The sequence below is a fragment of the Burkholderia thailandensis E264 genome (genome assembly GCF_000012365.1).
Taxonomy (GTDB): domain Bacteria; phylum Pseudomonadota; class Gammaproteobacteria; order Burkholderiales; family Burkholderiaceae; genus Burkholderia; species Burkholderia thailandensis.
Genome location: NC_007651.1, coordinates 3,765,936 through 3,809,201, shown reverse-complemented (window position 1 = coordinate 3,809,201; position 43,266 = coordinate 3,765,936). Strand labels below are relative to the sequence as shown.

General features: G+C 65.0%; 42 protein-coding genes and 1 pseudogene (1 of these 43 cut by a window edge). 35 read left to right on the top strand and 8 right to left on the bottom strand.

Annotation, left to right across the window (positions count from 1 at the left end):
• Positions 1–297 precede the first annotated feature (297 nt).
• Positions 298–561 carry a hypothetical protein gene (locus BTH_RS32740; RefSeq protein WP_009906738.1) on the bottom strand — a complete coding sequence of 88 codons (264 nt, stop codon included), beginning with the start codon at positions 559–561 and terminating at the stop codon, positions 298–300.
• Between BTH_RS32740 and BTH_RS29200 the strand changes: the two genes are divergently transcribed.
• The 4 genes from BTH_RS29200 (at position 514) to BTH_RS29185 (ending at position 4,038) form a co-directional block, all read left to right on the top strand.
• On the top strand, positions 514–1,155 hold the full coding sequence (locus BTH_RS29200) for a MarR family winged helix-turn-helix transcriptional regulator (RefSeq protein WP_009906737.1): 642 nt from the start codon (positions 514–516) through the stop codon (positions 1,153–1,155). The two genes, BTH_RS32740 and BTH_RS29200, sit on opposite strands and share 48 nt — an antisense overlap.
• A 39-nt stretch (positions 1,156–1,194) precedes the next feature.
• Positions 1,195–1,905 (top strand): glutamine amidotransferase, encoded by a 711-nt coding sequence (locus BTH_RS29195; protein ID WP_009910321.1) that lies wholly within the window; start codon positions 1,195–1,197, stop codon positions 1,903–1,905.
• 200 nt (positions 1,906–2,105) lie between these two features.
• Entirely contained in the window at positions 2,106–3,218 is a 1,113-nt protein-coding gene (locus tag BTH_RS29190) for an NADH:flavin oxidoreductase/NADH oxidase (protein WP_009906735.1), read from the top strand.
• 307 nt (positions 3,219–3,525) lie between these two features.
• Positions 3,526–4,038, top strand: coding sequence for an SET domain-containing protein (locus BTH_RS29185; RefSeq protein ID WP_019255084.1), 513 nt, complete (start codon positions 3,526–3,528; stop codon positions 4,036–4,038).
• Positions 4,039–4,433: 395 nt separating this feature from the next.
• On the opposite strand, the gene BTH_RS29175 is transcribed toward BTH_RS29185, so the two are convergent.
• Both BTH_RS29175 and BTH_RS29170 read right to left on the bottom strand, forming a co-directional pair.
• On the bottom strand, positions 4,434–5,903 hold the full coding sequence (locus BTH_RS29175; protein ID WP_025369685.1) for a sensor histidine kinase: 1,470 nt from the start codon (positions 5,901–5,903) through the stop codon (positions 4,434–4,436).
• A 124-nt stretch (positions 5,904–6,027) separates the two neighbouring features.
• Complete coding sequence (locus tag BTH_RS29170) at positions 6,028–6,720, bottom strand: response regulator transcription factor (protein ID WP_004195796.1); 693 nt, start codon at positions 6,718–6,720, stop codon at positions 6,028–6,030.
• A gap of 120 nt (positions 6,721–6,840) precedes the next feature.
• Here BTH_RS29170 and BTH_RS29165 point away from each other — a divergent pair, with 120 nt between their 5' ends.
• Entirely contained in the window at positions 6,841–7,071 is a 231-nt protein-coding gene (locus BTH_RS29165) for a DUF3717 domain-containing protein (RefSeq protein ID WP_009906731.1), read from the top strand.
• An 82-nt stretch (positions 7,072–7,153) separates the two neighbouring features.
• On the opposite strand, the gene BTH_RS29160 is transcribed toward BTH_RS29165, so the two are convergent.
• Complete coding sequence (locus BTH_RS29160) at positions 7,154–7,525, bottom strand: 4a-hydroxytetrahydrobiopterin dehydratase (protein WP_080511577.1); 372 nt, start codon at positions 7,523–7,525, stop codon at positions 7,154–7,156.
• A 17-nt stretch (positions 7,526–7,542) separates the two neighbouring features.
• Entirely contained in the window at positions 7,543–8,436 is an 894-nt protein-coding gene (phhA, locus tag BTH_RS29155) for a phenylalanine 4-monooxygenase (protein ID WP_011402675.1), read from the bottom strand.
• Between the two features lie 144 nt (positions 8,437–8,580).
• Here phhA and BTH_RS29150 point away from each other — a divergent pair, with 144 nt between their 5' ends.
• Positions 8,581–9,072 carry an Lrp/AsnC family transcriptional regulator gene (locus tag BTH_RS29150; RefSeq protein WP_009906728.1) on the top strand — a complete coding sequence of 164 codons (492 nt, stop codon included), beginning with the start codon at positions 8,581–8,583 and terminating at the stop codon, positions 9,070–9,072.
• Between the two features lie 129 nt (positions 9,073–9,201).
• On the opposite strand, the gene BTH_RS29145 is transcribed toward BTH_RS29150, so the two are convergent.
• Complete coding sequence (locus tag BTH_RS29145) at positions 9,202–9,732, bottom strand: class IV adenylate cyclase (RefSeq protein WP_009906727.1); 531 nt, start codon at positions 9,730–9,732, stop codon at positions 9,202–9,204.
• Between the two features lie 129 nt (positions 9,733–9,861).
• On the bottom strand, positions 9,862–10,761 hold the full coding sequence (locus tag BTH_RS29140; RefSeq protein ID WP_009906726.1) for a LysR family transcriptional regulator: 900 nt from the start codon (positions 10,759–10,761) through the stop codon (positions 9,862–9,864).
• Positions 10,762–10,901: 140 nt separating this feature from the next.
• On the opposite strand from BTH_RS29140, the gene BTH_RS29135 reads away from it, so the two are divergent.
• From BTH_RS29135 to BTH_RS33025, 29 genes and pseudogenes are all read left to right on the top strand, one after another.
• Positions 10,902–12,428: a CoA-acylating methylmalonate-semialdehyde dehydrogenase gene (locus BTH_RS29135; RefSeq protein WP_009910314.1), complete on the top strand. Its 1,527-nt coding sequence runs from the start codon at positions 10,902–10,904 to the stop codon at positions 12,426–12,428.
• Positions 12,429–12,597: 169 nt separating this feature from the next.
• The gene (locus BTH_RS29130) at positions 12,598–14,283 is read left to right on the top strand and encodes a GMC family oxidoreductase (protein ID WP_011402674.1); all 1,686 of its coding nucleotides are present in this window, start codon (positions 12,598–12,600) and stop codon (positions 14,281–14,283) included.
• Between the two features lie 515 nt (positions 14,284–14,798).
• Positions 14,799–15,578 carry an ABC transporter ATP-binding protein gene (locus BTH_RS29125; RefSeq protein WP_009906720.1) on the top strand — a complete coding sequence of 260 codons (780 nt, stop codon included), beginning with the start codon at positions 14,799–14,801 and terminating at the stop codon, positions 15,576–15,578.
• The gene (locus tag BTH_RS29120) at positions 15,575–16,330 is read left to right on the top strand and encodes an ABC transporter ATP-binding protein (RefSeq protein WP_009906719.1); all 756 of its coding nucleotides are present in this window, start codon (positions 15,575–15,577) and stop codon (positions 16,328–16,330) included. The genes BTH_RS29125 and BTH_RS29120 overlap by 4 nt, the downstream gene beginning before the upstream one ends.
• Before the next feature lie 67 nt (positions 16,331–16,397).
• Positions 16,398–17,594, top strand: coding sequence for an ABC transporter substrate-binding protein (locus tag BTH_RS29115; protein WP_009906718.1), 1,197 nt, complete (start codon positions 16,398–16,400; stop codon positions 17,592–17,594).
• A gap of 141 nt (positions 17,595–17,735) precedes the next feature.
• On the top strand, positions 17,736–18,620 hold the full coding sequence (locus tag BTH_RS29110; protein ID WP_009906717.1) for a branched-chain amino acid ABC transporter permease: 885 nt from the start codon (positions 17,736–17,738) through the stop codon (positions 18,618–18,620).
• Entirely contained in the window at positions 18,620–19,594 is a 975-nt protein-coding gene (locus BTH_RS29105; RefSeq protein ID WP_011402673.1) for a branched-chain amino acid ABC transporter permease, read from the top strand. The genes BTH_RS29110 and BTH_RS29105 overlap by 1 nt, the downstream gene beginning before the upstream one ends.
• Before the next feature lie 500 nt (positions 19,595–20,094).
• Positions 20,095–21,231 carry a hypothetical protein gene (locus BTH_RS34735; protein WP_011402672.1) on the top strand — a complete coding sequence of 379 codons (1,137 nt, stop codon included), beginning with the start codon at positions 20,095–20,097 and terminating at the stop codon, positions 21,229–21,231.
• 325 nt (positions 21,232–21,556) lie between these two features.
• Positions 21,557–22,714, top strand: coding sequence for an ABC transporter substrate-binding protein (locus tag BTH_RS29095; protein WP_009910307.1), 1,158 nt, complete (start codon positions 21,557–21,559; stop codon positions 22,712–22,714).
• Positions 22,715–23,008: 294 nt separating this feature from the next.
• Positions 23,009–24,064 (top strand): branched-chain amino acid ABC transporter permease, encoded by a 1,056-nt coding sequence (locus tag BTH_RS29090; RefSeq protein WP_009906713.1) that lies wholly within the window; start codon positions 23,009–23,011, stop codon positions 24,062–24,064.
• Between the two features lie 4 nt (positions 24,065–24,068).
• The gene (locus BTH_RS29085) at positions 24,069–25,853 is read left to right on the top strand and encodes a branched-chain amino acid ABC transporter ATP-binding protein/permease (RefSeq protein WP_009910304.1); all 1,785 of its coding nucleotides are present in this window, start codon (positions 24,069–24,071) and stop codon (positions 25,851–25,853) included.
• The gene (locus BTH_RS29080) at positions 25,853–26,611 is read left to right on the top strand and encodes an ABC transporter ATP-binding protein (RefSeq protein ID WP_009910303.1); all 759 of its coding nucleotides are present in this window, start codon (positions 25,853–25,855) and stop codon (positions 26,609–26,611) included. Before BTH_RS29085 ends, BTH_RS29080 begins: the two co-directional genes overlap by 1 nt.
• Before the next feature lie 162 nt (positions 26,612–26,773).
• Entirely contained in the window at positions 26,774–28,747 is a 1,974-nt protein-coding gene (gene mnmG / locus BTH_RS29075) for a tRNA uridine-5-carboxymethylaminomethyl(34) synthesis enzyme MnmG (protein WP_009910302.1), read from the top strand.
• Positions 28,744–29,439, top strand: coding sequence for a 16S rRNA (guanine(527)-N(7))-methyltransferase RsmG (gene rsmG / locus BTH_RS29070; RefSeq protein ID WP_011402670.1), 696 nt, complete (start codon positions 28,744–28,746; stop codon positions 29,437–29,439). Before mnmG ends, rsmG begins: the two co-directional genes overlap by 4 nt.
• Positions 29,440–29,491: 52 nt before the next feature.
• A complete protein-coding gene (locus BTH_RS29065; protein ID WP_009906708.1) occupies positions 29,492–30,262 on the top strand; it encodes a ParA family protein in 771 nt (256 codons plus the stop codon).
• Between the two features lie 35 nt (positions 30,263–30,297).
• A complete protein-coding gene (locus tag BTH_RS29060) occupies positions 30,298–31,185 on the top strand; it encodes a ParB/RepB/Spo0J family partition protein (RefSeq protein WP_009910299.1) in 888 nt (295 codons plus the stop codon).
• Positions 31,186–31,191: 6 nt separating this feature from the next.
• Complete coding sequence (locus BTH_RS29055) at positions 31,192–32,325, top strand: SLC13 family permease (RefSeq protein WP_011402669.1); 1,134 nt, start codon at positions 31,192–31,194, stop codon at positions 32,323–32,325.
• 270 nt (positions 32,326–32,595) lie between these two features.
• Positions 32,596–33,126, top strand: coding sequence for an ATP synthase subunit I (locus BTH_RS29050; protein WP_011402668.1), 531 nt, complete (start codon positions 32,596–32,598; stop codon positions 33,124–33,126).
• A 112-nt stretch (positions 33,127–33,238) separates the two neighbouring features.
• Complete coding sequence (gene atpB / locus BTH_RS29045; protein WP_009906704.1) at positions 33,239–34,090, top strand: F0F1 ATP synthase subunit A; 852 nt, start codon at positions 33,239–33,241, stop codon at positions 34,088–34,090.
• 76 nt (positions 34,091–34,166) lie between these two features.
• Positions 34,167–34,436: a F0F1 ATP synthase subunit C gene (gene atpE, locus BTH_RS29040; protein ID WP_004195828.1), complete on the top strand. Its 270-nt coding sequence runs from the start codon at positions 34,167–34,169 to the stop codon at positions 34,434–34,436.
• A 127-nt stretch (positions 34,437–34,563) separates the two neighbouring features.
• Positions 34,564–35,034, top strand: coding sequence for a F0F1 ATP synthase subunit B (locus tag BTH_RS29035; RefSeq protein ID WP_004185283.1), 471 nt, complete (start codon positions 34,564–34,566; stop codon positions 35,032–35,034).
• Positions 35,035–35,036: 2 nt separating this feature from the next.
• Positions 35,037–35,576, top strand: a complete 540-nt coding sequence (locus BTH_RS29030) for a F0F1 ATP synthase subunit delta (protein WP_009906703.1) — start codon at positions 35,037–35,039, stop codon at positions 35,574–35,576.
• Between the two features lie 46 nt (positions 35,577–35,622).
• Positions 35,623–37,164, top strand: a complete 1,542-nt coding sequence (gene atpA, locus BTH_RS29025; protein ID WP_009906702.1) for a F0F1 ATP synthase subunit alpha — start codon at positions 35,623–35,625, stop codon at positions 37,162–37,164.
• Positions 37,165–37,235: 71 nt separating this feature from the next.
• Entirely contained in the window at positions 37,236–38,111 is an 876-nt protein-coding gene (gene atpG, locus BTH_RS29020; protein ID WP_009906701.1) for a F0F1 ATP synthase subunit gamma, read from the top strand.
• Positions 38,112–38,190: 79 nt separating this feature from the next.
• Positions 38,191–39,585 carry a F0F1 ATP synthase subunit beta gene (atpD, locus tag BTH_RS29015; protein WP_004185243.1) on the top strand — a complete coding sequence of 465 codons (1,395 nt, stop codon included), beginning with the start codon at positions 38,191–38,193 and terminating at the stop codon, positions 39,583–39,585.
• 384 nt (positions 39,586–39,969) lie between these two features.
• Positions 39,970–40,395, top strand: coding sequence for a F0F1 ATP synthase subunit epsilon (locus BTH_RS29010; protein ID WP_009906700.1), 426 nt, complete (start codon positions 39,970–39,972; stop codon positions 40,393–40,395).
• Between the two features lie 219 nt (positions 40,396–40,614).
• Positions 40,615–42,345, top strand: a complete 1,731-nt coding sequence (locus tag BTH_RS29005; protein ID WP_009910293.1) for an AMP-binding protein — start codon at positions 40,615–40,617, stop codon at positions 42,343–42,345.
• Positions 42,346–42,386: 41 nt separating this feature from the next.
• Complete coding sequence (locus BTH_RS32710; RefSeq protein ID WP_009906697.1) at positions 42,387–42,581, top strand: hypothetical protein; 195 nt, start codon at positions 42,387–42,389, stop codon at positions 42,579–42,581.
• Positions 42,582–42,804: 223 nt separating this feature from the next.
• Positions 42,805–42,915, top strand: a pseudogene (locus tag BTH_RS33025) (CoA-binding protein); the annotation flags it as partial.
• Positions 42,916–43,035: 120 nt separating this feature from the next.
• Here the strand turns inward: BTH_RS33025 and BTH_RS29000 are convergent.
• On the bottom strand, positions 43,036–43,266 hold the 3' portion of the coding sequence (locus tag BTH_RS29000) for a transporter substrate-binding domain-containing protein (protein WP_011402667.1). 564 nt of this gene lie beyond the right edge of the window; 231 of the gene's 795 nt are visible here — the last part of the coding sequence; its start codon lies beyond the right edge, outside the window; its stop codon occupies positions 43,036–43,038.

Sequence of the window (43,266 nt, the reverse complement as noted above, 5' to 3'; positions counted from 1 at the left end):
AAAATAGTTTTGCAAATCCGCGCACCCGGCGAGCACGGGTTTAGGTTTACCTCGATGTATACGTATGTAAACGTAGTAGTAGTTAACAAGCTCACGCCGATTCTGTGGATAACTTGATATTTCGCCGTAAAGTCAAAGGGCTGTGCCATTGACAACGATGCGGATCGCGCCAGAATTCCGGAGGATGCGCGGGGACGGAAATTTTCTCGGCTCGCCTGTGCGGCCGGTTGTCAAGAAACGGCGCACAGTCCGTCCCTGTGGTTATTCAGTTGTTATCCACAGAATTGGTGGGATAACTTAGCTGTGCGATTTTCCGCTCTCGCTTAGAATGTCGGCTTCGCGGTGGTTGGCGCCGACGGGGGTGCTGAAACCGCGTGCAGGTTCGCGGCGTGTGCCTCGCGGCGAACATGTCGGACGCGCTCGTCCGGGTGCGCCCTTTTGAGACAGAGATCGAGACCTGATCTCCCCACAAACGGCCGCCTTCGAAAGACGGCCGGCAACAGCGAAAAGACTATGAGCGAAGGTGTTTACGGGAACCAGGCTGCGGGGCGAGTGACCCACAGCCTGTTGCGGTTGAGCACGGCTATGCGGAGCCAGGCATGGGATTGGGCGGAAGGCGCGGGGTTGACGCCGACGCAGGGTGAAATCCTCGTGCTGCTGCTCCAGCGCAAGGGGCCGATGCGTCTGGGCGAGATTGCGCGCGAAACGCAGTTGACCGCCGCGACGACGAGCGATGCGGTGAGCACGCTCGAGCACAAGGGGCTTGTCGAGAAGCGTCGGGCGCTCGACGACGGTCGCGCGCTCGCGGTTCGTTTGAGCGCGCGCGGCCGCACGGCGGCGAAGAAGGCGCTGCAGTGGCCGGATTTCCTGTCGAAGGCGGTCGGCACGCTTGGCGGCGACGAGCAGGGCGTGCTGTATCGCGCGCTGCTGAAGACGCTGCGCGAACTGCAGGTCAACGGCGACATTCCGCCGCACCGGATGTGCGTGACGTGCAAGCATTTCCAGCCGGGCAAGGCGGCTCGCAAGCCGACGTACCGCTGCTCGCTGCTCGATCTGTCGATGGCGGACAGCGATCTGCGTCTCGATTGCGCGGTGCACGAGGAAGCGGACGCCCTGACGCAGAAGAAGACCTGGAAGCTCTTCGCGCAGGCGTGATGCGTGCCGAGCGAACGCTCGTCCGTGCCGGAGGCGCTGATGAATGCTGAAGTCGTTGCGATTCGCCACGTGCATTTCGAGGACCTCGGGAGTTTCGAGCAGGTGCTCGGCGAGCGCGGCCGGCGCGTACGGTATGTCGATGTCGGCGGGGCGCGCGTCGAAGTGCTCGACGCGCTCGAACCGTCGCTGCTCGTCGTGCTCGGCGGGCCGATCAGCGCTTACGACGACGAGCTGTATCCGACGACGGCGTCGCTCGCGGCGCTCGTCGGCAAGCGGATCGAAGCCGGCTTGCCGACGCTCGGCGTCTGCCTGGGATCGCAGCTGGTCGCGCGTGCGCTCGGCGCGCGCGTATATCCGGCCGCGCAGAAGGAGCTCGGCTGGATTCCGCTCACGCTGACGGACGCCGGCCGTGCGTCGCCGCTGCGCCATGTCGACGGCGCAAGCACGTCGATGTTGCATTGGCACGGGGACACGTTCGATCTGCCGGCCGGCGCGATTCTTCTCGCGTCAACGCCGACGTGCCGCAATCAGGCTTTCTCGTGGGGCACGCATGTGCTCGCGCTTCAGTGCCATCCGGAGATCCGCGCGGACCGCTTCGAGCCTTGGCTCATCGGCCATGCGGGCGAGATCGCGGCGACGCCCGGCACGGACGCGAAACAACTGCGCGAACAAACCGCGCGACTCGGCCCGACGCTCGAATGCGCGGCGCGCAGCATGTTCGGCGAGTGGCTGGATTCCGTCGGGCTGTAGCGCGATGGCACAACCGGGCTGCGTAGATCGAGCGGCGTTTGCCGCGCTCGTCCGAAACGGCATCGGCTTCGCTGTCGATCGCCGCGTCTGGCCGTTTCCGCTGAAATCCACTTCCCCGCCTCGCGCCGTCGCGCCGGCGGCACGCTTTTGCGCTGCGTGCTAACCTCGGCCGCTCGACTTCCTTCGTGAGAGCGGCTGCCATGAGTGCGTTGTTTTCTCCGTTCACGCTGCGCGGCGTGACCCTTCCCAATCGCATCGTGATTTCGCCGATGTGCCAGTATTCGGCCGAAAACGGCGAGGCGCGCGCATGGCACATGATTCATCTAGGCCACCTCGCGTTGTCCGGGGCGGGGCTGCTTTGCATCGAAGCGACGGCTGTCGAGCCTGACGGCCGCATTTCACCCGCGGATCTCGGCTTGTGGAACGACGCGACCGAAGCCGCGCTCGAACCCGTGCTCGCGGCGATCCGCAAGCATTCGCCGATTCGCGTCGCGATGCAGCTGTCGCACGCGGGCCGCAAGGCGTCGAGCGACGTGCCATGGAACGGCGGGCAACTGATTCCCGCCGACCAGGGCGGCTGGCAGCCGCATGCGCCTTCCGCCGTCCCGCACCGGGAGCACGAGCCTTCACCGCTCGCGCTCGACTCAGCGGGGCTCGAGCGAGTTCGTTGCGCGTTCGTCGAATCCGCGAAGCGCGCGGCGCGTCTTGGCATCGACGCGATCGAAGTCCATGCGGCGCACGGTTATCTTCTGCATCAGTTCCTGTCGCCGCTCGCGAACCATCGCACCGATGCGTACGGCGGCTCGCTCGAAAACCGGATGCGCTTTCCGCTCGAGGTGTTCGACGCGGTGCGTGCGGCGTTTCCGGACGATCGTCCGGTCGGCGTGCGCGTGTCGGCGACCGACTGGGTGACGGGCGGCTGGGAGCTTGACGATACGATCGCGTTCGCGCGCGAATTGAAGCGGCGCGGCTGCGACTGGATCGACGTGTCGTCCGGCGGCGTGTCGCCGCTTCAGAAGATTCCGTTGTCGCCCGGCTATCAGGTGCCGTTCGCTCAGGCGATCAAGCGCGCGGTCGACCTGCCGACGATTGCCGTCGGCCTCATTTCTGATCCCGAGCACGCGAATCGCGTGATCGAAGCGGGCGACGCGGATTTCGTCGCGATGGCGCGCGCGATGCTCTACGATCCGCGCTGGCCGTGGCATGCGGCCGCGCAGCTCGGTGCGACGGTCAGCGCGCCGCCGCAGTACTGGCGTTCGCAGCCGCGCGAGTACAAGGCGTTGTTCGGCGACGTATCGTTCGGCCAGCGTTGAACGCCGCGCGCGCCGCATGGAGGCGGGCCGCCGGCGCGCTGCTCGCATGCCGATTTCGAGCGCGCCGATTCGATTGCCGATGCGGCCGATCTTTCGCCAGTTGCGCGGATTTCGCGCGACGTCGCGCATCGCGCGGCCATTCGATGTTGAACGAAGCAATCCCGAGCGTGTAGGATTCGGTGATTCGAACCCGTCGCGGCGCGCGGCGTGTCAGCCGTATACGGCGCGACGGGCGAAGCCGCGCGGCCGGCACGCAATGCGCGGCGCGATCGTTTCAGTTTCAAGTCGTCATCAAAGGATTCGTTCGATGAGTTCACGCAGGATCGTGGTACGCCGCTCGGGCGTTCACGGCAAGGGCGTATTCGCCGCGGTACCGATCAAGGCGGGAGAGCGCGTAGTCGAATACAAGGGCGAGCGGATCTCGTGGAAAGAGGCGCTGCGCCGCCATCCGCACGACCCGAACGATCCGAATCACACGTTCTACTTCGCGCTCGAAGAGGGGGGCGTGATCGACGGCAAGATCGACGGCAACAGCGCGCGCTGGATCAACCATTCATGCGCGCCGAACTGCGAAGCCGAGGAGGTGGACGGGCGCGTGTACATCCATGCGCTGCGCGACATCGGCGAGCAGGAAGAGCTGTTCTACGACTACGGTCTCGTGATCGACGCGCGCCTGACGAAGAAGCTCAAGCGCGAATACGCGTGCCATTGCGGTGCGGCGACGTGCCGGGGCACGCTGCTTGCGACGTCGGAGGACGACGAAGGCAAGAAAAAGAAGAAGGCGAAGAAGGGCGGCAAGGACAAGAAAAAGAAGAAGTGACGCTTGGCGGCGACGCGCGGCGCGCCCGCGCGTTTGTCGCGATGCTCAGCGTTGGGATTGGCGATCGAATCGAAGAAGGCCGTCCCGTTGTTTTCTCATCCCATCTCGGCTCGTTTGCTCGCGAGCGGTCGCGAATCGCTCGCCGGCGCGATCGATTGCATTCGAACAAGAGGCACTCGTCGCCCGGCGCCCGGCGGCGTCGCGCGTGAACGTCCGTTCGGCGCGGCGCGGATTGACGCGAATGCCGCGTCGAATCGACGTTCCGGATTACGAAGAAAGACGACGCGATGGCGCGACGCGTTCGCGGCGAGCGATGCGGCTCGACCGTGCGCGGCGTGCGCTGCGTGGTGTCGCATCGCGGCTTGCGGGCGCAAGCCGCGCATGCCGCGATAGCATCAGGCCGAAGCGGCCGGCGATTCGGACGAAAGCGGCACCGGCGCGGACGGGTTGTCCGCGAGCGGCACGCGCACGGTGAAGCGCGAGCCGCCCTCGGGCGCGTCCGCGTACGACACCGTGCCGCCATGCATCGCGATGATGTCGTGGACGATCGCGAGACCGAGGCCGGCGCCCGTCTCGACGCCGCTGCCGTTTTGCGCGTCGCCGCGGAAGAAGCGCTTGAACAGGTCCGCCTGCTGCGCGGCGGGCACGCCCGAGCCGTTGTCTTCGACGACGATCTCGGCCGCCGCCTTGCCGTCGTCGAGCGCGATCCGCGAGACGTCCACCGTGATCCGCGCGCCTTGCGGCCGTGCGAGCGGCACGTACTTCAGCGCGTTGTCGAGCAGATTCGCGATCACTTCGCGCAGCAGCACGAGATTGCCTCGCACGACGAGCGGCTCGTCGTCGGCGCGTCCGTCGCCGCGTTGAAAGCCGAGATCGACGTGCGCGGCGAGCGCGCGCGGCACCCATTCGGCGCCGGTTTCGAACGCGAGGCCGGCGAGGTCGACGTCGACGAAACGGGCGGCTTGCTCGCCCGGCTCCGCGCGAGCGAGCGACAGCAACTGGTTCGACAGCCGCACCGCGCGGTCGGCCGCCGAGCGCAGCTCGCGCACCGCGGTCAGCGCCTGTTGCGGATCGCGCGCGACGGCCGCCTGCTCCGCGTGCAGCTTGATCGCGGTGAGCGGCGTGCGCAGCTGATGCGCGGCATCGGCGATGAATTTGCGCTGCGCGTCGAGCGCGGTCTTCAGGCGGCCGAGCAGCGCGTTCATCGCGCTCGTGAGCGGCCGGATCTCGAGCGGCACCTCGGATTCGTCGACGGGCTCGAGCGACGTGTGCGTCTGCCGGTTCAGCGAATCGGCAAGATGCGTGAGCGGGCCGAGCTGCTGGTTGACAACGCGCCACACGATTCCCCAGCCGGCGAGCAGCAGCAACAGCAGCGGCATCATGATCGCGATCAGGAATTCGGCCGCGATCCGGTAGCGATAACGTACCGGCTGCGCGACCTCGACGATCATCGGATTGCCGCTTTCCGTCGTCTGCTCGACGCGCACTTGCGCGACGCGTACCGCCTGGTTGTCGTATTCGGCCTCGAACACGTACGCGACGTGCATCCGGCGCACGCTCGCGCCCTGCAGCGGCAGCTTCGGATCGCCGGCGAGTTCGTGCTCGCCGTCGCTGATCCGGTAGATCAGCTGTTCGGTCGGATCGGAGAACATCGCCTGCGCGAGCGGCGGCACCGTAAACGGCGCGTCGGGGCCGGCGATCTGGATCTGCTTCGAGATCGCCGACGCAAGATCGGCGAGCGAGCGGTCGACGACGTGCTGCGTGTATTGCCACGCAAGCCAGTAGGCAATGAGGCCGCTCATCAGCGCGAGCATCGACAGCGGCGCGGCTAAACGCCGCAGCAGTGTGCGGCGCAGGCTGGTCACAGCCGGATCAGGGGACATCGCGCGAAAGAAAAGAATGAGCGCCGCTTCGCGAAGCGGCGCGGGTCGAGCATGCGGCGTGCGCGGCCGCTGCGCGCCGCACGCTCGGCGTCAGACCGTCGGAGTATCAGACGCTCGCGGTTTGGCGGATTTCCTGCAGCAGGTAGCCGAAGCCGCGCACCGTGACGATCTCGACACGGCACTGCTCGAGCTTCTTGCGCACCCGGTGCACGTAGACTTCGATCGCGGTGTCGCCGAGATCGCCGCCAAAGTGCGTCAGATGATCCTGCAGTTGCGCCTTGCTGACGACGCGGCCGTGACGCAGCAGCAGCATTTCGAGCACCGCGAATTCGCGCGGCGAGAGTTCGAGCGGCTTGTCGTCGTTGAAGATGCGGCGATCGACGCCCGACAGGCGCACGCCGCCGAGCGACACTTCCGGGCGCGGCATGTCGCTGTGCGGGCCGCTGCGGCGCATCACCGCGCGAATCCGCGCTTCGAGCTCGGCGGGCTCGAACGGCTTGAGCATGTAGTCGTCGGCGCCCGAATTGAGGCCCTGGACGCGATCGTTCAACTCGTCGCGCGCGGTTAGCACGATGACGGGCGTGTGACGGTTGGTCTGGCGAAAGCGCGACAGGAGCGTCATGCCGTCGATGCCGGGCAGGCCGAGGTCGAGGATCACGAGCTCGTGGCGGTTTTGCGCGAGCGCTTGCTCGGCAAAGATGCCGTCGTGAACCATGTCGACCGTGAAGCCGGCTTGTTCGAGGCTGCTTTGAATGCCGCGTGCGATGGGGCGGTCGTCTTCGATCAGAAGGAGTCGCATGAGATTCGCTCAAGTACAATGGGTTGGCGGTTCAGGCACGCGGGACAGCACGACGCCGTTTCCACGAAAACGTCAGGGGCCCGGCAACGAGCGGGACGGCCAGCAACGAACCTTTCGATCATGTCCGACATCTCGATCCATGAACTCGAAGCCGCGATCAATTTCTGGCGGGCCCGCTCGCCGGCGAGCGGCGACGAACTCGAACTCTGCGAAGAGGCTAGCGCGCTTTCCAAACCGTATGCGTTGCTGATTGTACAGCGCCAAAGTGCGCTGCAACTGGAAGGATTAGACCCTAAAGCACGCAATGCCTGGGAGTCTTACGTTCGACTTAACAACGGCTTGGAAGGCTGAAGGCTTTCGCTTCATTCAGCATAGAAAACGCTTACGGAAAGCGATACGTTGACGACCTGAAATCGAATCCCCATCAGGGTAATCACGCAGCCTTCGCGTGTTTGCCCACTTCGTCGATGAAATGCGCGAGCTTGATGTCGCGCTCGGTGAGGCCGTTGGCGTCGTGCGTCGACAGCGTGACGTCGACGCGGTTGTAGACGTTGAACCACTCGGGATGGTGATCCATTTCCTGCGCCTTGATCGCGACGCGCGTCATGAAGCCGAAGGCTTCGTTGAAATCGGCGAAACGCAGGCTGCGCTGGATCGCGTCGCGGCCGGGAACGGCAGTCCAGTGGGGCAGGCTTTCGAGTTGGGTCTTGCGTTCTTCCGATGTGAGCTTGTGAATCATTTTCATACCTCGTCCGATGGCGGCGCGGCCGCGCCCGTTCGCGCGACGGCGCGCCGTATCGGCCATTCTTTCATAATTGTTCGTCAGGCGTCTGCATCGGTTGCCCAACCTTCACCCGTGCCGCGCGTGAGCACATGATCGCCGTCAAGCACGGCGCCCGCCGCGTGCTCGGGCGCGTTGGCGAGCCGCGCGGCAAGCGTGCGCGCGTCGATGTCGGCGAGCGCGAAGAGTTGCGCGAAATCGTCGATCACGAAGTAGGTCTTCTGGAGCGTGTCGATCCGGTAACGGGTCCGCATCACGCGCTCGAGATCGAAGCCGATCCGGTTCGGCGACGCGCTTTCAAGGCTGTAGAGCGTCTCGCCCTTGCTCGACACGATGCCCGCGCCGTAGATCCGCAGCCCGTTTTCACCGCGCGCGCCGCGGATCAGGCCGAATTCGACCGTATACCAATAGAGGCGTGCGAGAAGCGCGAGCGCGCGCGGATCGTCGGCGACGCCGAGCGCCGCGCGGCCGTACGCGTGCATGTAGTCGGCGAATACGGGATCGATCAGCAGCGGCACGTGGCCGAACAGATCGTGGAAGCAGTCCGGCTCCTGCAGATAATCGAGCTGATCCGGGCGACGCATCCACCAGGTGACCGGAAACCGCCGGTTCGCGAGATGCTCGAAGAAGACGGCGTCCGGCACGAGGCCCGGCACCGCGACGATGCGCCAGCCGGTTGCGGGCTCGAGCCGGCGGTTCACGTCGGCGAACGACGGCACGCGATCGGGCGCGAGACCGATGCGCGCGAGGCCGCCGATGAACGCGTCGCACGCGCGGCCGCGCAGCAGCGATGCCTGCCGCGCGTACAGTTGCCTCCACACCGCGTGGTCGAGGTCGCCGTAACGGGCGAGCGGCTGATCGATGGTGAAATCGGCGCGGGTTTCGAGGCCCGCGTCGAACTGTTCCTTCAGTTTCGCGGTGACGACGGTGGACATGGTGAACGCCTTGCTTTGCATCGGTGGTGGGGATGCATGCAAGTGTAGAGCGGGGCTCGCGCGGATTGGGCGCAAAGTAGGCGCGCATTCGCCTATGAATGCGATAATCTCGCATCACAACGCATAATCACGCGGAGAATCCTCATGTTGGAACTCGATCACTTCGACTTGGCGCTGCTCGACGTGCTGCAGCGCTCCGGCCGCGCGACGCATCAGCAACTGGGCGAGGAGGTGCCGCTGTCGCCGTCGCAGATCGGCCGGCGGCTGCAGCGGCTCGAGGCGGCCGGCGTGATCGACGGCTACCGCGTCGTGCTGCGGCCCGAGCGGCTCGGGCTTGGCGTCACCGCGTTCACGAGCCTGAAGCTCAAGCATCATGGCGATTCGATCATCGAGCAGTTCCAGCAGCAGATCGACGTGCTGCCGGAAGTGCTCGAATGCCATGCGGTGGTTGGCGACGCCGATTATCTGCTCAGGATCGTCGCGCCGGATCTGAACGCGCTGTCGTCGTTCGTGATGAAGAAGCTGATGCGGGTGCCGGGCGTCGACAGCGTGCGCTCGAACATCGTGCTCACGACGTTCAAGCGCAACGGGCCGCTGCCGCTCGGCCATCTGGCATCCGGCTCGCCCGCCGCGTGACGCGTGTCGCGGGCGGGTTCGGGGGCGGCGGGCTGCCGCAGGACGGCGCACCCGCGCGGGCGATAGCCGCCGGCTGCCGCCGGCTGCCGCCGGGTGCCGCCGGGTGCCGCCGGCGCTCGCCGCAGGACATCACGCGGCGGGTTCGGCCTGTGCGTTGAGCAGATCGACGTACGCGAGCGCGACGAGATCGTCGCTCGGCACGCCGAGCTTCGCGAACACCGCGTGCGCTTCGGCGTGGCCGCCGTCCTCGTCGTCTTCCGGCCCGAGCACGACCTCCAGCTCGACGAAGTCGCCCAGGCCGTCGACGCGGTCGAGGTGAATCCGCGTGCGGCCCGCCAGATAGACATGCCGCTCCTTCGTCACGATGCCGCGGGTCGTGAGCGCCGTCGCGAGGAGCGCGTGCATCGCATCCGGGTTCGTCACCGGGCTGCGCGTGTAGTACGAGGCCTTCGGGCCGTCCTGATCGTCGCGCTGGTAGAAGATCAGCTCGGCGGGCGTGCCGTCCTCGAAGCGGCGCAGCTTCAGGCGGCCGCGCGGCACGTCGTAGAAGAAATCCTGCTGCCGGTAGAAGAGCGGCGCGTCGGTCGCCAGCTCGGCGGCCCGTTCGCGCAGTTGTTCGAATTCGCGCGCGCGGGCTTTGATCTCGATGTTGCGGGCCATGCGGGTCTCCTGTGAAGAGCGTTTGCGGGTCCGGACAAACCATCCAGAAGCTCCCATTCTATCGGGGCGCGAGCGATTTTGACGCGATGCGAAAAGGCCGCGCGCCGCGTCGCCCATCATCAGCGGCGCTCATATCGCCCATTGCTCGTCGATGAGGCGCAGCGCGGCCGCGATCGCCGGTTCGTCGCGGCGCTCGGCGAGCGTGACGAACGTGAGTTCGGCGGGCACCGCGACATGCTCGACGATCGTGAGCGCGTGCGCGTGCGCCTCCCGCAGCGCGATCGAGTCGCGCGCGAGCGTCAGGCCGACGCCCGACTTGACGAGATCGAGCATGGACGTCTCCTGATCGACTTCCGCAACCTTGACGGGCTGCGCGCCCGCATCGGCGAAGCGGCGCGACAGAAGCCGATGGTGCGCGGAGGCGGCGGGCGTCCAGATCCACGGCAGCGCCGCGAGCTCGCGCCACGTGCGTGCGCGCTGCACGCGCTCCTTCCAGCCGGCGGGTGCGAGCACCCGATAGCGGAACTGCGTGAGCGTCACGGTGTGGAAGCGCTCGGCGTCGCGCGGATCGTCCTCCTCCGGCCGGCCGATGTAGTAGCCGACGTCGAGCTCGCGCGCACGGACTCCGTCGAGCACCCAGCCGGACATGCCGTGCCGCAGTGCCGTCTCGATCTGCGGATGCGCCTCGACGAGCCGCTTCAGGAAGCCGCCGAGCCGCAGGAATTCGGGGTCGAGAATCGTGCCGATCCGCAGCCGGCCGCGCACCTCGTGCCTGAGCGCGGCGGCGGCGCGCTTCACGTCGGCCGCCGCGTCGAGCGCGCGTTCCGCGTGCGGCAGCAGCGCCTGGCCGTCGCGCGTGAGCGCGAGCCCGCGCGACGTGCGCGCGAACAGCGCGACGCCGAGCAAGTCCTGCAGGTTCTTGATCTGCAGGCTGACGGCGGGCTGTGTCAGATGCAGTTGCGCCGCCGCGCGCGTGAGGTTGCCCTCGCGCGCGACCGCGACGAACGCGCGAAGCAGAGTCAGGTCCATCGAGCAATATTAGCGCGGCTTATAACGCAATTGAGCATAACTCATTGGATCGCGAATGGGGCCGGCGGGTACGCTTCATTCCCGAAGCGCGCGATACGCGTGCACGACGGAAAGCGGCAACGGCAAACACGGAGGACGACATGACCGGCAGTACCCATTCGAACGATTCGCGCGTGCGCGCACTGACCCACTTCATCGGCGGCCGCGCGCTCGACGGCGCGAGCGACCGTTACGGCGACGTGTTCGATCCGGCGCTCGGCAAGGTGACGGCCCGCGTGCCGCTCGCGAGCGGCGCGGAAGTCGAGGCGGCCGTCGCGGCCGCGGCCGCCGCGTTCCCCGCGTGGAGCGAGACGTCGCCGCTCAAGCGCGCGCGCGTGATGTTCAAGTTCAAGGAACTGCTCGACCGCCATCACGACGAGCTCGCCGAGCTGATCACCCGCGAGCACGGCAAGGTGTTCTCGGACGCGAAGGGCGAAGTGATGCGCGGGATCGAAGTCGTCGAGTTCGCATGCGGGATTCCGAATCTGCTGAAGACCGACTTCACCGACCAGATCGGCGGCGGCATCGACAACTGGAACCTGCGGCAGCCGCTTGGCGTCGTCGCCGGGATCACGCCGTTCAACTTTCCGATGATGGTGCCGTGCTGGATGTTCCCGGTCGCGATCGCGTGCGGCAACACGTTCGTGCTGAAGCCGTCCGAGCGAGATCCGTCGGCGTCGATCCGGCTCGCCGAGCTGCTGAAGGAAGCGGGGCTGCCCGACGGCGTGTTCAACGTCGTGCACGGCGACAAGACGGCTGTCGACGCGCTGATCGCGCACCCGGACGTCGCCGCGCTGTCGTTCGTCGGCTCGACGCCGATCGCCGAATATATTCATACCGAAGCCGCGCGGCGCGGCAAGCGCGTGCAGGCGCTCGGCGGCGCGAAGAACCATCTCGTCGTGATGCCGGACGCGAACCTCGATCAGGCGGTCGATGCGCTCGTCGGCGCGGCGTACGGCTCGGCGGGCGAGCGCTGCATGGCGATCTCCGTCGCCGTGGCGGTGGGCGGCGTCGCCGACGCGCTCGTCGAGCGGCTCGCCGAGCGCGCGAGGACGCTGAAGATCGGCAACGGGATGCAATCCGACGTCGACATGGGGCCGCTCGTGACGGCCGCGCATCGCGCGAAGGTGTCCGCGTACATCGACGCGGGCGTCGCGGCGGGCGCGAGGCTCGTCGTCGACGGGCGCAAGCATGTCGTCGACGGCTGCGAGAACGGCTTCTTCCTCGGCGGCACGCTGTTCGACGACGTGACGACCGACATGTCGATCTACCGCGAGGAGATTTTCGGGCCGGTGCTGGCGGTCGTGCGGGTGCCGGATTTCGCGAGCGCGGTCGAGCTCATCAACGCGCACGAGTTCGCGAACGGCGTGTCGTGCTTCACGTCCGACGGCGGCATCGCGCGCGCGTTCGCACGGAAGATTCAGGTCGGGATGGTCGGCATCAACGTGCCGATCCCGGTGCCGATGGCGTGGCATTCGTTCGGCGGCTGGAAGCGCTCGCTGTTCGGCGATCACCACGCATACGGCGAGGAGGGCGTGCGCTTCTACACGCGCTACAAGAGCGTGATGCAGCGCTGGCCGGACAGCATCGCGAAGGGCGCGGAGTTCGCGATGCCCGTCGCGAAGTGACGCGAGCGCGTTCGGCATCCTGACGACGCCGCGCGGCCCCCGCACCGGGGCCGTGCGGTCTATGCTTTAACGGCGCGCATCGGCGTTCGATGCGACGCTTGGCGCCGAGGGCGCACGACGGCGGTCCGCGCGAACGATCGCCGCAACCCAATTGAGGAGACGGCAGACCGTGGCTACCGAACGTACGCTCGAGGGCGAATTCGATTATGTGATCGTCGGCGCCGGCACGGCCGGCTGCGTGCTCGCGAACCGGCTCACCGAAGATCCGGACGTGACCGTGCTGCTGCTCGAAGCCGGCGGCAAGGACGACTATCACTGGATTCACATCCCGGTCGGCTATCTTTACTGCATCGGCAATCCGCGCACCGACTGGCTCTACAAGACCGAGCCCGAAGCGGGCCTGAACGGCCGCGCGCTGTCGTATCCGCGCGGGCGCGTGCTGGGCGGCTCGTCTTCGATCAACGGCATGATCTACATGCGCGGCCAGCGCGGCGATTACGACGATTGGGCGCACGCGACGGGCGACGCGGGCTGGTCGTGGGACAGTGTGCTGCCGATCTTCAGGCGCAGCGAGCATCACCACGCGGGCGCGACCGACGTGCATGGCGCGGGCGGCATGTGGCGCGTCGAGAAGCAGCGGCTGCGCTGGGAGATTCTCGAGGCGTTCTCGCAGGCCGCGCAGCAAACCGGCATTCCGGCCACCGACGATTTCAATCGCGGCGACAACACGGGCGTCGGCTATTTCGAAGTCAATCAGAAGCGCGGCGTCCGCTGGAACGCGTCGAAGGCGTTCCTGCGGCCCGCGCTTGCGCGGCCGAATCTCACCGTGATCACCGGCGCGCAGGCCGAGCGGCTTGTGTTCGACGGCAAGCGCTGCGCGGGCGTCGAGTATCTCGGCGGCGGCGCGCCTTTTCTCGCGCGTGCGCGCATCGAAGTGCTGGTCGCGTCGGGCGCGGTGAATTCGCCGCAACTGCTCGAATTGTCCGGCATCGGCGACGGCAGCCGGCTGCAGGCGCTCGGCATCGGCGTTGTCGCGGATTTGCGCGGCGTCGGCGAAAACCTTCAGGATCACTTGCAGTTGCGCATGGCGTTTCGCGTGCGCGGCGTGCGTACGCTGAACACGCTGTCCGCGCACTGGTGGGGCAAGCTGTGGATCGGCGCGCAGTACGCGTTGATGCAGCGCGGGCCGATGTCGATGGCGCCGTCGCAGTTGGGCGCGTTCGCGAAATCGGACCCGAACGATCCGGCGCTCACGCGGCCCGATCTCGAATACCACGTGCAGCCGCTGTCGCTCGAGCGCTTCGGCGAGCCGCTGCATCGCTTCAACGCGTTCACCGCGTCCGTCTGCCATCTGCGGCCGACGTCGCGCGGCAGCATTCATGCGGTGTCGCCGGACCCGGCGCGCGCGCCGGCGATCGCGCCGAATTATCTGTCGACCGATCACGATCGACATGTCGCGGCGAACGCGCTGCGCCTCACGCGCCGGATCGCGGCGGCGCCCGCGCTCGCACGCTATGCGCCCGAGGAAATCCTGCCGGGCGCCCAGTATCTGAGCGAAGCGGAGCTGATCGCCGCGGCGGGCGCCGTCGGCACGACGATCTTTCATCCGGTCGGCACGTGCCGGATGGGCCGCGCGGACGATCCGGACGCGGTTGTCGACAGCCGCCTGCGCGTGCGCGGCGTGACGGGGCTGCGGATCGTCGATGCATCGGTGATGCCGACGATCACGTCGGGCAACACGAACTCGCCGACGCTGATGATCGCCGAGCGCGCGAGCGACATGATCCGCGCGGATCGACGCGGCGCACCGGAGCGCGGCGCGGCCGCGAGCGTCGAGGCCGCGCTGCCGACGTAAAAGTGACACGCTCCGTTGAAAGAATCGGCAAAGGATCGGCAAAGGATCGGAATGAAAATGCAGCCGAGGGTTAACCCAAAAGCGAAGCGCGCGATCTCGCGGGCATTCGATCGCGACAGCGATTTTTAGATTCGTGCCGGAACGCGTTTATCGTCGAAGGCTATTTCGTCGCGCGCGTAAAGAAACGCATGTGGCATCAGGGTTTGCGCGCAGCCGGAAACGATTTCGCACGAACCGGACGGCCGCATGCGAATAAGCGAGCGCATTGATCTCGAAAACAAAAAAAACGAGTGGAAAATGCTCGCGGCTGTCGCGCCCTATAAGTGCAAATCCCGATGAATGCACTGCACCAACGGCGCGACAATGACACGCAGTCTGAATCTGCGACTTGCGCGAGGAGACCGGCCTCTGGCGCAACGATACAAAGCTCGGGGGCAGCCTCTCATCCGCTGAATGCATCGTGGCCGCTTGCGCGAGATCTCCCAGCGCTTCGCCTCACTTCGTAGGAAGGGAACATGATTCTCGGCGACACGATTCTCGAAACACGCGGACTCACGAAGGAATTCAAGGGCTTCACCGCGGTGAGCGGCGTGAACCTGCGCGTGCGGCGCGGCTCGATCCACGCGCTGATCGGACCGAACGGCGCCGGCAAGACCACTTGTTTCAATCTCCTGACTAAATTCCTGAAGCCGACTTCGGGTCAGATCGTCTACAACGGCATCGACATCACCGACGAGCGCCCCGCGCAGATCGCGCGGCGCGGCGTGATTCGCTCGTTTCAGATCTCCGCGGTGTTTCCGCATCTGAGCGCGTTGCAGAACGTGCGCATCGGCCTGCAGCGTTCGCTCGGCACCGCGTTTCATTTCTGGCGCAGCGAGCGCTCGCTCAAGCGTCTCGACGATCGCGCGATGGATCTGCTCACGCAGGTCGGCCTCACCGATTTCGCGCACGTGCCGACAGTCGAGCTTGCCTACGGCCGCAAGCGCGCGCTGGAGATCGCGACGACGCTCGCGATGGAGCCCGAGCTGATGCTGCTCGACGAGCCGACGCAAGGCATGGGCCACGAGGATGTCGATCGCGTGACGGCGCTCATCAAGAAGGTTGCGAGCGGCCGCACGATCCTGATGGTCGAACACAACATGAACGTGATCGCGGGCATCTCCGACACGATCACCGTCCTGCAGCGCGGCGAAGTGCTCGCGGAAGGCACGTATGCGGAGGTGTCGAAGAATCCGCTCGTCGTCGAGGCGTACATGGGCAGTGCGGACGCGGCCCTCGCGGGGGCGCACGCATGAACCACAGCGAACGGGAAGAACGCGAGTTGAACAGCGTCGAAAGCGGCACGCCCGCGCTCGCGATCGCGGGGCTCGAAGCGTGGTACGGCGAATCGCACATCCTGCACGGCGTCGATCTGACCGTGCATCGCGGCGAGGTCGTCACGCTGCTCGGCCGCAACGGCGCGGGCCGCACGACGACGCTGCGCGCGATCATGGGGCTCACGGGCCGCCGGCAGGGCTCGATCAGGATCGCGGGCCACGAGACGATCGATCTGCCGACGCACAGGATCGCGCATTACGGCGTGGGCTATTGCCCGGAGGAGCGCGGGATCTTCTCGAGCCTGTCGTGCGAGGAGAACCTGTTGCTGCCGCCCGTGCTCGGCGATCGCAAGAGCGCGATGTCGCTCGAGGACATCTACGAGATGTTCCCGAATCTCGCGTCCCGGCGCAGCAGCCAGGGCACGCGGCTGTCGGGCGGCGAGCAGCAGATGCTCGCGGTGGCGCGGATCCTGCGCACGGGCGCGAACCTGCTGTTGCTCGACGAGATCTCCGAGGGCCTCGCGCCCGTGATCGTGCAGGCGCTCGCGCGGATGATCGTCATGCTGAAGGCGCGCGGCTACACGATCGTGATGGTCGAGCAGAACTTCCGTTTCGCGGCGCCGCTCGCGGATCGCTTCTACGTGATGGAACACGGCCGCATCGTCGAGCATTTCGGCGCGGCCGAGCTCGAGGGGAAGATGCCCGTGCTGCACGATCTGCTCGGCGTATAGCGCCGCTTTGCTGGTCCCCCGATGTACATAACCTAAGAACCACAACGCACTACACCAGGAGACGTCAATGAAACTGAAGACCCTCGCGCACGTTTGTCTCGCCGTTGCCGCCGCGTGGTCGGTCGGCGCCGCGCAGGCCGCGGACGCCGTGAAGATCGGCTTCATCACCGACATGTCCGGCCTCTACGCCGACATCGACGGGCAGGGCGGCCTCGAGGCGATCAAGATGGCGGTGGCCGATTTCGGCGGCAAGGTCAACGGCAAGCCGATCGAGGTCGTGTACGCCGATCACCAGAACAAGGCGGACATCGCCGCGTCGAAGGCGCGCGAATGGATGGACCGCGGCGGGCTCGACCTGCTCGTCGGCGGCACGAACTCGGCGACCGCGCTGTCGATGAACCAGGTCGCGGCCGAGAAGAAGAAGGTCTACATCAACATCGGCGCGGGCGCGGACACGCTGACGAACGAGCAGTGCACGCCGTACACGGTCCACTATGCGTACGACACGATGGCGCTCGCGAAGGGCACGGGCTCGGCGGTGGTGAAGCAGGGCGGCAAGACGTGGTTCTTCCTGACCGCCGATTACGCGTTCGGCAAGGCGCTCGAGAAGAACACCGCGGACGTCGTCAAGGCGAACGGCGGCAAGGTGCTCGGCGAAGTGCGGCACCCGCTGTCGGCGTCGGACTTCTCGTCGTTCCTGTTGCAGGCGCAGTCGTCGAAGGCGCAGATCCTCGGCCTCGCGAACGCCGGCGGCGACACGGTGAATGCGATCAAGGCGGCGAAGGAATTCGGCATCACGAAGACGATGAAGCTTGCCGCGCTGCTGATGTTCATCGACGACGTCCACGCGCTCGGCCTCGAGACGACGCAGGGCCTCGTGCTGACGGACAGCTGGTACTGGAATCGCGATCCGGCGTCGCGGCAATGGGCGCAGCGCTATTTCGCGAAGATGAAGAAGATGCCGTCGAGCCTGCAGGCGGCCGACTATTCGGCGGTGATGACTTATCTGAAGGCGGTGCAGGCGGTGGGCTCGACCGATTCCGACAAGGTGATGGCGCAGCTCAAGAAGATGAAGATCGACGACTTCTACGCGAAGGGCTACATCCGTGCGGACGGCAGCATGATTCACGACATGTATCTGATGGAAGTGAAGAAGCCGTCCGAATCGAAGGAGCCGTGGGACTACTACAAGGTCGTCGCGACGATTCCGGGCGAGCAGGCGTTCACGACGAAGCAGGAGACGCGCTGCGCGCTCTGGAAGTGACGCCGCGTCACGCCGGCGCCGCGCATGCCGCGGCGCGCGGCGAATGCACGCGCGACGGCGGCCCGAATGCCGCTGTTGTGACCATTTGGTTGCATGCGCAACGTTTTTTGACCTGACACTGACTGATTGACGGCAGATTCGATGGACATCTTCGGCATTCCGATGTCGGCGATGCTGAGCCAGTTGCTGCTCGGACTCGTCAACGGCTCGTTCTACGCGATCCTGAGCCTCGGGCTCGCGGTGATATTCGGGCTGCTCAACGTGATCAACTTCGCGCACGGCGCGCTCTTCATGCTGGGCGCGATGCTCGCGTGGATGGGGCTCGACTATCTCGGCTTGCCGTACTGGGCGATGCTCGTGCTCGCGCCCGTCGTCGTCGGTCTGTTCGGGATACTGATCGAGCGCTCGATGCTGCGCTGGCTCTACAAGCTCGATCACCTGTACGGCTTGCTGCTGACGTTCGGGCTCACGCTGGTCGTCGAAGGCGTGTTCCGCGCGATTTACGGCTCGTCCGGCCAGCCGTACGACGTGCCCGAGCTGCTCGCAGGCGCGACCAACGTCGGCTTCATGTTCCTGCCGAACTATCGCGCGTGGGTCGTCGTCGCATCGCTCGCGGTGTGCTTCGCGACGTGGTTCGTGATCGAGAAGACGCGGCTCGGCGCCTACCTGCGCGCGGGCACCGAAAATCCGAAGCTCGTCGAGGCGTTCGGCGTGAACGTGCCGATGATGGTCACGCTGACCTACGGCTTCGGCGTCGCGCTGGCCGCGTTCGCCGGCGTGCTCGCGGCGCCCGTGATCCAGGTGTCGCCGCTGATGGGGCAGCCGATGATCATCACCGTGTTCGCGGTCGTCGTGATCGGCGGCATGGGCTCGATTCTCGGCTCGATCTTGACGGGCCTGATGCTCGGCGTGGTCGAGGGCTTCACGCGCGTGTTCTATCCGGAGGCGTCGGCGACGGTCGTGTTCGTCATCATGGCGATCGTGCTGCTGATTCGCCCGGCAGGTTTGTTCGGCAAGGAAAGATGATGCAGAGAAAAGCGCTCTACGGGCTGTTGCTGGCCGGCCTGCTCGTCGCGCCGTTCGTCGGCGCGTATCCGGTGTTCATGATGAAGGTGCTGTGCTTCGCGCTCTTCGCGGCCGCGTTCAATCTGCTGATCGGGTTCACGGGCCTGCTGTCGTTCGGCCACGCGATGTTCCTCGCGACGGCGGGCTACGTGACGGGCTACGCGATGCAGTCGCTCGGCACGACGCCGGAGCTTGGCGTGCTGGCCGGCACCATGGCGGCGACGCTGCTCGGCCTCGTTGTCGGCCTGTTCGCGATCCGGCGGCAGGGCATCTATTTCGCGATGATCACGCTCGCGTTCGCGCAGATGGTGTATTTCATCTATCTGCAAGCGCCGTTCACGCACGGCGAGGACGGGCTGCAAGGCGTACCGCGCGGGTGGCTGTTCGGGCTCGTCGATCTGTCGTCGGATCTCGCGCTCTATTACGTCGTGCTCGTCGTCATCGCATGCGCGTGCCTGTTCATCGTGCGCATCGTGCATTCGCCGTTTGGGCAGGTGCTCGTCGCGATCAAGGAGAACGAGCCGCGCGCGACGTCGCTCGGCTACGATACCGATCGCTTCAAGCTGCTCGCGTTCATCCTGTCGGCCGCGCTCGCGGGGCTTGCCGGCGCGTTGAAGGTTGTCGTGCTCGGCTTCGAGACGCTGAGCGACGCCTACTGGACGATGTCGGGCCTCGTCGTGCTGATGACGCTCGTGGGCGGCATGGGCACGCTGTTCGGCCCGCTCGTCGGCGCGGCGCTGATCGTCGCGCTCGAGGATCGGCTGGGCGACATCGGCGGCTGGCTCGCATCGGTCACGCACATCGACTGGTTCCGCTCGCTCGGCGAATCCGCGACGATCGTCACGGGCCTCATCTTCATCGCTTGCGTGCTCGCGTTCAGGCGCGGGATCGTCGGCGAGGTGATCGCCCGGGTGCGGCCGCTGCGGGCGTCGTGAGCGGCCAGGCGGAGCGATCGTGCGGTGCGCAATGAATCGTTGGGAATCCGATCCAATGCGCGCGGCAAACACCCGGCCCGGCTCGGCCTGACGCGGCCGACGGCATGCCCCAATTTCGTGCGGCGATGCACCATAGGGGTAAATGCTAGGTTGTCGCATCCGGCGAGCTTGCATTAACCTTCGTTTCAGTTCTGATGCACCGCGAAACGAATTTGCAGGTGGAGAACGAGGAGACATTCGAGGCACTGAGTGCCCGGCCCAAAGCGCTGTTGGATTCATTCCAACAGCGCTTTTTATTTGCGCGTTTGCGGCGGCGCACCAAGCGGTCTTCGATGAACGCCGTTTGTCGCGCTGCCTTCGATTGCCGCTCGCTTGCGTCGGCCGGCCCGTGTTGCTGCGGGCTAACCCGGTTGTCGCGCGCGTAACGCGTCCGCTACACTCGCCGTTCCCCGACCTGTTGGTCGGGGACTGGCCGAGCGCGAGACACGGAGACGAACTCGATGATAGAGGCGTGGCGGTTCTGGGGAATCGGTGCGGCGAGCGCATGGGCGGCCGGTTCAGGCGCCGCGTTCGCGGACATCCGGATCGGCCTTGCCGCTGGTTTCGCGGTTCCCACGGTTCCCACGGCTTCCATCGCTTGCTCCACCGTGCGGCCAGGCCTTCACGAAACGAACTTGAGTGCGCCGCCGCCGAACGAAATCGGCGAACGGGCAGCCGGCTGCGTTGCTTTCGGCGATCCGGCTGAGTCGGCACACGGGATCAACCACGCCTGCCGGTTCGCGAGCGAAAACCGAGGCGATGCGCTGATTCGCTCGACCGTTTTCCCGTGTTCGCCCGCGATCGGCGGCATTGTCGCGCCGTGGCCGGCCCGGGCGATTTCGTCGGCGGCAACGGCTGCGAGCGTCGAGTCGTTCGATGCGAAGCGTGTCCCGGGCCTCGATGTCCTGCCGGACGATATCCGGCTGTCGATCCCGCTCGTCAGGCACGGCGTCGCGAAGCGCGACATGAAAACGGTTGCGCTCGTCGGTTTCAACGGCGCGTACAGCGAGAACTCGCTAACGGAATTCGGCAGCGCGGCGGCGGAGCGGATCGCGCGCGGCGACATGCCCGCGACGCGTCAGGCGTTGCGCGCGACGCGGAAGCAGCCCGATGAGGCCACGCCGGCCGCAGATGCATACGCAGGTGCCGGCGTGCCCGGTGCGTCGCCCGGCGAGACGCTGCGGGCCATGGAGGTGCGCAGCGAACGGAGTGCAATCCGGCAGCGGGCGCACGGCATCGCGATCGACGCTTTCTTTCAAGCGCGCAGCGCGGGCCGCAACGGTGCGCGCCCGCTCGCGGCCCCGATTTTTGTCATCGATCAGTTTCATCCCGATTCACATGCCGACAAGCCGCGCGCGCCTGCATGCCGGCGCGCGCGTGAAGGCGGATATGGCGTCGGCGCGATGCCGATTCCCGGCGAGCACGCACGCGATGTCGCGCCGCATTCGGCGCGTGCGGTTCCAGTCGAGCCGAAGCATGGCTGGCCCGGCATGCCGGCGTCTCGCGATGCGGCGAGCACCTCGTTCGGCATGGCCAACGGCGTTGCCGACGCGTGCCGCGCGTTATTTGGCGTTGGCCTTGGCGAACCGCTCGCCTGATGGCCGGGATCGTCGGCGCGGAGTGGAGCTCGCGTGGGATCGCGGGCAGCGCGTGTGACGGGCGACGGAGCGGCGAGGGCGCGCGCGGCCGGCCGCGCTTTTTTGTGAGCGCGCGGCGGGCGGCGTCGGCCGGAAGATTGCAGCAGGAGCAGCAGAAGGGCGCGTGCGATGCGCACGCGCAGGGGAGCGCAACAGCAAGAAGAACGCGCCCCGCGCCGATTCACCGTTGAACGTGAAACCGGCCGCGGCGGCGTGCAGGTTCGATCGGCGCGCCAGGTCGTAACGGCCGCTCGATCGCATTTCGCGCAGCGTTTGGAGACACACAATGAAAATGAATCGATGGATCGAGGTCGCGCTCGCGGCCGGCTGCTTGTGTACCGCCGGGCTCGCGTCGGCGCAGGTGAAGATCGGCGTCACGGTGTCGGCGACGGGCGCCGCTGCGTCGCTCGGCATCCCCGAGAAGAATACCGTTGCGCTGCTGCCGAAAGAGATCGGCGGCAAGCGCGTCGAGTACATCGTGCTCGACGACGCGTCGGATACGAGCCGTGCTGTGCAGAACGCACGCAAGCTGATCGACGAGGATCATGTCGACGCGATCATCGGCTCGTCGATCACGCCGAACGCGCTCGCGATGATCGACGTCGTCGCGCAGGGCAAGACGCCGACGATCTCGCTCGCCGCAAGCGCGCACATCATCGCGCCGATGGATGCGAAGCGCGCCTGGGTGTTCAAGACGCCGCAAAACGATCGCCTGATGGCCGACGCGCTTGCCGGCTACATGGCGAAACACGGCGTGAAGACGGTCGGCTTCATCGGTTTCGCGGACGCGTACGGCGACGGCTGGTATGACGTGTTCAGCGCGGCCGCGGCGGCGAACGGGATCAAGATCGTCGCGAACGAGCGCTACAACCGCACCGACGCGTCGGTGACGGGCCAGGTGCTGAAGACGCTGGGCGCGCGCCCCGACGCGGTGCTGATCGCAGGCGCAGGCACGCCCGCGGCGCTGCCCGCGAAGACGCTCAAGGAGCGCGGCTACACCGGCAAGGTCTACCAGACGCACGGCGTTGCGAACAACGATTTCCTGCGCGTGTGCGGCAAGGATTGCGACGGTGAGCTGCTGCCGGCGGGGCCCGTGCTCGTCGCCGATCAGTTGCCCGATTCGAATCCGGCGAAGCAACCGGCGCTCGCGTACAAGGCCGCGTATGAGAAGGCATACGGCGCGGGTGCGGTGTCGACGTTCGGTGGCCATGTCTGGGACGCGGGACGAATGCTTCAGCGAGCGATTCCGGAGGCGCTGAAGAAGGCGCAACCCGGCACGCCGGCGTTCCGTGAGGCGCTGCGCGGCGCGCTCGAGAACGTGAAGGACTTGCCGGTGTCGCACGGCGTGATCAACACGACGCCGGCCGATCACAACGGCTTCGATACGCGCGCGCGCGTGATCGTGCAGATCGTCGGCGACAAATGGAAGTTGCAAGCCGACTGAGCGGCGGCTGACGGGCGGGGCGCACGCGATGCGGCGCGCCCTGCGGCATCGCAAGTCCGGCACGCAGGGGCTGCGTGATCGTCATGCGGACACGTCGCGTGACACCGCAAGGGTTTCACGTCGCACGCGCATCGGCGAGCGGCGCGCTTTTTTCGTTTGCCGGATGATGGACGCGGTCCGGCATGGAGACGCGCCCCGCGTGCGCGCCGCGCGCTGCGCCGTTTCGCGACGGCCGCTGCCCCGCAGGCCGCATTTCCTTTTTTGGGTCGACGCATTCTCAACCGACGAAACCACATGGATTTCTCCATCGCGGCAATTCTTGCGCAGGACGGCATCACGACGGGTGCGATCTACGCGCTGCTGTCGCTCGCGCTCGTGCTCGTTTTTTCCGTCACGCGCGTGATCTTCATCCCCCAAGGCGAATTCGTCACCTACGGCGCGCTGACGCTGGCCGCGCTTCAGGCTCAGAAGTTTCCGGCAACCTGCTGGCTGCTGTTCGTCGCGGGCATCGCGTGCTTCATGCTCGAAGTGGGCGGGCTGATCCGGTATCGCGCGCGTCGACGCCAGCTTGCCCGCACGTTGACGGCGCTCGCGAGCCGTTATGTGCTGCTGCCGCTTGCGATCTACGCGGTGACCAGAAGCGTCGCCGCACAGCCGTTGCCGATGATCGCGCAGATCGCGCTCACGCTCGCGATCGTCGTGCCGCTCGGGCCGTTCATCTATCGGCTCGCGTATCAGCCGATTGCCGAGGGCACCACGCTGCTGCTGCTGATCGTGTCGGTTGCCGTGCATTTCGCGCTGGTCGGGCTCGGACTCGTCATGTTCGGCGCGGAAGGCTCGCGCACGGCTGCGTTCTCCGACGCGTCGCTCGCGCTCGGCAGCCTGTCGATTTCGACGCAGAGCGAGTGGGTGGTCGGCACCGCGCTTGCGCTGATCGCTGCGCTCTATCTGTATTTCGAGCGCACGCTGCCCGGCAAGGCGCTGCGCGCGACGTCGGTGAACCGCCTCGGCGCGCGGCTCGTCGGTATCGGCACGACCGAGGCCGGGCGGCTCGCGTTCACGCTCGCGGCAGGGCTTGGCGCGTTGTCGGGCGTGCTCGTCGGGCCGCTAACGACGATCTACTACGATTCCGGCTTCCTGATCGGCTTGAAAGGCTTCGTCGGCGCGATCATCGGCGGGCTCGTCAGCTATCCGCTGGCCGCGGCCGGATCGCTTCTCGTCGGCGTGCTGGAGTCGTACTCGTCGTTCTGGGCGAGCGCGTACAAGGAGGTGATCGTTTTCACGCTGATCGTGCCGGTGCTGCTGTGGCGCAGCCTTGCGGCGCCACAAACGGAAGACGAGGAGGCGTGACGCGATGAAAGCGATCTTGCGCAACAAGGCGCTCTGGCTGTTCCTCGTCGTGATGTTCGCGCTGCCGGCCTTGCCTGGTGCGGCGCGCGTGCCCGAGTACTGGATCACGCTGCTGAACTACATCGGGCTCGATGCGATCGTTGCGGTCGGGCTCGTGTTGTTGACCGGAATCGGTGGGATGACGAGCTTCGGGCAGGCCGCGTTCGTCGGTATCGGCGCATACGCGACCGCCTATCTGACGACGGCGTACGGCGCATCGCCGTGGCTCGGGCTGATCGCGGGCGTCGTGGTGACGGCGCTCGTCGCGCTCGCGCTGGGCGCCGTCACGATGCGTCTGTCCGGACACTTCTTGCCGCTCGGAACGATCGCGTGGGGGCTCGCGCTGTTCTTCCTGTTCGGCAATCTCGACTGGCTCGGCAAGTACGACGGGATCAACGGCATTCCCGCGCTCACCGTGTTCGGTCAAGCGTTCGATACAGGGCGCAGTCTCTATTACCTGATCTGGATCGTCGTGCTCGCGGCGATCGTCTCTGTTCAGAATTTGCTTAATAGCCGGCCCGGTCGCGCGATTCGGGCGCTGCGCGGCGGCGGCATGATGGCCGAGGCGATGGGTGTGAACACTGGGTGGATGCGCGTGGCGATCTTCGTCTATGCAGCAGTGCTCGCATCGATTTCGGGCTTTCTTTACGCGCACCTGCAGCGTGCGGTGAATCCGACGCCGTTCGGGCTCAATCACGGGATCGAGTTCCTGTTCATGGCCGTGATTGGGGGCGTCGCGCATGTTTGGGGCGCGGTGCTCGGCGGTGCGATCGTCACCGTACTGCAGGATTACCTGCAAACGCTGCTGCCAAAGCTGCTAGGCGCGGAGGGCAACTTCGAGATCATCGTGTTCGGCGTGCTGATGGTGCTGCTGTTGCAGTATGCGCGGCAGGGCGTCTGGCCGTTCGTCGTGAAGCTCTTTCCGCGCGAACCCGCCGCCCGGGCGCCGGATCAAGCTGAGCCGTTGCCGCAGCGTGGCCGGCCGCAGGCGGGCGAGGCGCTGCTCGTCGTTGACAACGTGCGCAAACAGTTCGGCGGGCTCGTTGCGGTGAACGACGTGAGCTTCGATGTGCTGGCCGGGCAGATCGTCGGCCTGATCGGTCCGAACGGCGCTGGCAAGTCGACGACGTTCAATCTCGTGACCGGCGTGCTGCGGCCGACGAGCGGCGCAATCATGTTCCGCGGCGAGCGGATCGACGAGCTTGTTTCACGTGAAATCGTGCAACGGGGTATCGGCCGCACATTCCAGCACGTGAAACTGCTGCCAGGAATGACCGTGCTGGAGAACGTCGCGATCGGCGCGCATTTGCGCGGCTCGGCCGGCATCTGGCGGAGCATCGTCCGGCTGAATGCGCATGAGGAGGCGCGACTGATGGCGGAGGCGGCGAGGCAGATTCGGCGTGTCGGCCTTGGCGCGCACATGTATGACGAGGCAGGCAGTCTCGCGCTCGGCCAGCAGCGGATTCTCGAGATCGCCCGTGCGCTGTGCAGCGATCCGACACTCTTGCTGCTCGATGAACCCGCGGCAGGCCTGCGTCATCAGGAAAAGCAGCAGTTGGCCGAACTGTTGCGCAAGTTAAGAGCCGAGGGAATGAGCGTGCTGCTAGTCGAGCACGACATGGATTTCGTGATGAATTTGACCGATCGACTGGTCGTGATGGAGTTCGGCACGCGGATCGCCGAAGGCCTGCCGCAGGATGTGCAGAAGGACCCGGCGGTGCTGGAAGCTTATCTCGGTGGGGTGGAATGATGGCGAATCGGGAGGCGAAGCCGGTTTTGGCGGTGCGGGACTTGTCGGTGCGCTACGGCAAGGTCGAGGCGCTGCATCGCGCGGCGCTGACGGTGGAAGCGGGGCGGATCGTTACCGTGATCGGCCCGAACGGAGCGGGAAAGTCGACGCTGCTCAATGCGGTGATGGGGGCATTGCCGACGAATGGCCACGCGACCGGTGCGGTTTACTATCGTGATGACGATGTGAGCGCATTACCGATTGAGCAGCGCGTCGTGCTAGGTATGTGTCTCGTGCCCGAAAAGCGTGAGCTGTTCGGCACGATGTCGGTTGAAGACAACCTCGTTTTGGGGGCGTACCGGCGGAAGATGGCCGGTGACGCGAACTTCCTGGACCAGCTCGAGCCGGTTTTCTCACTATTCCCGAGACTGAAGGAGCGGCGCAAGCAAGCCGCCGGAACGCTATCGGGCGGTGAGCGGCAGATGCTGGCGGTTGGGCGGGCGCTGATGGGCAAGCCGGATTTGTTGATGCTCGACGAACCGAGCCTCGGGCTCGCGCCGCTGATCGTGAAGGAGATCTTTCATATCATCAGTGCGCTGCGTGGGACCGGCGTCGCGACGCTGCTGATCGAGCAGAACGCCCGAGCGGCGTTGCAGATCTCGGACTACGGATACGTGCTCGAAACCGGCGAGATCGTACTGGAAGGCCCGGCGGGCGAGCTTGCGCAGAATCCCCAAGTCATCGAAACCTACCTCGGGCTCACGAAGAAAGCGGTGTAGCAGCGGCTTCGCCAACTCCGGTCGACGGCGTGTTTCACGTGAAACACGCCGTTTTTTGATGGTCGGCCGTTCGAACGAGATTCGGGCCAAAACCGAACCCGCTATAATTCGGCCCATACATTTCTCTGATAGGTTCGTGCACCGTCCTGCACGAAGTCCGCAATGCTTTATCCCATTGAATTTGACGTCATCGTTGTCGGCGGCGGTCATGCTGGCACGGAGGCTGCATTGGCTTCCGCTCGCATGGGCGCCAAGACGCTCCTGCTGACGCACAACATCGAAACCCTTGGGCAGATGAGCTGCAACCCGTCAATCGGCGGGATCGGCAAGGGCCATCTGGTCAAGGAAGTCGATGCGCTGGGCGGTGCGATGGCGGCCGCCACCGACGAAGGCGGCATCCAGTTCCGCATCCTGAACTCGTCGAAGGGGCCGGCGGTCCGTGCGACGCGCGCCCAGGCGGACCGCGTGCTGTACAAGCAGGCTATCCGCCGTTATCTGGAGAATCAGCCAAATCTCTGGCTGTTCCAGCAGGCAGTCGATGACCTGATGGTGGAGGGGGATCGAGTAGTCGGTGCGGTCACGCAGGTCGGCGTTCGATTCCGGGCGCGCGCGGTAGTGTTGACGGCCGGCACGTTCCTCGACGGCAAGATCCATGTCGGGCTCAATAACTATACGGGTGGCCGCGCTGGCGATCCGGCGGCTGTATCCCTGTCGTCGAGGCTAAAGGAGCTGAAGCTGCCGCAAGGGCGGTTGAAGACAGGAACGCCGCCGCGCATCGATGGCCGGACGATTGACTTCTCGAAACTCGAAGAGCAGCCTGGCGATCTCGATCCGGTCCCGGTATTTTCGTTTCTCGGCCGACCAGAGCAGCATCCGGAGCAACTGCCGTGCTGGGTCACGCACACCAATGAGCGTACGCACGACATCATTCGCAGCGGGCTCGATCGTTCGCCAATGTATACCGGCGTCATAGAAGGCGTAGGGCCCCGTTATTGCCCATCAATCGAAGACAAGATTCATCGTTTTGCGTCGAAAGACTCGCATCAGATTTTCCTTGAGCCTGAAGGGCTGACGACCAACGAGTTCTATCCGAACGGCATTTCGACTAGCCTGCCTTTCGACGTGCAACTCGCGCTCGTACATTCGATGCGTGGTCTGGAACAGGCGCACATCCTGCGTCCGGGCTATGCGATCGAGTACGATTATTTCGATCCGCGCGCGTTGAAATCGTCGCTGGAAACCAAGGCGATCAATGGGCTGTTCTTTGCGGGCCAGATCAATGGCACGACCGGCTATGAAGAGGCGGCCGCGCAGGGCTTGCTCGCCGGTATCAATGCAGGCCGCCATGCACTGGAGAAAGAGGCATGGTGTCCGCGGCGGGACCAGGCCTATCTCGGTGTGCTCGTCGATGATTTGGTTACGCGAGGCGTGTCCGAGCCTTATCGGATGTTCACGAGCCGTGCCGAGTACCGGCTCAGCCTTCGCGAAGACAATGCGGACATGCGCCTGACTGAAATCGGGCGTGAATTGGGCGTCGTTGACGACGTCCGTTGGGATGCATTCAACCGGAAGCGTGACGCTGTTTCACGTGAAACCGAACGGCTGCGTACGACGTGGGTGACGCCGAAGACGTTGCCGGCCGACGAGGCGACCGAGTTGCTCGGCAAGCCGATCGATCACGAATACAGCCTCGCCGAGCTACTGCGCCGGCCGGGCATCAGCTACGACGGCGTGTGCGGCTTGCGCGGTGGCGAGTGCGGCCCGTCCGAGCCGTTGGCCGAAGACGCGCTCCTGCTCGCGCAGATCAAGGAGCAGATCGAGATCGGCATCAAGTACCAAGGCTATATCGAGCGCCAGGCCGGCGAAATAGAACGGAACGGTGCGAACGAAAACACGCGCTTGCCTGACGGCATCGATTACACGGAAGTCCGTGGCTTGTCGTTCGAAGTCAGTCAGAAGCTGAATCAGTTCCGTCCGGAAACGATCGGGCAGGCGTCGCGGATCTCGGGGGTGACACCCGCCGCAATCTCGCTGCTAATGGTGCATCTGAAGAAGCGCGGGCTGGGCCGGCGAAAGGGCGCGGACAGTGCGCCGGGCGCCGACGCGGAAACCAACAGCGCCGCGACGCAGCAATGACGGCGCAACGTCGTCAAGCCCCGATTGCCAGCCGGGAAACGCTGCAAGCATTGCTATCGGAAGGCGCGGAAGCGCTGGGCGTCGCGTTGAGCGATGCGCAGCGCGGCGCGTTGCTCGATTATGTCGCGCTGCTCGCCAAGTGGAACGCGGTTTACAACCTGACTGCGATCCGTGACCCGAGGCAGATGCTGATTCAACATATCCTCGATTCGCTATCGATCGTCCCGCATCTCGGTGCGCGGGGGGCGGCGGCGACGGCGCTGGACGTCGGCTCCGGCGGCGGCTTGCCGGGCATCGTGCTCGCGATCGCGCTGCCCGGCTGGCAGGTCACGCTAAACGACATCGTCCAGAAAAAATCCGCATTCCAGAACCAGGCGAAGGCCGAGTTGAAGCTCGGCAATCTGTCCGTCGTGACAGGGCGCGTCGAGACGCTGCGTCCTGGTGCCGATGTTCAAGGGAAATTCGACGTGATCGTATCGCGGGCGTTCGCGGATCTGGCGGACTTCGTTACACTTGCCCGGCACCTCGTTGCGCCGGGCGGGTCGATTTGGGCGATGAAGGGCGTGCGTCCCGATGAAGAAATCGGTCGCTTGCCCGATGGCGCGCGCGTCAAACAGATGATCCGTCTAACGGTCCCGTCGCTCGATGCGGAACGGCATTTGATCGAAGTCGAGCTCGACGAAGCAATTTAATCGGCGCGCCGCAGGGCGCCCGGACCATTTGAAGAGAAGGAATACACCAACGATGGCAAAGATCTTCTGCGTGGCGAACCAGAAGGGCGGTGTCGGCAAGACGACGACGACGGTCAATCTCGCCGCGAGCCTCGCGGCGCAGGAGCAACGCGTGCTGCTGATCGATCTGGACCCGCAGGGCAATGCCACGATGGGGAGCGGTATCGACAAGGCGGAATGCGAGTCGACGGTCTACGAGGTGCTGGTCGACGGTGTGACTGTTGCGGACGCGCGCGTGCGTCCCGAGGCGGTGAAGTACGACGTGCTGCCGGCGAACCGCGAGCTCGCCGGCGCGGAAATCGAGTTGGTGAGCGTGGAGAATCGCGAGCGCCAGTTGAAGGCCGCACTCGCGAAAGTCGCGGACGACTACGATTTCGTGCTGATCGATTGTCCGCCGGCGCTGTCGCTGCTGACGCTGAACGGTCTGTGCGCGGCGCACGGTGTCGTGATCCCGATGCAATGCGAATACTTCGCGCTCGAGGGCTTGTCAGACCTCGTCAACACGATCAAGCAGGTTCATGCAAACCTGAATCGCGACCTGAAGGTGATCGGTCTGCTGCGCGTGATGTTCGATCCGCGGATCACGCTTCAACAACAGGTGTCCGACCAATTGAAGGCGCACTTCGGCGACAAGGTGTTCGACGCGGTGATTCCGCGTAACGTGCGTCTTGCGGAGGCGCCCAGCTATGGGCTTCCCGGCGTCGTATTCGATCGCGGTTCGCGCGGCGCGCAGGCGTACATCCAGTTCGGTGCGGAAATGATCGAGCGGGTGCGCGCGCTTTGAGCCCGCCTTCCAGACGAGAATCGAGGGAACAGAACATGAATGCGGTAGCGAAGAAGAAGGGTTTGGGGCGTGGCCTCGAAGCGCTGCTCGGCGGCAGCGCCGACATCACTGAAGCAGTGAAGATCGAGGGTGCGCCGAACGTGCTCGCGCTCGGCAAGCTGCAGGCGGGCAAGTACCAGCCGCGTACCCGAATGGACGAGGGCAGCCTGCAGGAACTCGCCGCGAGCATTCGCGCGCAGGGGGTGATGCAGCCGATCCTCGTGCGCCCGATTTCGTCAGACAAATTCGAGATCATCGCGGGCGAGCGCCGTTTCCGTGCGGCACGCCTCGCCGGCCTCGAAGAAGTGCCGGTGCTGGTGAAGGATGTATCCGATCAGGCGGCTGCCGCCATGGCGCTGATCGAGAACATCCAGCGCGAGGATCTGAACCCGCTCGAAGAGGCGCATGGCATCCAGCGTTTGCTCGACGAGTTCGGTTTCACGCATGAGCAGGCGGCCGAATCGGTCGGCCGTTCGCGCAGCGCGGTGTCGAACCTGCTGCGTCTGCTGAATCTTGCGATGCCCGTGCAGACGATGCTGCTTGCGGGCGATCTCGACATGGGCCACGCGCGCGCGCTGCTCGCGGTCGATGCGGCGACGCAGATCACGCTCGCGCATCAGGTCGTCAACAAGCGGATGTCGGTGCGCGAGACGGAAAAGCTCGTCACGCATACGACGAAGTCAGAGCCTGCGGTGAAGGCGCGCGCGAAGGACGACGGCGGTCGCGACACGCGGCGCCTCGAAGAAGAGCTGTCGGATCTGCTCGCGTCGAACGTGAAGATCAAGGTTGGTCGCCGCGGGCGGGGCCAGTTGACGATCGATTTCGGCGACCTCGACGCGCTCGAAGGCATCCTCGCGCGACTGCGCGGCAATGTCGCCGCGTAACGCAACGTGTCGAATTCGGTTGTCGGTCGCGCGACTGCGCGGATCATTGCGTTCGTCCGGCATGAGCCGGTTCTCTCGATTCTCGTCGCGGCGCTGATTGCGCTGCAGCTCGTTCGTCCGCAATCGGCGGGCGCGCTCGTGCGGCTCGTCGACTGGCAGACCGTCGCGACGCTCGCCGGCCTGCTGATGCTGACGAAGGCGCTCGAGCTGTCGGGCTTCCTGATGTGGCTCGCGCACCGGATAGTCCATCGCGTGCGGTCCGAGCGTGCGCTTGCCGCGCTGCTCGTCGTGTTCGCCGCGTCGTTGTCCGTGTGGCTCACGAACGACGTGGCGCTCTTCGTCGTGATTCCGCTCGTGCTGTCGCTGCGCGAGCTGACGCCGTTGCCGTTCAAGCGCCTCGTGATCTACATCGCACTCGCCGTGAACGCGGGCGCGATCGCAACTCCGCTCGGCAATCCGCAAAATCTGTTTCTGTGGCAGTTGAGCGGCATCTCATTCGGCCGCTTCGTGATCGCGCTCGGGCCGCTCGCACTCGTGCTGATGGCGCTGCTGCTCGCGATGACCGCGATTGCGTTCGACGGCCGTCCGCTCGATTTGTCGAAGGACCACGCCGAGCGGCCGGTCGATCGCGCGCACGCGTTCGCGACGGTCGCGATGTTCGCGGGCTTCGTGCTGCTCGCGGACGCGCATCATGCGCTGGCCGGCGTGCTCGCGGTCGCGGCGATCTTTCTGATCGTGCGGCGCGACGCGGTGCTGAAGATCGACTGGCTCCTGCTGCTGATCTTCGTGCTGATGTTCATCGTGCTGCGCAGCGCGGCATTGCTGCCGGCTGTCCACCGGACGATCGCCGACATCGGTCTCGATACGCCGCTGCGCGCATATGCGGCGGGTGCGCTGTTGTCGCAGGCGATCAGCAACGTGCCGGCCGCGATTCTGCTGTCGGAGTTCACGCGCGACTGGCGCGCGCTCGCGTTCGGCGTGAGCGTCGGCGGGTTCGGCATCGCGATCGGCTCGCTCGCCAACCTGATTGCGATCCGGCTGTCCCGGACGCGAGGGATGTGGTTGCCGTTCCATCTCGTGAGCATTCCGTTCGGCATCGCGAGCGCCGTGCTCGGCGCGTTGCTGCTGCATTATTTTTGAGCAGCGGCGCGCACCGGAACGGGGCAGGACAAGAGGCGTTTCACGCGGTTCGATTGATCGAAAATACATACCTTACAACTGTCATCGAGCGCTAAAAATTCACGAACTTTTCGCATCATGAAGCGCCGTTTCATACGGATTTTTGTCGCGTCTAAAGCCTTGAACCGCCTGCAACTATCGCTTACAATCGCCCGGATTTGTTAGCTAGGCACCCCTGAAAGCTTTCGGAAAGCTTTAGGGCCGAACAGGGATTGAGCGGAATTAACTGCGATGGCGGATCGAGCGCCGGATAAAAGGCACGGAGATCGGCGAGCAGGGCAACGCACCGTTTCGGGGGGCGTCGGGCGGCATGAATCCGCCGCGGACGACTGGGATGCCGAGCAGCAAGAAGAAGATGTCGTTCCGCTCACGCGGGCCGAGGCGCAAGCGCTGTTCGGTCCCGAGGTGAGTCAGCCATCGCGCGTCACGCCTTACCGGGTGGTGGTCGCGCAAATGGTCTTGTCCCTGGTTGCAACGCTGGCGTGGTGGCTGTTTTCGAAGTCGCCGGGCGCCGCTGCGCAATCGGCATTTCTGGGCGGAGCGATCGGCTGGGTGCCGAGTGCATTGTTCGTGGCGCGTCTGAGGCTGAGCGGCGCGGGCACCGTGATGGGTTGGGTGGCCGGCGAGGCGCTGAAGCTGGGCGTGACGATCGCGATGTTCGCCGCAGTGGCGTTCGGATATCCGGGCGTGCACTGGGTGCCGCTTCTCGTCACGTACCTCGTCGTGCTGAAGACGTACTGGATAGCGCTCGCCTGGCGGTAAAAAACAGCGGTGCGCGAGTTCGACTCGTTCTCGCGCCTGCGCGTTCCCGCAACAAGCTGTTGCGGAGAATCGCGCCAAAACGATTTTCGACAATTTGGGTGGCTTTAACGATATGGCAGCTAGCGAAGGCACGCGTGCTCCGGATCCGTCCGAGTACATTGCGCACCACTTGCAGAACTTCTCCACCTCGCATCAGACGTCGATCTTCGATATCCACGTCTGGAATCTCGACACGCTGTTCTGGTCGATCGTGTGTGGTCTGATCACCATCCTGCTGCTGCGCTTGGCCGCCCGCAAGGCAACGCCCGGCGTGCCGGGACGCTTCCAGTGCGCGATCGAAATGCTCGTCGAGATGGTCGAAGATCAATCGAAGGCGATCGTTCACGGCAACCGCGCATTCATCGCGCCGCTCGCGCTGACCGTGTTCGTGTGGGTCGCGCTGATGAACTCCCTTGATTTCCTCCCCGTCGACCTGCCGGGCCGCGTGATCGGCTGGCTGGGCCTGTCGGGCGTCATTTCCCATCACCGCATCGTCCCGACCGCCGATCTGAACGGCACGCTCGGCATCGCGCTCGGCGTGTTCGTGCTGATGCTCTACTACAGCGTCAAGATCAAGGGCGTGGGCGGCTTTGCTCACGAGCTGGTGTCGGCGCCGTTCGGCGCGCACCCGCTGCTGTGGATCCCGAACCTCGCGCTCAACATCGTCGAATACGTCGCCAAGACCGTGTCGCTCGGCATGCGGCTGTTCGGCAACATGTACGCGGGTGAGCTGGTGTTCTTGCTGATCGCCCTCCTCGGCAGCATGTGGAGCTTCGGCGGCGACGCAACGTTCCTCGGCTTCGTCGGTCACGTGATCGCGGGCAGCGTCTGGGCAATCTTCCACATCCTGATTGTTCTGTTGCAGGCATTCATCTTCATGATGCTGACGCTGGTGTATCTCGGCCAAGCGCACGACGCGCACTAAAGCGCTGCGGGCGAAAGATAGTTTCCGTTTTGGTTTTTTAAATCTCAGTTCCAAGTCTTTTCACAAAGGAGTGATCATGCAAGCTTTCATCGCCAACATCCAAGGTCTGACCGCCATCGGTATCGGCATCATCATCGGCCTGGGTGCAATCGGCGCCTGTATCGGTATCGCGCTGATGGGCGGCAAGTACATCGAAGCCTGCGCGCGTCAGCCCGAACTCATCAACCCGCTGCAAACGAAGATGTTCCTGCTGGCTGGTCTGATCGACGCGGCGTTCCTGATCGGCGTCGGCGTGGCCATGCTGTTTGCATTCGCGAACCCGCTCCTGTCGAAGCTCGCAGGCTAAGGTTCCTCGGAAATATGCGCCCGGCGTGAGCCGGGGCAGGGCGGAACGGAGACTGGGCGCTGATCGAATGCAACTCGATGAGCGCCTTACCGTTTCATTTTTCCGGAATAGCAGATAAGGAAACACCGTGAATCTCAACGCAACATTGTTTGCGCAAATGGTCGTGTTCCTGGTCCTCGCGTGGTTCACGATGAAGTTCGTGTGGCCGCCGTTGATCAACGCCCTCGACGAGCGCTCGAAGAAGATCGCCGACGGCCTCGCCGCCGCGGAAAAGGGCAAGGCGGAACTCGAAGCAGCGCACAAGCGCGTCGACCAGGAACTCGCGCAGGCCCGCAACGACGGCCAGCAACGCATCGCCGACGCCGAAAAGCGTGCACTGGCGGTCGCCGACGAAATCAAGACCAACGCTCAGGCTGAAGCCGCTCGCATCATCGCTCAGGCGAAGGCGGAAGCGGAACAGCAAATCGTGAAGGCGCGCGAAACGCTGCGCGGCGAAGTCGCCGCGCTCGCCGTGAAGGGTGCCGAGCAGATCCTGAAGCGCGAAGTCGATCAAACGGCCCACGCCGAACTGCTGAATCAACTGAAAGCCGAGCTCTGATCATGGCCGAACTTGCAACCATCGCCCGCCCTTACGCAGAAGCGCTGTTCCGCGTGGCCGAGGGGGGTGACATCTCCGCCTGGTCCACGCTCGTGCAAGAGCTGGCTCAGGTTGCGCAACTGCCCGAAGTGCTGTCCGTCGCGTCGAGCCCAAAAGTGAGCCGCGCGCAGGTGGCCGAGTTGCTGCTCGCCACGCTGAAGTCGCCGCTCGCGAGCGGCGCGCAAGCGAAGAACTTCGTGCAGATGCTGGTCGACAATCATCGTATCGCGCTGTTGCCGGAAATCGCCGTGCAGTTCGAAGCGCTGAAGAACGCGCGCGAAGGCGCGGCAGACGTGCAGATCGTCAGCGCGTTCCCGCTCGAAGGCGCGCAGCTCGCGGAGCTCGTCACGAGCCTCGAGCGCAAGTTCAAGCGCAAGCTGAAGCCGGCGGTCGAAGTCGATTCGTCGCTGATCGGCGGCGTGCGCGTGACGGTGGGCGACGAAGTGCTCGATACCTCGGTCCGCGCGCGGCTCGCCGGCATGCAGGCGGCGCTGACCGCTTGAGCGAGCGCAGCCGGCACGCAACAGAATTGAAAATCAGGAGCGAATAATGCAACTCAATCCCTCTGAGATCAGCGAGCTGATCAAGAGCCGGATCCAGGGCCTTGAAGCGAGCGCAGACGTTCGCAACCAGGGCACCGTGATCTCCGTGACCGACGGTATCGTGCGCATTCACGGCCTGTCGGACGTGATGCAGGGCGAAATGCTCGAATTTCCGGGCAACACGTTCGGCCTCGCGCTGAACCTCGAGCGCGACTCGGTCGGCGCGGTGATTCTCGGCGAATACGAGCACATCTCGGAAGGCGACATCGTCAAGACGACGGGCCGCATTCTCGAAGTGCCGGTCGGCCCGGAACTCGTCGGTCGCGTGGTCGACGCGCTCGGTAACCCGATCGACGGCAAGGGCCCGGTCAACGCGAAGCTGACCGACGCGATCGAAAAGATCGCCCCGGGCGTGATCTGGCGTAAGTCGGTGTCGCAGCCGGTGCAGACGGGCCTGAAGTCGATCGACTCGATGGTGCCGATCGGCCGCGGCCAGCGCGAGCTGATCATCGGCGACCGTCAGTGCGGCAAGACCGCGGTGGCGATCGACACGATCATCAACCAGAAGGGCAAGGACCTCATCTGTATCTACGTCGCGATCGGCCAGAAGGCTTCGTCGATCATGAACGTGGTGCGCAAGCTCGAGGAAACCGGCGCGCTCGAATACACGATCGTCGTCGCCGCGTCGGCGTCGGAATCGGCCGCGATGCAATACCTCGCGCCGTACGCCGGCTGCACGATGGGCGAATACTTCCGCGATCGCGGCCAGGACGCCCTCATCATTTACGACGATTTGACCAAGCAAGCTTGGGCGTATCGTCAGATCTCGCTGCTGCTGCGCCGTCCGCCGGGCCGCGAAGCGTACCCGGGCGACGTGTTCTATCTGCACTCGCGTCTGCTCGAGCGCGCGGCGCGCGTGTCGGAAGAGTATGTCGAGAAGTTCACGAACGGTGAAGTGAAGGGCAAGAGCGGCTCGCTGACGGCGCTGCCCGTCATCGAAACGCAGGCGGGCGACGTGACCGCGTTCGTTCCGACGAACGTGATCTCGATCACCGACGGCCAGATCTTCCTGGAAACCGACCTGTTCAACGCCGGCATCCGCCCCGCGATCAACGCGGGCGTGTCGGTGTCGCGAGTCGGCGGCGCCGCGCAGACGAAGGTCGTGAAGAAGCTGTCGGGCGGTATCCGTACCGACCTCGCGCAGTACCGCGAACTGGCCGCGTTCGCGCAGTTCGCATCGGATCTCGACGAAGCGACCCGCAAGCAGCTCGAGCGCGGCCGCCGCGTGACGGAACTGCTCAAGCAGCCGCAATACCAGCCGCTGCAGGTGTGGGAGCTGGCCGTGTCGCTGTTCTCGGCGAACAACGGCTATCTCGACGACCTCGACGTCAAGGACGTCCTGCCGTTCGAGAAGGGCCTGCGCGAGTATCTGAAGACGAGCCACGCTGACCTCATCAAGCGCATCGAAGACACGAAAGACTTGTCGAAGGACGACGAGAGCGCGCTGCACGCCGCGATCAAGGACTTCAAGAAGTCGGGTGCCTATTGATCCGCGAGGGACACCTTGAAGCGGCGCGGGCCGCGTAAAGCGCCCGCGCCGCTTCGGTCAAGGAGCAAGCAATGGCTGGAATGAAGGAAATTCGCGGCAAGATCAAGAGCGTGCAGAACACGCGCAAGATCACGAAGGCGATGGAGATGGTGGCCGCATCGAAGATGCGCCGCGCGCAGGAACGCATGCGCGCCGCTCGTCCGTATGCGGAGAAAGTCCGCGCCATCGCCGCGCACATGAGCCGCGCGAACCCGGAGTACCGCCACCCGTTCATGGTGGCGAACGAAGGCGTGAAGACGGCCGGCATGATTCTCGTCACGACTGACAAGGGTCTGTGCGGCGGTCTGAACACGAACGTGTTGCGCGCGTCGCTGCAGAAGTTCAAGGAGCTGGAAGAGAAGGGCCAGAAGGTCGAAGCCACCGCGATCGGCGGCAAGGGTCTCGGGTTCCTGAACCGCTTCGGCGCGAAGGTGATCTCGCAGGTCGTGCATCTCGGCGATACGCCGCACCTCGACAAGCTGATCGGCGCGGTGAAGACGCAGCTCGATCTGTATTCGGAAGGCAGGCTGTCGGCGGTTTATCTCGCGTACACGCGCTTCGTCAACACGATGAAGCAGGAAACGGTGATCGAGCAGTTGCTGCCGCTGTCGTCGGAGCATTTCGACGCCAATGACGGCACGCCGGCCACGTCGTGGGATTACATCTACGAGCCGGACGCGCAGGCGGTGGTCGACGAGCTGCTCGTGCGTTACGTCGAGGCGCTGGTGTACCAGGCGGTCGCGGAAAACATGGCGTCGGAGCAGTCGGCGCGGATGGTCGCGATGAAGGCCGCCTCGGACAACGCGAAGACGGTGATCAGCGAGCTTCAGCTGTCGTACAACAAGAGCCGTCAGGCTGCGATCACGAAGGAACTGTCGGAGATCGTCGGCGGCGCCGCCGCGGTGTAACGCGGAACGCGCGACGCCTGCTGCGTCTCGAAACTGCGCCTTTGCGCGAGTAAAGAATCAGGTATTGAAAGGAAAAGCGATGAGTACTGCTGCTTTGGTAGAAGGCAAGATCGTACAGTGCATCGGCGCCGTTATCGACGTGGAATTTCCGCGCGAGAGCATGCCGAAGATCTACGACGCGCTCATTCTGGAAGGCTCGGAACTGACGCTCGAAGTCCAGCAGCAGCTGGGCGACGGCGTGGTCCGCACCATCTGTCTGGGGGCATCCGACGGCCTGCGCCGCGGCGTCGTGGTGAAGAATACGGGCAATCCGATTTCGGTGCCGGTCGGCAAGCCGACCCTCGGCCGCATCATGGACGTGCTCGGCCGCCCGATCGACGAAGCGGGCCCGATCGAGAGCGAAAACAAGCGCTCGATCCACCAGAAGGCGCCGGCGTTCGACGAGCTGTCGCCGTCGACCGAACTGCTTGAAACGGGCATCAAGGTCATCGACCTGATCTGCCCGTTCGCGAAGGGCGGCAAGGTTGGCCTGTTCGGCGGTGCTGGCGTGGGCAAGACCGTCAACATGATGGAGCTCATCAACAACATCGCGAAGGAACACGGCGGTTACTCCGTGTTCGCGGGCGTGGGCGAGCGTACCCGTGAAGGGAACGACTTCTATCACGAAATGAAGGACTCGAACGTTCTCGACAAGGTCGCGCTGGTGTACGGCCAGATGAACGAGCCGCCGGGCAACCGTCTGCGCGTCGCGCTGACGGGCCTCACGATGGCCGAGCACTTCCGTGACGAAGGCCTCGACGTGCTGTTCTTCGTCGACAACATCTACCGTTTCACGCTGGCCGGTACCGAAGTGTCGGCACTGCTCGGCCGTATGCCGTCGGCCGTGGGCTATCAGCCGACGCTGGCCGAGGAAATGGGCAAGCTGCAGGAACGCATCACGTCGACCAAGAAGGGCTCGATCACGTCGGTTCAGGCCGTGTACGTCCCTGCGGACGACTTGACCGACCCGTCGCCGGCCACGACCTTCGGCCACCTGGACGCAACCGTCGTTCTGTCGCGTGACATCGCTTCGCTGGGCATCTACCCGGCGGTCGACCCGCTCGACTCGACGTCGCGCCAGATCGACCCGAACGTGATCGGCGAAGAGCACTACTCGATCACGCGTCGCGTTCAGCAGACGCTGCAGCGCTACAAGGAACTGCGCGACATCATCGCGATTCTGGGCATGGACGAACTGTCGCCGGAAGACAAGCTGTCGGTCGCACGTGCGCGTAAGATCCAGCGTTTCCTGTCGCAGCCGTTCCACGTCGCCGAAGTGTTCACGGGCTCGCCGGGCAAGTACGTGCCGCTGAAGGAAACGATCCGCGGCTTCAAGATGATCGTCGACGGCGAGTGCGACCACCTGCCGGAACAGGCGTTCTACATGGTCGGCACGATCGACGAAGCCTTCGAGAAGGCCAAGAAGATCCAGTAACGGCCGGGTGTAACGCAGCGGGCGCCGTGTGAAACGGTGTTGATCCTATCCACCGCGTGATAGGTGACACGGCGCTCACGTAATACGCTCAACCGTGCCTGCATGGGATCGGAGTGGGCGTTGAAGCGCTAACCCTGGTCAACCATGGCATGGGATCGGAGTAAGCGCTAAGGCGCTAACTCCGATCGACCGCCGCGGGGCCGGAGTAAGCGCTGAAGCGCTAACTTCGGCCAACCACGGCATGGGATCGGAGTAAGCGCTAAGGCGCTAACTCCGATCGACCGCCGCGGGGCCGGAGTAAGCGCTGAAGCGCTAACTTCGGCCAACCACGGCATGGGATCGGAGTAAGCGCTAAAGCGCTAACTCCGATCGACAGGAGTCGATATGGCAACCATCAAAGTAGACGTCGTCAGCGCCGAAGAACAAATCTTCTCCGGCCTGGCGAAGTTCGTCGCGCTGCCGGGCGAAGCCGGTGAACTGGGCATCCTGCCCGGCCACACCCCGCTCATCACGCGGATTCGTCCGGGGGCGGTGCGCATCGAAGCCGAAAGCGGCGATGAAGAGTTCGTGTTCGTCGCAGGCGGCATTCTCGAAGTGCAGCCGGGCGCCGTGACGGTGCTCGCCGACACCGCGATTCGCGGTAAGGATCTCGACGCGGCGAAGGCCGAGGAAGCGAGAAAGCGCGCAGAAGAAACGCTGCAGAACGCGAAGTCGGACATCGATCTCGCGAAGGCGCAGTCGGAACTCGCGACCGCAATGGCGCAGCTCGAAGCGATCCAGCGTCTCGCGAAGATCCGCGGCAGGCACTGACGCGTTCGCGTGCCCGCAGCACGCGTCCGGCTCACGTCCTGCATCGCGATCGCATCGGAAGGGCAGCCCTCGGGCTGCCCTTTTCGTTTTCTCCGGCGTGTCCGCATTGCGGGTAACACTTGATGTCAGAGTGTCGTAAGCGGATGGCAGAATAATTTACAGAAACACATTCAAAACGACGCAACGTTCACAGAACGTTCCAGTGGCGGAGACACTCTCATGGCAGCAGATTCAGGCGTCGGCGCGCTGATCGCGCCGCAGCGCGGGCTCTCGTACGTACGCGGCCCGGCGGATGTCCCACTGAGCGAAGCGACGATCGGGCGGTTTCTGCTCGATACGGTCGCGCGCTTTCCCGACCGTGCGGCGGTCGTATTCCGCGAGCAGGGCGTTCGATGGACGTGGCGCGAATTCGCGGACGAAGTCGACGTGCTCGCGACCGCGCTGATCGAGCTCGGCGTCGCGCGTGGCGATCGGGTGGGCATCTGGTCGCCGAATCGCGCCGAATGGCTGCTGACGCAATTCGCGACCGCGCGCATCGGCGCGGTACTCGTCAACGTCAACCCCGCCTACCGGCTTGCCGAGCTCGAATACGCGCTGAACAAGGTCGGCTGCAAGCTGCTGATCGCGGCCGAGCGCTTCAAGACGTCCGCGTACATCGAGATGATCTCCGAGATCGCGCCGGAACTCGCGACGACGCCTGCGGACGGTATGCTGCACGCGGCGCGCGTGCCCAGCTTGCGCACGGTCGTGACGATGGGCGCCGCGGCGCCGGCAGGCATGCTGAGCTTCGCCGACGTGCTTGCGCGCGGCCGGGCCGCGCTCGACCCCGCGCGGCTCGACGCGATCGGCGCGGCGCTCGACTGCCGCGATCCGATCAACATCCAGTTCACGAGCGGCACGACCGGCAGCCCGAAGGGCGCGACGCTCACGCACCACAACGTCGTCAACAACGCGTGCTCGATCGCGAGCGTGATGCGGCTCACCGAGGTCGACGCGATGTGCATCCCGGTGCCGCTCTATCACTGCTTCGGGATGGTGCTGTCGGTGCTCGCGTGCGTTTCGGTGGGGGCGAAGATGGTGTTTCCCGGCGAGGCCTTCGAGCCGGGCGCGACGCTCGCGGCGGTGTCCGACGAGCGCTGCACCGCGCTGCAGGGCGTGCCGACGATGTTCATCGCCGAGCTCGATCATCCGGATTTCGACCGCTTCGACCTGAGCACGCTGCGCACGGGCATCATGGCCGGCTCGCCGTGCCCGATCGAGACGATGAAGCGGGTCGTCGCGAAGATGCACATGTCCGAGGTGACGATCGCTTACGGGATGACGGAGACGAGCCCCGTCTCGTTCCAGAGCTCGACGACGGATTCGCTCGAGAAGCGCACGACGACGGTCGGCCGAATCCAGCCGCACCTGGAGGCGAAGATCGTCGACGCGACGGGCGCGATCGTGCCCGTCGGCGAGACTGGCGAGCTGTGCACGCGCGGCTATTCGGTGATGCTCGGCTATTGGGACGATGAGGCGAGAACGCGCGAGGCGGTTGTCGACGGCTGGATGCGCACGGGCGACTTGGCGACGCTCGACGAAGAGGGTTTCTGCAACATCGTCGGGCGCTTGAAGGACATGCTGATTCGCGGCGGCGAGAATGTCTATCCGCGCGAGATCGAGGAGTTCCTGTTTCGGCACCCGAAGATTCAGAGCGTGCAGGTGTTCGGCGTTCCCGATCCGAAGTACGGCGAGGAAGTGTGTGCGTGGATCGTGCTGCGCGCGGGCGAGACGATGACGGACGACGAGCTGCGCGAGTTCTGCCGCGGCCAGATCGCACACTACAAGGTGCCGCGCTACGTGCGCTTCGTCGACGAATTGCCGATGACCGTGACGGGGAAGGTGCAGAAGTTCGTGATGCGCGAACGGATGATCGACGAACTTGGATTGAGCGTGCAGAAGACGGCTTGAGGCGTCGCGCACGTTTTCGATGGACGAAAAAAAGCGGGCTGATGAGCCCGCTAAAAACCACACGCTACGGGGTTAGCGCGAGGAGACCAAAGATGGAACGCATCGGCGTGGGCCGACGACGACTCCAACAAGGATGCCCCTGCGAAGGGATTCGGTACGAGACCGACGGGCCCGTCATTCGTGCTTGTGTCCGCTCACACGCCGCACACGAGACCGCATCCGTGTTGAAACCGTGAGAGGCATTTTGGGCGAATTACCCCACCCTCGCGGTAACAAAGTGTTTCAGGTTGTAACCCTCGCCGGATAAGGCTTTGCGGGATTTCTTACTGTTTTTAAAGAAACGCACAAAGTCATTTTTACCGTATTGAAAAGTGGCATTTTCGAGCGCGCCCAGGCCCCTTTTACGATGGGCCTGACCCAGCTGGTGAGGCTATCGGGCCCCATCAAACATGCATTGAAATGACCGCGATCTCGACTGACGAAATTCCGAGAAAGATTTTGAAACTCGATCGGGTAATCGAGGTAGTCGGCCTTTCGGATAAATCTTATCGGCCCAGTTATGAAGTCGCTGCCTACCTGCGGCAAAACGGTTATCGGATCGTACCCGTCGATCCGCTGCTCGCCCGTGCACGGCGCATGCTGCGGCGCAGCTTCGCAGCGGCGCACACGCGCCGCTCGGCCGTCGCTACGCTATTTGAGCCACTTGTCCGAGATCGCCTGAAGCTCGCCCGTCTCGCGCGCGAGGTGCAGCCACTGGTCGACGTATTGCTGGAACACGACGTCGCCGCGCGGCACCATGTATGCCTTCTCGCCGAACTGGAACGGCTTGTCCGGATGCACCGAGCAAAGGCCGGGATTCAGCTTTTGCTGCAGCAGCGTCTCGGACGCGTCCGTGACCATCACGTCGGCATTTCCCGCGAG

Coding starts and splice junctions, on each gene's coding strand:
- BTH_RS29200 (WP_009906737.1), top strand. CDS start 514: ATGAGCGAAGGTGTTTACGGGAACCAGGCTGCGGGGCGAGTGACCCAC.
- BTH_RS29195 (WP_009910321.1), top strand. CDS start 1,195: ATGAATGCTGAAGTCGTTGCGATTCGCCACGTGCATTTCGAGGACCTC.
- BTH_RS29190 (WP_009906735.1), top strand. CDS start 2,106: ATGAGTGCGTTGTTTTCTCCGTTCACGCTGCGCGGCGTGACCCTTCCC.
- BTH_RS29185 (WP_019255084.1), top strand. CDS start 3,526: ATGAGTTCACGCAGGATCGTGGTACGCCGCTCGGGCGTTCACGGCAAG.
- BTH_RS29170 (WP_004195796.1), bottom strand. CDS start 6,720: ATGCGACTCCTTCTGATCGAAGACGACCGCCCCATCGCACGCGGCATT.
- BTH_RS29165 (WP_009906731.1), top strand. CDS start 6,841: ATGTCCGACATCTCGATCCATGAACTCGAAGCCGCGATCAATTTCTGG.
- BTH_RS29160 (WP_080511577.1), bottom strand. CDS start 7,525: ATGGCCGATACGGCGCGCCGTCGCGCGAACGGGCGCGGCCGCGCCGCC.
- phhA (WP_011402675.1), bottom strand. CDS start 8,436: ATGTCCACCGTCGTCACCGCGAAACTGAAGGAACAGTTCGACGCGGGC.
- BTH_RS29150 (WP_009906728.1), top strand. CDS start 8,581: ATGTTGGAACTCGATCACTTCGACTTGGCGCTGCTCGACGTGCTGCAG.
- BTH_RS29145 (WP_009906727.1), bottom strand. CDS start 9,732: ATGGCCCGCAACATCGAGATCAAAGCCCGCGCGCGCGAATTCGAACAA.
- BTH_RS29140 (WP_009906726.1), bottom strand. CDS start 10,761: ATGGACCTGACTCTGCTTCGCGCGTTCGTCGCGGTCGCGCGCGAGGGC.
- BTH_RS29135 (WP_009910314.1), top strand. CDS start 10,902: ATGACCGGCAGTACCCATTCGAACGATTCGCGCGTGCGCGCACTGACC.
- BTH_RS29125 (WP_009906720.1), top strand. CDS start 14,799: ATGATTCTCGGCGACACGATTCTCGAAACACGCGGACTCACGAAGGAA.
- BTH_RS29120 (WP_009906719.1), top strand. CDS start 15,575: ATGAACCACAGCGAACGGGAAGAACGCGAGTTGAACAGCGTCGAAAGC.
- BTH_RS29115 (WP_009906718.1), top strand. CDS start 16,398: ATGAAACTGAAGACCCTCGCGCACGTTTGTCTCGCCGTTGCCGCCGCG.
- BTH_RS29110 (WP_009906717.1), top strand. CDS start 17,736: ATGGACATCTTCGGCATTCCGATGTCGGCGATGCTGAGCCAGTTGCTG.
- BTH_RS29105 (WP_011402673.1), top strand. CDS start 18,620: ATGCAGAGAAAAGCGCTCTACGGGCTGTTGCTGGCCGGCCTGCTCGTC.
- BTH_RS34735 (WP_011402672.1), top strand. CDS start 20,095: ATGATAGAGGCGTGGCGGTTCTGGGGAATCGGTGCGGCGAGCGCATGG.
- BTH_RS29095 (WP_009910307.1), top strand. CDS start 21,557: ATGAAAATGAATCGATGGATCGAGGTCGCGCTCGCGGCCGGCTGCTTG.
- BTH_RS29090 (WP_009906713.1), top strand. CDS start 23,009: ATGGATTTCTCCATCGCGGCAATTCTTGCGCAGGACGGCATCACGACG.
- BTH_RS29085 (WP_009910304.1), top strand. CDS start 24,069: ATGAAAGCGATCTTGCGCAACAAGGCGCTCTGGCTGTTCCTCGTCGTG.
- BTH_RS29080 (WP_009910303.1), top strand. CDS start 25,853: ATGGCGAATCGGGAGGCGAAGCCGGTTTTGGCGGTGCGGGACTTGTCG.
- mnmG (WP_009910302.1), top strand. CDS start 26,774: ATGCTTTATCCCATTGAATTTGACGTCATCGTTGTCGGCGGCGGTCAT.
- rsmG (WP_011402670.1), top strand. CDS start 28,744: ATGACGGCGCAACGTCGTCAAGCCCCGATTGCCAGCCGGGAAACGCTG.
- BTH_RS29065 (WP_009906708.1), top strand. CDS start 29,492: ATGGCAAAGATCTTCTGCGTGGCGAACCAGAAGGGCGGTGTCGGCAAG.
- BTH_RS29060 (WP_009910299.1), top strand. CDS start 30,298: ATGAATGCGGTAGCGAAGAAGAAGGGTTTGGGGCGTGGCCTCGAAGCG.
- BTH_RS29050 (WP_011402668.1), top strand. CDS start 32,596: ATGGCGGATCGAGCGCCGGATAAAAGGCACGGAGATCGGCGAGCAGGG.
- atpB (WP_009906704.1), top strand. CDS start 33,239: ATGGCAGCTAGCGAAGGCACGCGTGCTCCGGATCCGTCCGAGTACATT.
- atpE (WP_004195828.1), top strand. CDS start 34,167: ATGCAAGCTTTCATCGCCAACATCCAAGGTCTGACCGCCATCGGTATC.
- BTH_RS29030 (WP_009906703.1), top strand. CDS start 35,037: ATGGCCGAACTTGCAACCATCGCCCGCCCTTACGCAGAAGCGCTGTTC.
- atpA (WP_009906702.1), top strand. CDS start 35,623: ATGCAACTCAATCCCTCTGAGATCAGCGAGCTGATCAAGAGCCGGATC.
- atpG (WP_009906701.1), top strand. CDS start 37,236: ATGGCTGGAATGAAGGAAATTCGCGGCAAGATCAAGAGCGTGCAGAAC.
- atpD (WP_004185243.1), top strand. CDS start 38,191: ATGAGTACTGCTGCTTTGGTAGAAGGCAAGATCGTACAGTGCATCGGC.
- BTH_RS29010 (WP_009906700.1), top strand. CDS start 39,970: ATGGCAACCATCAAAGTAGACGTCGTCAGCGCCGAAGAACAAATCTTC.
- BTH_RS29005 (WP_009910293.1), top strand. CDS start 40,615: ATGGCAGCAGATTCAGGCGTCGGCGCGCTGATCGCGCCGCAGCGCGGG.
- BTH_RS32710 (WP_009906697.1), top strand. CDS start 42,387: ATGAGCCCGCTAAAAACCACACGCTACGGGGTTAGCGCGAGGAGACCA.